This window comes from Shewanella sp. ALD9 (genome assembly GCF_002836315.1).
Taxonomy (GTDB): domain Bacteria; phylum Pseudomonadota; class Gammaproteobacteria; order Enterobacterales; family Shewanellaceae; genus Shewanella.
Genome location: NZ_PJCD01000003.1, coordinates 461,373 through 519,043, shown reverse-complemented (window position 1 = coordinate 519,043; position 57,671 = coordinate 461,373). Strand labels below are relative to the sequence as shown.

45 protein-coding genes (2 of these 45 cut by a window edge) are annotated in these 57,671 nt (G+C 42.4%); 16 read left to right on the top strand and 29 right to left on the bottom strand.

Annotated elements, in window-relative coordinates:
* The 3 genes from CXF88_RS09890 to metA form a co-directional block, all read right to left on the bottom strand.
* Positions 1-733, bottom strand: the 5' portion of a protein-coding gene (locus CXF88_RS09890) for an acetyl-CoA C-acyltransferase (RefSeq protein WP_101086689.1). The gene continues 458 nt to the left of window position 1, outside the view; 733 of the gene's 1,191 nt are visible here — the first part of the coding sequence; the start codon lies at positions 731-733; the stop codon falls past the left edge of the window.
* 310 nt (positions 734-1,043) lie between these two features.
* Complete coding sequence (locus tag CXF88_RS09885) at positions 1,044-3,005, bottom strand: GGDEF domain-containing protein (RefSeq protein ID WP_101086688.1); 1,962 nt, start codon at positions 3,003-3,005, stop codon at positions 1,044-1,046.
* A 95-nt stretch (positions 3,006-3,100) separates the two neighbouring features.
* Positions 3,101-4,045, bottom strand: a complete 945-nt coding sequence (metA, locus tag CXF88_RS09880; RefSeq protein WP_101086687.1) for a homoserine O-succinyltransferase — start codon at positions 4,043-4,045, stop codon at positions 3,101-3,103.
* 361 nt (positions 4,046-4,406) lie between these two features.
* On the opposite strand from metA, the gene CXF88_RS09875 reads away from it, so the two are divergent.
* On the top strand, positions 4,407-5,150 hold the full coding sequence (locus CXF88_RS09875) for an SDR family NAD(P)-dependent oxidoreductase (protein WP_101086686.1): 744 nt from the start codon (positions 4,407-4,409) through the stop codon (positions 5,148-5,150).
* Between the two features lie 76 nt (positions 5,151-5,226).
* Here CXF88_RS09875 and ompW read toward each other — a convergent pair whose 3' ends face one another.
* From ompW to phhA, 7 genes are all read right to left on the bottom strand, one after another.
* Positions 5,227-5,874, bottom strand: a complete 648-nt coding sequence (gene ompW, locus CXF88_RS09870) for an outer membrane protein OmpW (RefSeq protein ID WP_101086685.1) — start codon at positions 5,872-5,874, stop codon at positions 5,227-5,229.
* Between the two features lie 246 nt (positions 5,875-6,120).
* Positions 6,121-6,786 (bottom strand): nucleotidyltransferase family protein, encoded by a 666-nt coding sequence (locus CXF88_RS09865; protein ID WP_101086684.1) that lies wholly within the window; start codon positions 6,784-6,786, stop codon positions 6,121-6,123.
* On the bottom strand, positions 6,773-7,423 hold the full coding sequence (maiA, locus tag CXF88_RS09860) for a maleylacetoacetate isomerase (protein ID WP_101086683.1): 651 nt from the start codon (positions 7,421-7,423) through the stop codon (positions 6,773-6,775). The genes CXF88_RS09865 and maiA overlap by 14 nt, the downstream gene beginning before the upstream one ends.
* A gap of 98 nt (positions 7,424-7,521) precedes the next feature.
* The gene (locus CXF88_RS09855; RefSeq protein ID WP_101086682.1) at positions 7,522-8,508 is read right to left on the bottom strand and encodes a fumarylacetoacetate hydrolase family protein; all 987 of its coding nucleotides are present in this window, start codon (positions 8,506-8,508) and stop codon (positions 7,522-7,524) included.
* Positions 8,509-8,745: 237 nt separating this feature from the next.
* Complete coding sequence (tyrR, locus tag CXF88_RS09850) at positions 8,746-10,284, bottom strand: transcriptional regulator TyrR (protein WP_101086681.1); 1,539 nt, start codon at positions 10,282-10,284, stop codon at positions 8,746-8,748.
* Between the two features lie 164 nt (positions 10,285-10,448).
* Positions 10,449-10,787: a 4a-hydroxytetrahydrobiopterin dehydratase gene (locus tag CXF88_RS09845; RefSeq protein WP_059747329.1), complete on the bottom strand. Its 339-nt coding sequence runs from the start codon at positions 10,785-10,787 to the stop codon at positions 10,449-10,451.
* Positions 10,788-10,869: 82 nt separating this feature from the next.
* Positions 10,870-11,667, bottom strand: a complete 798-nt coding sequence (gene phhA, locus CXF88_RS09840) for a phenylalanine 4-monooxygenase (protein WP_101086680.1) — start codon at positions 11,665-11,667, stop codon at positions 10,870-10,872.
* A 353-nt stretch (positions 11,668-12,020) separates the two neighbouring features.
* Here phhA and galE point away from each other — a divergent pair, with 353 nt between their 5' ends.
* The 3 genes from galE (at position 12,021) to CXF88_RS09825 (ending at position 14,446) form a co-directional block, all read left to right on the top strand.
* The gene (gene galE, locus CXF88_RS09835; RefSeq protein ID WP_101086679.1) at positions 12,021-13,046 is read left to right on the top strand and encodes a UDP-glucose 4-epimerase GalE; all 1,026 of its coding nucleotides are present in this window, start codon (positions 12,021-12,023) and stop codon (positions 13,044-13,046) included.
* 443 nt (positions 13,047-13,489) lie between these two features.
* Positions 13,490-13,975, top strand: coding sequence for a ferredoxin-type protein NapF (napF, locus tag CXF88_RS09830; RefSeq protein WP_101086678.1), 486 nt, complete (start codon positions 13,490-13,492; stop codon positions 13,973-13,975).
* Between the two features lie 111 nt (positions 13,976-14,086).
* Positions 14,087-14,446, top strand: coding sequence for a polymer-forming cytoskeletal protein (locus CXF88_RS09825; protein WP_101086677.1), 360 nt, complete (start codon positions 14,087-14,089; stop codon positions 14,444-14,446).
* Here CXF88_RS09825 and CXF88_RS09820 read toward each other — a convergent pair.
* The 8 genes from CXF88_RS09820 to fucP form a co-directional block, all read right to left on the bottom strand.
* Positions 14,443-14,844: a GFA family protein gene (locus CXF88_RS09820; RefSeq protein ID WP_101086676.1), complete on the bottom strand. Its 402-nt coding sequence runs from the start codon at positions 14,842-14,844 to the stop codon at positions 14,443-14,445. The genes CXF88_RS09825 and CXF88_RS09820 overlap by 4 nt on opposite strands.
* 31 nt (positions 14,845-14,875) lie before the next feature.
* Positions 14,876-15,583 carry a DUF2982 domain-containing protein gene (locus tag CXF88_RS09815; RefSeq protein WP_101086675.1) on the bottom strand — a complete coding sequence of 236 codons (708 nt, stop codon included), beginning with the start codon at positions 15,581-15,583 and terminating at the stop codon, positions 14,876-14,878.
* Positions 15,584-15,653: 70 nt separating this feature from the next.
* Positions 15,654-16,412, bottom strand: coding sequence for an ElyC/SanA/YdcF family protein (locus CXF88_RS09810; protein WP_101086674.1), 759 nt, complete (start codon positions 16,410-16,412; stop codon positions 15,654-15,656).
* Between the two features lie 142 nt (positions 16,413-16,554).
* Positions 16,555-17,460 (bottom strand): fructokinase, encoded by a 906-nt coding sequence (gene mak / locus CXF88_RS09805; protein WP_101086673.1) that lies wholly within the window; start codon positions 17,458-17,460, stop codon positions 16,555-16,557.
* Positions 17,461-17,533: 73 nt separating this feature from the next.
* Positions 17,534-18,334 (bottom strand): 3'(2'),5'-bisphosphate nucleotidase CysQ, encoded by an 801-nt coding sequence (gene cysQ / locus CXF88_RS09800; RefSeq protein ID WP_101086672.1) that lies wholly within the window; start codon positions 18,332-18,334, stop codon positions 17,534-17,536.
* A gap of 345 nt (positions 18,335-18,679) precedes the next feature.
* The gene (locus CXF88_RS09795; protein WP_101086671.1) at positions 18,680-19,771 is read right to left on the bottom strand and encodes a glycoside hydrolase family 16 protein; all 1,092 of its coding nucleotides are present in this window, start codon (positions 19,769-19,771) and stop codon (positions 18,680-18,682) included.
* A gap of 136 nt (positions 19,772-19,907) precedes the next feature.
* A complete protein-coding gene (locus CXF88_RS09790; protein WP_101086670.1) occupies positions 19,908-22,550 on the bottom strand; it encodes an exo 1,3/1,4-beta-D-glucan glucohydrolase in 2,643 nt (880 codons plus the stop codon).
* A 9-nt stretch (positions 22,551-22,559) separates the two neighbouring features.
* Complete coding sequence (gene fucP, locus CXF88_RS09785; protein WP_101086669.1) at positions 22,560-23,867, bottom strand: L-fucose:H+ symporter permease; 1,308 nt, start codon at positions 23,865-23,867, stop codon at positions 22,560-22,562.
* A 382-nt stretch (positions 23,868-24,249) separates the two neighbouring features.
* Here fucP and CXF88_RS09780 point away from each other — a divergent pair, with 382 nt between their 5' ends.
* From CXF88_RS09780 to CXF88_RS09735, 10 genes are all read left to right on the top strand, one after another.
* A complete protein-coding gene (locus tag CXF88_RS09780; RefSeq protein ID WP_101086668.1) occupies positions 24,250-25,581 on the top strand; it encodes a GH1 family beta-glucosidase in 1,332 nt (443 codons plus the stop codon).
* Between the two features lie 91 nt (positions 25,582-25,672).
* Positions 25,673-27,001 carry a glycoside-pentoside-hexuronide (GPH):cation symporter gene (locus CXF88_RS09775; RefSeq protein WP_101086667.1) on the top strand — a complete coding sequence of 443 codons (1,329 nt, stop codon included), beginning with the start codon at positions 25,673-25,675 and terminating at the stop codon, positions 26,999-27,001.
* 55 nt (positions 27,002-27,056) lie between these two features.
* Complete coding sequence (locus CXF88_RS09770) at positions 27,057-28,070, top strand: LacI family DNA-binding transcriptional regulator (protein ID WP_101086666.1); 1,014 nt, start codon at positions 27,057-27,059, stop codon at positions 28,068-28,070.
* Positions 28,071-28,944: 874 nt separating this feature from the next.
* Positions 28,945-31,881 (top strand): TonB-dependent receptor, encoded by a 2,937-nt coding sequence (locus tag CXF88_RS09765; protein WP_101086665.1) that lies wholly within the window; start codon positions 28,945-28,947, stop codon positions 31,879-31,881.
* A 315-nt stretch (positions 31,882-32,196) separates the two neighbouring features.
* Positions 32,197-33,774, top strand: a complete 1,578-nt coding sequence (locus tag CXF88_RS09760; RefSeq protein ID WP_101086664.1) for a tryptophan halogenase family protein — start codon at positions 32,197-32,199, stop codon at positions 33,772-33,774.
* A 110-nt stretch (positions 33,775-33,884) separates the two neighbouring features.
* Positions 33,885-34,607: a SapC family protein gene (locus tag CXF88_RS09755; protein WP_101086663.1), complete on the top strand. Its 723-nt coding sequence runs from the start codon at positions 33,885-33,887 to the stop codon at positions 34,605-34,607.
* Between the two features lie 5 nt (positions 34,608-34,612).
* Positions 34,613-35,635: a cupin-like domain-containing protein gene (locus CXF88_RS09750; RefSeq protein ID WP_101086662.1), complete on the top strand. Its 1,023-nt coding sequence runs from the start codon at positions 34,613-34,615 to the stop codon at positions 35,633-35,635.
* A gap of 42 nt (positions 35,636-35,677) precedes the next feature.
* The gene (locus CXF88_RS09745; protein WP_101086661.1) at positions 35,678-37,165 is read left to right on the top strand and encodes a tryptophan halogenase family protein; all 1,488 of its coding nucleotides are present in this window, start codon (positions 35,678-35,680) and stop codon (positions 37,163-37,165) included.
* A 9-nt stretch (positions 37,166-37,174) separates the two neighbouring features.
* A complete protein-coding gene (locus tag CXF88_RS09740; protein WP_101086660.1) occupies positions 37,175-37,936 on the top strand; it encodes a DUF6445 family protein in 762 nt (253 codons plus the stop codon).
* Positions 37,937-37,951: 15 nt separating this feature from the next.
* Positions 37,952-40,585, top strand: coding sequence for a glycoside hydrolase family 3 C-terminal domain-containing protein (locus CXF88_RS09735; RefSeq protein WP_101086659.1), 2,634 nt, complete (start codon positions 37,952-37,954; stop codon positions 40,583-40,585).
* A gap of 75 nt (positions 40,586-40,660) precedes the next feature.
* On the opposite strand, the gene CXF88_RS09730 is transcribed toward CXF88_RS09735, so the two are convergent.
* Positions 40,661-41,131, bottom strand: coding sequence for a tRNA-uridine aminocarboxypropyltransferase (locus CXF88_RS09730; protein ID WP_101086658.1), 471 nt, complete (start codon positions 41,129-41,131; stop codon positions 40,661-40,663).
* 242 nt (positions 41,132-41,373) lie between these two features.
* Here CXF88_RS09730 and CXF88_RS09725 point away from each other — a divergent pair, with 242 nt between their 5' ends.
* Together CXF88_RS09725 and CXF88_RS09720 are read left to right on the top strand one after the other, a co-directional pair.
* Entirely contained in the window at positions 41,374-41,988 is a 615-nt protein-coding gene (locus tag CXF88_RS09725; protein WP_101086657.1) for a LysE family translocator, read from the top strand.
* A gap of 9 nt (positions 41,989-41,997) precedes the next feature.
* A complete protein-coding gene (locus CXF88_RS09720) occupies positions 41,998-43,002 on the top strand; it encodes an NADH:flavin oxidoreductase (protein ID WP_101086656.1) in 1,005 nt (334 codons plus the stop codon).
* Positions 43,003-43,152: 150 nt separating this feature from the next.
* Here CXF88_RS09720 and mdoH read toward each other — a convergent pair whose 3' ends face one another.
* From mdoH to CXF88_RS09670, 10 genes are all read right to left on the bottom strand, one after another.
* Complete coding sequence (gene mdoH, locus CXF88_RS09715; RefSeq protein ID WP_101086655.1) at positions 43,153-45,291, bottom strand: glucans biosynthesis glucosyltransferase MdoH; 2,139 nt, start codon at positions 45,289-45,291, stop codon at positions 43,153-43,155.
* Positions 45,288-46,862 (bottom strand): glucan biosynthesis protein G, encoded by a 1,575-nt coding sequence (locus CXF88_RS09710; protein ID WP_242445128.1) that lies wholly within the window; start codon positions 46,860-46,862, stop codon positions 45,288-45,290. The genes mdoH and CXF88_RS09710 overlap by 4 nt, the downstream gene beginning before the upstream one ends.
* 751 nt (positions 46,863-47,613) lie before the next feature.
* On the bottom strand, positions 47,614-47,952 hold the full coding sequence (locus CXF88_RS09705) for a hypothetical protein (RefSeq protein WP_242445150.1): 339 nt from the start codon (positions 47,950-47,952) through the stop codon (positions 47,614-47,616).
* 239 nt (positions 47,953-48,191) lie between these two features.
* Positions 48,192-51,404, bottom strand: coding sequence for a DEAD/DEAH box helicase (locus tag CXF88_RS09700; RefSeq protein WP_101086653.1), 3,213 nt, complete (start codon positions 51,402-51,404; stop codon positions 48,192-48,194).
* Between the two features lie 479 nt (positions 51,405-51,883).
* Positions 51,884-53,008, bottom strand: a complete 1,125-nt coding sequence (locus tag CXF88_RS09695) for a HupE/UreJ family protein (protein WP_101086652.1) — start codon at positions 53,006-53,008, stop codon at positions 51,884-51,886.
* A gap of 10 nt (positions 53,009-53,018) precedes the next feature.
* Positions 53,019-54,185 (bottom strand): tetratricopeptide repeat protein, encoded by a 1,167-nt coding sequence (locus CXF88_RS09690; RefSeq protein WP_101086651.1) that lies wholly within the window; start codon positions 54,183-54,185, stop codon positions 53,019-53,021.
* A gap of 144 nt (positions 54,186-54,329) precedes the next feature.
* Positions 54,330-54,872: an Ig-like domain-containing protein gene (locus CXF88_RS09685; protein WP_157822790.1), complete on the bottom strand. Its 543-nt coding sequence runs from the start codon at positions 54,870-54,872 to the stop codon at positions 54,330-54,332.
* 10 nt (positions 54,873-54,882) lie between these two features.
* On the bottom strand, positions 54,883-56,469 hold the full coding sequence (locus CXF88_RS09680) for a DUF4331 domain-containing protein (RefSeq protein WP_011636770.1): 1,587 nt from the start codon (positions 56,467-56,469) through the stop codon (positions 54,883-54,885).
* A gap of 418 nt (positions 56,470-56,887) precedes the next feature.
* Positions 56,888-57,601 (bottom strand): anti-sigma factor, encoded by a 714-nt coding sequence (locus CXF88_RS09675; RefSeq protein ID WP_101086650.1) that lies wholly within the window; start codon positions 57,599-57,601, stop codon positions 56,888-56,890.
* Positions 57,598-57,671: the end of a sigma-70 family RNA polymerase sigma factor gene (locus tag CXF88_RS09670; RefSeq protein ID WP_011636768.1), read on the bottom strand. The gene runs 463 nt beyond the window's last position; only the last 74 of its 537 coding nucleotides appear in the window; the start codon falls outside the window, past its right edge — the gene reads right to left on this strand; it ends in the stop codon at positions 57,598-57,600. Before CXF88_RS09670 ends, CXF88_RS09675 begins: the two co-directional genes overlap by 4 nt.

The following is a 57,671-nucleotide window of genomic DNA, read 5'->3' as shown; positions in this document are numbered from 1 at the left end:
TGCCGTCTTTGGTAAATGCAGGACGTAATGTCGGGATTTTTTCAGGGCGGGCGTTACCAGGCTGCTCGTCTATCTCAACCGTCACGTCGCCACGACGCGTGCTCATCGTAACTGGCACGACTTCGTCTTTAAATGCGCCAGAGTTAATCGCTGCATTGGCTTTTTCCAGCGAACTTAATGCAAAAGCATCCATTTGCTCACGAGTTAAGCCAAAGTCATCTGCGGTTTTTTGGGCAAATGTGCCCATTGCACCACCGGTATAAGCGTCTTCAAGGCCGTCTAAAAACATGTGGTCCATTACTTTGCCGTGGCCCATGCGCATACCGCTGCGCGCTTTGTCGAGTAAATATGGTGCTTGGCTCATGCTTTCCATGCCACCCGCAACCACAACTTGACTGCTACCCGCTTTAATTAAATCGTGCGCTAACATGACGGTTTTCATGCCTGAACCACAAACTTTATTGACTGTTGTTGCACCAACACTTAACGGTAAACCTGCACCTAGAGTCGCTTGGCGAGCAGGCGCTTGGCCCAGACCGGCTGGCAATACACAACCCATCAATACTTCGTCAACAGCATTAACGCTGATCCCCGTTTGGGCGATAAGACCTTTGATAGCGGTTGCTGCTAATACTGGAGAAGCTACCTCAGACAATGCCCCTTGAAACCCACCCATTGGTGTACGTTTCGCGGCAACAATAACGATATCTTGACCTGTTTGCTCTGTACTCATGACCACTCCAATTTACTGCGCTTAAAAAATAACATCAACAATATGCATATCACTTTGACGTTGACGCGAACGTAAAGCAAGTAAAAAATGGTCTAAATGTTGATGTTAATTGATTGGAATTGTCAGTGAAGATTTACACTTGAAGAATGTCACATTTAAATTTGATGTAAGATGTTGTTTTTTATAAGACATATCAATATCTATTTATCAGTAACATGATTACTGTTGAGTGATTTATTGAGCGTAAAACTTTAGTCTAAGCACAAAATAGCCGTAGTGACCAAACAACTGCATCGGCACTTAGGCAGGGTTAATGATCGACAACCACGACTTGATTGCGACCGTTGTCTTTTGCTTGATATAAGCCTAAATCGGCTTGCTTAATAATGTCGACAAGCTCATGAGTTTGCGGGGTTAACATCGCAACAGCCACACTGATGGTGAAATTCATTTTAACCTCGTTAAACACAAACTGGTTTGACTCGATACTGGTTCGCAATCGCTCGGCTATGTCAACGGCTTGTGCTTGCTCTGTATCGGGTAAAATAATTAAAAACTCTTCGCCACCTATGCGGCCTAATATATCGTTTTTCTTGAGCCAATTACGTGCACGTCTACCACACGCTTTTATGGCTAAATCACCAACGTCATGGCCATAATGATCATTAATGACTTTAAAGTTATCTATATCGAACATAATAACGGCGAGTGGTCGATGATGTTTTTTAGCCTGATTAAAGCGCTTTTTGCCCTGCTCAAAAGTATGACGTCGATTAGCAATGCCAGTCAGATAATCCGTTTGAGAGCGACGTTTAAATTGTCGGCGAGATTGCCACAAGAAAATGACCAGCACTAATAACACCAAAGCAATTAGCACCGCGATTGCCATTGATAAGTTAGTGATTTTTTGAGTATCGATTTCGGCTTCCAAATTCAGCTTATTGATGGCCAATTGCTTTTCGAGCAGGCGGTTATTAAACTCAGCCACGGTAAGATTATGGTCTAATGATGAATTAACCACATCGTTATTTATGATGTTAGCAAAGTGCTTTTTTTGTAAATCGATGGTATCCAAAAGCTTATTCATGCCCAGATTACTCGACCCATTGGCGTAATCAATAATGGCCGCAATCATCAATTTCAGTTCATTGGAATGGCCGTCATAAGTCGCCGAACCAGAAAATATTTCAGCATACTTAAAAGCTTTATCTGGTTGTTGTTGGCGAAAATAACTCAATGCCAACCATGCATGCGTAGCGTCGACAAAGTATTTTTCTTGGGTTGTATCTTGCACTTCAAGTGCGCGCAAAAAATGATCTATACCTTCTTGAAATAAACCTTGAGCCCAACAGCTAATACCCGTATTAAATTGATAGAAAAAATCAAAATCAGCAAACTCTGGCGATTGCTCTACCAGTTGCTGCATTTGGGCTAAATGAGCTTTATTTTCCCCCCACAAGGCCAATTTAATCGATTCGCCCACCATGTTATGTAACATATTAAACATGTCTTGCTTATCTTGGGCTTGCTCCCAAAAGTCATAGGCTTTGTTAAAGTATTCGTAGGCTTTACGGTTTAAACCATTGTCACGATAGATAGCAGCCGTGGCATTGAATATCATCGCTTGACGACTCAGTCCTAATTGATGCTGTTGTGCTAACGCTAAAGCTTCATTTAACCTTTTGAGACCTTCGCCAAAATCACTTGGTTTATTATGGCAATACGCACTTTGCGCTAACACTTCGGCCAAGATATCTACTTGTCCAAGTTGACGAGCTAATGTAACCGCCACTTCACGATCTGGGCAATAAATTTGGGTGTCGTTAGTTTGAAGGTAAAGTATGAATGAACGCTCGAGATAGCTTTTGACCAATTCTTTGCTAAGAGGATGTGGTGTAAGTAATTTAATGGCATGGCTATAGCTGTTAATTGCAGCAACAAGATCACTGTTAACTTCTTGCTCTATTGCCAGTAAATGCAATAACTGGCCTTGCTGTTCAATCGGCCATTGAGCACTTTGTGGTCGCTGTTGTTGTAAAAAGTCAATGCGTTGTTGTGGTGAGCTTAATGTGACTAACTGTTGTTTGATCTCAGTAATTTCTGTGCTTTCAGTATTATCGCTAACGGTATTGTTGCTAACGGTATTGTCGCTAACATTGGCGCCATTCATAATAGTGCCATTAGCGTCACTAAAAATGTCACCGGCCCCCCAAGTAGTTAGCGGCCAGCTTACTGCACACACCAATAATATCATCAACTTGGTTCTAACCATTTAAACTCGACCTTACAATAAAAACATCTAAGTTTAACAATAGCTTTTATCGAAACGAAGTCAACGTTAAAACGCCGGTATAACTATATTCAAGTTTACTTTTTACTTTCCCATGGTGTTTTCGCATTCATGTCAGACAAGTCATATGGCGTTAACTGGTAAACATAATAATTAAGCCAATTACTGACTAACAAGCTGCCATGACTATGCCAACGAACAATAGTATCTTGTGTTGGGTCATCTTGTCGGTAATAGTTTTGCGGAATATCTGGCTTGAGGCCTTCGCCAACATCGCGCACATATTCTTCATTCAAGGTGTCTTTTTGATACTCAGGGTGACCCATAACAAACACATTATGATTATCACGACTGAGCACAATATACGCGCCAGCCTCGTCTGATTCAGCCAACACTTCTAAATCTGGATGTTGACGAATTTGTTCAATATCCATTTCAGCAAATCGTGAGTGCGGTGCAAAAAACTCATCATCAAAACCGCGCAATAGTGGATGTGGGTCGCTGGTTCTTCGATGATTAAATACACCTGAACGTTTATTCGCTAATAACTGACGATGTAAATCATAAAGATGATACAAACCAGCATGAGCTGCCCAACACAAAAACAGTACTGAAGTGACATGTTGTTGTGACCAGTCAATAATTTCGCGAATGTGGTCCCAATACACCACATCTTTAAAATCAATTTTTCCTAACGGTGCACCTGTAATAATCAAACCATCGTAATTGTTATTTCTAATGTCTTCAAAATCACGATAAAAAGTATTCATGTGATCCACTGATGTATGCTTAGATTCCTTATCATGAATGCGTAATAAATCGACCCCAACTTGCAAGGGCGTATTGCCCAGTAATCGCAACAACTGGGTTTCAGTTTCGATTTTATTAGGCATTAGATTCAAGATTAATACCCGCATTGGACGAATGTCCTGATTAGCAGCTCGGGTTTCAGACATCACAAAGATATTTTCTGACTCTAAAATACCTGCTGCAGGCAGGTTATCTGGAATTCGAACCGGCATACGTCTCACCTTTAGATTAATTAAACACATGTACTTGATTAACCAGCGCTCGATTAACCAACCAGCCTTTTCACAATAACGTTAATGTCTGTTATGTCACAGTTTCAACATTCAGTTTAGCGCTAAAAACAGCGGTCATCATCGATTGTCAAATGTCGTTTGCAAACATAACTAACCTACTCACCCAGTCTAAACCGCGACAGAATGGCTTATTGCTAACGTTAATAGCGGTCAATCTGTTAGATAACCATCATACACTTGGATGGCTAGAAGTCTACACGTCTCAAGTTGAATTTTTTTCTTACTTGTTATCAACTGATGTTATTTCTATTATGAGTCATTATTTTTGATGAGATGAATCATGTCTACAGCGACAGCGATGATTATTGGCGCCAGCTCTCAACTGAGCCAAGCCTTAGCCAGACAGTTATCTGCACAGCAAGTTTCGCTGGTGCTTTTTGTTAACGACCCTGAATCACTTAACGAGTTTAGTCAAAGTCTGCCTGGCGATGTCAGCGTATATCCGTTAGTAATTAATCAACCTGACACACTAATAGCACAGCTGAATGCCGCTTGGAGCAAACATAATGGCGCCCATTTGGTGATTGTTAATACCGGTGTTAATGACTACGATTCTACCCTGCCTTGGGCAATTGATAAGCACACTATCGATATTAACGTAATGGGCTTTGCTGCGGCAAATAACTGTATTTTTAAATTAATGTGCGAGCAAGGTTACGGCCAACTAGCCGCCATTAACTCAATAGCCGGTCAACGTGGAGGGCCTAATGTGGCTTATCATGCCTCCAAAGCCTTTGCTGAAAATTACCTGCAAGGCTTGAGTATGCATGCACAACGATTAAAGCTGCCTATTACCATTAGTGATATTCAATTAGGGTTATTTGATAAAGCCGTTCATTTGAATACACAATTGCTGTTGTCGCCTCTCGATAAAGTGGCTACACAAATCATCTCAGCCTTGCAAAAAGGTAAACGCCGAGTGTATGTCACTAAACGCTGGCGCATTGTCGCGTGGATAAATCGTTTATTACCAGAGTACATTTACAATACTCGCCATTGGAAACCGCGTAAAAAGTCTCCATAAGTGCCATCAACAAAAACAGGAACCCGTAGGTTCCTGTTTCATATGTTCGTTTTTCACTAACGTATTCTACCCTAGCTTAATAAGTATAACCGACGCTGATCATGTAAACCCAAGGATCAATGTCTGTATCAACCACAACATGATCTGCCCCCATATCAAAGCTCACATCCGTTGCAATTTGAGCATACCAAACAGACGCATTAACCAACCATTTCTTGTCAATTTGATAATCAAGCCCAACTTGAGCCGCCACGCCCCAAGAGTTCGATAGGCTCAAATTATCTAAGCCAAGATCTTTCGCCTCTTGAGTAAATTCACTGTCATAAAAGTTGGTAAAGTTAATCCCTAAACCAATATAGGGACGTAAAGCAGACTGTGAATCGCCAAAGTAATATTGTGCGACCAGTGTTGGAGGTAATTGCTTTGAGTCAGCAATTTTACCGAGTTCACCCAGTGACACATCGTGACTAAAAGGCGATGCCGCTAATAATTCAATGCCGATATTATCAGTTAGCATATAACCAAAATTTAGCCCTAATTGGACATCGTTATCTACGCTAAATTCAGCAATATTTGCGACTACTGGGCTTGACTCATTTGGAGCAACCATTGCCACACCAGCACGAACAATAATATCTCCTGCTTGATGGGCCGCAGCACCAAATGAAAAACCAGCAGTTAATAAAGAAGCAGCAACTAAACTTAGGGTAATTTTCTTATTCATTTTTTAACACTCCTTGGCAATGACAACTAGATGCAATTCTGTGCATCCTTAACATTTGCGGTTAACCTACTGAAGTTAATCGTTAACATCATTGATTCAGATCAACAAAACAGCAGTACCCCTATAGAGGTACCTAATTAGATCCCAGACACATGATTTAGATCACAAAGTTAGGCGGTAAAGAGATGAAAGATGTATTTAACAGTTAGGTTTTGTGAGGTTGAACAGGTGAATTATTATTGATGATTAATCTGTTACAGATAGTTTGCAGTAATGCATTAACCATCCCTTTTGGGACACGCGATGGTTAAAAATAGCTTTGTCATGCTTTGGGTTTGGACTTAATGACAAGTCAAACAAACAGCCTAAACCAAACACACTCGTCACGTGTAATTGAAACTCAGCTGTTGTATGGTCATCAGAGGGGACTAATTTAACCCCTATCGCCGTTTGTTTTTCTGGCCAAAATGACATGGCATCAACACAAGAACTATAGGGCATATCACCATTTCTAAGATGCATTCTGGCTTGGTTTTTCGCCGACCATGGCAGAGCTATCTGCTTAACGAGTAAAGCTTCAATCGCCTGGTCTTCTGCAGAAGATGGGGTGTTATCACACCAGTAAATGACATCAATGTCGTTTAAGGGCTGTGAGGTCATGCTGTGCAAATTATCCCAGATCAAATTGCGTATAAAACCCGCACTAATTAACCAATCTGTGATCCCTTGTTGTTGCATCACTTTCTGACACGTCATTAAGGCTGCCATTCTAAGTTCATCTTGTTGTAACCACTGCCACAACAAAAACAATGGCTTAGCCTGCCCATGTTGCAACTGATCAATGGCCACTTGGTTTAACAGGGGCGGATTTAACTGGTGCTGATTAAACAAGGTTTGATTACGTCGCGTCATGCTGTTGTTCTGGCGCGGCATCAGCAAATGCAGGTAACTTATGGCACTCATCCCAAATTCTGACAATATTAGGATACGCAGCAAGCTCTAAATTAAAGCGCTTGGCATTATACACTTGCGGGATCAGACAAATATCGGCCAGCGAAGGAGTATCACCAAAGCAGAAACGTCCAGAATATCGGCTTAACTGCTGTTCTAAAGCAGCAAAGCCAAGGTGTATCCAATGGTGATACCAACGCATTTTATCAGCTTCTGAGACACCCATTTCCTTAACTAAATATTGTAATACTCGAAGATTATCTAAAGGATGAATTTCACATGCTATGGCTTGAGCCATGCTGCGAACAATAGCTCGCTGCTCAATATTGCTGGGAAGTAACGGTTGCTGAGGGTGTTTTTCGTCGAGGTATTCTATAATGGCTAACGATTGCGATAAGTTAATCTCGCCTGACTCATTATTGTCGATAAACGTCGGCACAAGATCCGAGGGGTTGAGTTGATGGTAAGCCTCAGAATGTTGCTCTCCACCATTATTAACCAAATGAACTGAAATATGTTCAGCCGTTAACTGCTTTAAATTTAACGCAATACGCACGCGATATGCCGCACTTGAACGCCAGTAGCCATAGAGTTTCATGTCAATTCCCTTATTTTTATTTTAATTTGCCTAACAAAAAGGCAATAACGATTAATCGCTATTGCCTTTATATTTCGATTTATATCGTTTTCATAATCTTAAGCTGTGTATTCAACCACTTTTTGATCGATAGAACCAAAGATACTCACACCGTTATCATCAAACATTTCAATGCGAACAGTGTCACCAAAATGCATAAAGGGTGTTGATGCTTTACCGTCGGCAATGATTTCAAGCATGCGTTTTTCAGCTAAACAACTTGAACCAGCACTGCGATCGTAATTAGAAATAGTACCAGAACCAATAATTGCACCTGCGCCTAATGGACGTGTTTTAGCCACATGTTCGACTAACTGGCTAAAGTTAAACGTCATGTCGACACCGGCATTAGGGCGGCCAAACAACTCACTGTTTAAATGAGTCACTAACGGCAAATGTACTTTGCTGTCTTGCCATTTGTCACCTAACTCGTCTGGGGTAATCGCAATGGGTGAAAAGGCACTCGATGGCTTAGATTGGAAAAAGCCAAAGCCTTTGCCTAATTCACCTGGGATTAAGTTACGCAGTGATACGTCGTTAACTAACATCAATAATTTGATGTGCTTAGTTGCATCTTCGCTGTTAACACCCATGGCAACATCATCAGTAACAATAGCGATTTCTGATTCGAAATCGATACCGTATTCTTCACTGGCCATTTGAATATCCGCTTTAGGGGCGATAAAACAGTCAGAACCACCTTGATACACTAAAGGATCAGTCCAAAACGATGCTGGCATTTCAGCGCCACGTGCTTTGCGTACTAACTCAACATGGTTAACATACGCACTGCCATCGGCCCATTGGTAGGCTCTTGGTAAAGGAGATAAACAACGTGTTTCATCAAAATCTACTGCATTGTTCATCTGGCCGGCGTTTAGTGCTTCATACAACTCATTGAGTTGTGGGTATAACAAATCCCAAGCATCTAATAATTGCTGCATAGTATGGGCAATAGCGGGTACCGCGACTGTTTTGGTCAAATCTTTACTGACTAACATCAATTGGCCGTCGCGACGTCCATTGTGATAACTTGCAAGTTTCATTACTGCTCCTAAATTCTGGGTGAGATCTGCGTCCTACTCGATACAAGACTCTCAATCTAACCATAGAAATAACCGATCGTGACGGAAAATCCTATAGTAGGTACTAAATCACATTTTTGCGGTGCTAATCGTGATTTGTAAATTATTCGTTACAAAACATAAAAGGCCACTTCAACACTGATTGTTAGCGTTAAAATGACCAAAATGCCAGCACTTGGCTGGCATTAAATCGTTACATCACTTTTTCTTACTAATACTGTAATCACGCAACTTGTTAGCAATAGCGGTATGAGACACACCTAACTTTTTGGCTAATTGGCGTGTACTTGGGTACGCGGGATATAACCGACGTAATAAACTGGCTTCATACTCTTTCATCGCCTCGTCTAACGTGCCCTCAAACTCTTCATCGAAATAACCAAACCCTTCAGCATATGAAGGTAATTTAAGTTGTTCAACGGTCAATTCTGTTGAGCCATCCCACATTGATACCGCTCTAAAAATCGCATTTTTCAATTGGCGCACATTACCCGGCCATGCGTAGGTAAATAGGTAATCGCGACAACTTGCCGATATACGTCTTAAGGGACTCGATAACTGCTGACTATAATGCTCTAAAAACATCTCAGTTAATGGAATCACATCCACACGACGCTCCCGTAGTGATGGCATGTGATAGCTTAAGACATGGATTCGATAGTACAAATCTTCTCTAAACTCACCGGATTGGCAAAGTTCAGCCAAATGTTTTTGGGTTGAACAAATAATCCGCACATCGGCGCGTACTTCTTCATCGCCACCAATCCGTCTAAAAGTTCCGTCTTGTAATAAACGCAATAATTTAACTTGTGCGGTTTTAGACATCTCGGCAATTTCATCAAGAAACACCGTACCGCCTTTTGCTTCTTCAAATAGACCGCGTTTAACGACGGTGCCATTACTAACAAAGCCAAACAACTCTTCCTCTGCGACACTATCGGGCAAAGCCGCACAGTTTATCGCGATAAAAGGATGTTCACGGCGCATGCTGGCATCATGACTCGCACGGGCCATCAACTCTTTACCCGTTCCCGTTTCACCGGTGATAAGTAACGGTGCATCAAGTTGCGCCATACGCTTGGCTTGCTTTAGTATGTCTTTCATTTTGTCACTGATAGCCAATACATTATCAAAACCAGTGGTTTGATTTTGCAGAGCATTAAACTGTTTACCCACTCTAGCGGGTGATTTCAGCGAGATAACCGCACCCGCCAAAATAGTTTTTTCATCGTCATCGGGTAAGTAAATTGGCAGCATTTCAGCCAAATACTCGCTCGAGTTAATTTGAACTCGTGTGGCTTGCGCCAACACCGGTATTTCACTCATCCAACGAGCAAAGTTAAACCCTTGTACCCAATGATTAAGTGACTCGCCCACCACTTCATGTTCAGCCATACCCAGCGTCAATAATGCCGACTCATTGGCTATGCGAATCCGCCCTTTCGCGTCTGTTGAAAACACCGAATCGGGTAAGGTTTTAAGTAAGGTTTTTAGGGCGTAATGTTCTTGCTCTGACGGCATAAAAGATACGGTACGGACATCGTGCACACTTTCGACTTTACGAATTTGTGGCATTAGCTCACGCAGGGTTTCGAAACTGATTTCTGCAAACTGCAAAAACAGGAAACCTTTATTACTGGCATCAATGGCAATTAAGTTAATACCATGTTTTTCAAGCACGACGAGGATGTCTTTCGCTAAACCCACGCGATCGATACAGCTGACTTCCAAACGCATAATGTAACGATTCCCTATTTATTAATGTTTTATTGCGGAAATTTGGCATAACGTTAGAGGGATATGGCTTCAGTGGCAAGTGAAGTTTACAGCAGAATTGTAACAGAGAAACTATTTCAGCACATTACGTTAACGTAACATGCTGAAATGGATGACGATAGTAACTAGTCTAACAACTGGTCTGTCTTGGCAGCCATAATGAAATCGTTTTTGTGTAAGCCTTTAATTGAGTGTGACCACCACGTCACTGTGACTTTGCCCCATTCGGTTAAGATACCTGGGTGATGGAACTCTGCTTCAGCTAAATCGGCCAACTTATTGGTAAAGGCCATCGCTAACTTAAAGTTTTTAAATTTATATACCCGCTCTAACTGCATAATGCCGTCACGAACTTCAACGCCCCAATCAGGGATCATACCGACAAGCTCTGCTAACTCTGCATCCGTTACTTTTGGTGCATCTGCTTGGCATGCTTCACATTTCATCTCGGTTAATGCGTTCATTTGTACTCCTTGGCTTAATTAAATAGTGTCTCACTTGCAGGTTGTTGAGCTAACTTATTGGTTGCTCATCTGCAATAAATCGTTAACTGGCTTTGACTTTTAGAGCAAATTTAGGCTCAAACATGCCTAAATGACGTGCTTTTGTCACCATGCTCATAATGTCCATACGGGCAATTTCGTCTAAATAGTCAATATGATCGATAACATAATAAATAGGTTGCATGATATCAATACGATACGGTGTGCGCAGTACGTCGAGTAAATCAAACGGCTTACGTTCAGGGCTGTCACTTAATGCATACATGGTTTCACCCGGTGAACTTAAAATGCCGCCGCCGTATATTTGCAGTGATTCATTTTTCGCCTGAACCAAACCGAACTCAATAGTAAACCAATATAATCGCGCCAGAAACACGCGCTCTTCTTTTGATGCCGCCAGGCCTAACTGTCCATACATATGTGAAAAATGTCCAAATGATGGATTGGTTAATAACGGACAATGGCCAAATATCTCATGAAAAATGTCAGGTTCTTGCAGGTAATCAAACTCTTCTTTGCTACGAATAAACGTCGCGACTGGAAACTCTTTATTGGCCAGTAACTCAAAGAAACGCCCAAATGAAATCAGTGCAGGCACTGCAGCAGTTTTCCAACCCGTTGCATCAAGTAACACTTTATCGATTTCAGGCAATTGTGGAATGCGATCAACTGACATGCCTAATGCATCTAAGCCTTGTAAATAGGCTTGGCATGCGCGGCCCGGCATATTCGTCACTTGGCGCTGATACAATTGTTGCCATAATTGATTCTCATGCTCTGAGTAATCAATGTAACCTTGGGCATCAGGTTGGTGTGCAATATACTTTGTTGCTGTACTCATAGGTTCCACTTTACGTCAACTTCACTCCCTACATAGTGTGCTAAGGGTGATGTTTTGTTAACTCCTTCACAGTTTATTGTCTTGCCATAATGTAGTGCTAATCGTAAACAAATAAATACAACTACTGATTTAGCTCTCACTCAGCGCCCATTTTTATAACTACTTTTGACTCACTTTATAGGAAAGCTGACCGGTATTAATTTGAACGTGCCATCAATAATTTAAATGGCAATTGAACTGTGATAATTTACAATACATGAGAGGCTATTTATCTAACTGACCTGATAAAAGTTGATCGCCAAAAATCAACCAGCCCTATAACTTGACTCATTAATTCACAGGACGATTAAACTATGACAATTTTGGTAACCGGCGGCGCAGGCTATATTGGTACACATACCGTAGTAGAGCTATTAAAGGCCGGACAGAAAGTGGTCATCGTAGACAATCTATCAAACTCAAGTGTTGAAGCGTTGGCTCGAGTTAGAACCATTACCGGTAAAGATGTTACGTTTTATCAAGGCGACATTCTAAACAAAGCCTTACTGCAAAAAGTTTTTGCAGATCACAGCATCGAATCCGTCATTCATTTTGCAGGATTAAAAGCTGTCGGTGAATCGGTCGAAAAACCATTGAAATATTACGAAAACAACGTCACCGGTTCCATCATTTTATGCCAAGTCATGGCTGAAAATAACGTCAAAAACTTAGTTTTTAGCTCATCTGCCACGGTTTACGGCGATCCCGCTAGCTTACCCATTAAAGAAGATTTTCCTACTGGCGCAACCAACCCTTATGGCCAGTCAAAATTGATGGTTGAGAATATTTTAGCTGACTTGCATAACTCGGATAACAGCTGGAATATAGCTCGTTTACGTTACTTTAATCCAGTCGGCGCTCACGAAAGTGGCTTGATTGGCGAAGACCCTAACGATATTCCTAATAATTTGATGCCATTTATTGCCCAAGTTGCTGTTGGTAAACGCCAACAATTAAGCGTTTTTGGTGATGATTACAACACACCAGATGGCACAGGCGTACGTGATTATATTCATGTTGTTGATTTAGCTATGGGTCACTTGCAAGCACTTAAAAAGCTGCAAACTAAACCTGGACTGGTGACTTATAACCTCGGTACGGGCATAGGCTACAGCGTATTAGACATGGTCAAGGCATTTGAAAAAGCTTGTGACAAAACCATTGCTTATCAAATTAGTCCTCGCCGCCCTGGTGATATTGCAGCCTGTTATGCCGACCCAAGCTTTGCCGCTACAGAATTGGATTGGCGTGCAACCCATACCGTTGAAGATATGGCAAATAGCAGTTGGAAATGGCAATCAAATAATCCTGATGGTTACAATACCAACGCCATTAATTAGGTGATCTATCAGAGTCACTCAGGTTTTTCAGTGTGAGGCGCATTGTTGAAAGAATGGTTATTCCCTTATGAAACAATGCAACAAAAAATGGAAAACCTGAGTGGCTCCCGCAGGACGAATTTATGCACCTACTATGCTGCTTAATAGTATTTTGACGTACGACTGCATGGTCTATTTTTTTCTATAAAAAATAAGACATTGCCACCATCCATGGCGGCAAGATGCACGAGATAGAGCAACGTAGGAGCTGTTGCCGAGAGCAACTATGCCTACAATCCTATTGCTCGCCTAGAAGAATTGCTTGCCTAGAAGATGCCGATTCTCTTTGAATGACCAGATAATTATTGGAATTGGTATGAATTGCCAAGCGCTTAACAATTTTATGCTGCAGTTAATGCTAATATTGATTGCAGCAAATATATTTAAGCTCAATTGGAACCGAAATGAACCAAGGTATTAATCAAAGTCGCCGTAATCTATTTAGTCGCAGAAAATCCAATGTTACCCGCCCGCCGTGGAGCAAAACGGATCAGGAATTTACTGACAATTGCACACGCTGTGACAAGTGTATTACCGCCTGCGAAACCCAAATAATTAAACGCGGTGAAGGTGGTTTTCCTGAAATAGATTTCACTATAGATGAATGTACCTTCTGTAAGCAATGCGTTGATGTGTGCCCAGAGCCTGTATTTGATCGCGACCAATCCTTACCTTGGTCAATTACGGCTGCGATAAAAGATAACTGTTTAACCCATGAAGGGGTTTGGTGTCAGAGCTGTAAAGATGCCTGCGACCCTCGCGCAATTAGCTTTATTATGGCAATAGGACAAGTGCCTAAACCTATGATAGATACTGAGGCCTGTACTGGTTGCGGCGCTTGTGTGTCTCCTTGCCCCGCGGATGCGATACTCATTGGCAATTCAAACTGATTTATCCTCCAAAATGTAGAAAGATGTTATAAATACAGTCAGCGATTTTAGTGTTGTTTATCAACCTATCACGTTATATTACCGACATAATACCAACTTAAGAGCACTAAGATGTTTCGTCAAAAGCAACCGGCTAATCCACTCAGTTTTATCGCCCAAGAATGCCATTTAACCGGTAAACTCATTTTTAGTGGTGATGTCCTAATTGCAGGTCATGTGAGTGGTGACATCAAAGCGCAGGGCAATGTAACCATTGAAACTAGTGGCACTGTCGATGGTGATATTTTATGTCGCGAGTTAATGATTGCTGGCCAATTAGCAGGTAAAGCGCGTTGTAAAAAAATCACCCTCCATGAGCAAGGGATTTTTGAAGGCGATGCTTATTGTGAAAATATTGAAATTTTAGATGGTGGCCAGTTTTTAGGTTATCGTCACAGAGAGCCTCTTACGAGTACTTCATCAGAAAGTTAATCTGGTTTTTTACCTGCCTTATAGCGCGGGCAAGAATCATCTATCTTTAACCAACTAACCTGCTCGTCAGTGTGTATATGATAAGTCGGTCGTACTAGGTTTGGTTGGTCTAAAGAGGCTATCGACAATGAAGTGTATTGTGGATAATCTAAATGTCGGTAAGTCAATGAACAGCCACAGCGCTGACAAAAACCACGTCGAATGTTATCTGAAGAGGCAAATTCAGTCACCGGTCCTTGTAACCACTGCACTTTGTCTGTATGAAAATCCATCCAGCTCATGACTACCGCACCAACGCTTTTACGACATTGATTACAATGGCAATGATCGGCTTCAAATGGCATACCGTTAACTTGATAACGTATCGCGCCACATAAACAACCGCCTTGTAATACCATTTGAAAACCTGCTACTTAATTGTTAGTCGTGTCATTCGATATCTGTCGCAGATGTTGTGTGCTGCTGAGTTTGTAGTTGGGCTTGCTGTTGCCATTGACGCAACAAAGTCACAAACTCTTTCGGTTCTCGATCTAAATTATCAATCGATAAATACACATGGTAACCTAACTGTTCGTTTAACGTTTGACAGCGATGACCAAACATTGCCAATACCCCACGGTAACGTTCACCATTGACCACTAGCGGCGTAAATTCAGCCCCCAAATAACCTTCTAAACTTTGTAAATCTTCATCTTGGGTGGCCGCAGTCATGAGTAATGGCCGCTGTTCGGTCAGTAAACCAGTGGCAAGACGGGGTGAAATACAGTCTAAAATGGGATTAATCTGTTTAAGCTTAACGCCAATATAAGGTAGCTCAATCAACTGCAAGTTTTGATTTACTCGGGCACAATCGACTCGTTGAATGTTATGCCATTCAATAAACACTTGGCCGCGGCGATGAAAAAATGCCACACCTGCAGAAGTTAGCTTAAAACTAACCGCCGGCTGATGCACTTTAGCGACACCTAAAATGAGTGCCACTGAGCCTAATGCAAAGCACAACATTCCAACGGCAAAAAAACCGTTAAGGCTGATAAAAATAATCAAGCTAGCCGTTAAACTAATGGCACCAACCACCGTTAAGGTTATGCCATTTCGTTTGGCAAAAGGGCTAATTAGTAACTCATCATTGACCACGGTTTGTCCTTTAAACTAAATATAATAAATAAGGTTTTTAATATCGCTTTGCGTCTTTTAGCTAATACATTTAATCAGCAGTCATACCTTTAATATTAAGCCACAGCATGCCAACATATTCATGGATAGATTTTTGCGAAGCCAACAGTTGATCTGCATCTAAACGCCACCAGAAACCTTGATGTGCAATAAAATCACTCGGTGCAGACTGGGGTTGCATCCCTAATGAGGTGAATATCATCATCGCCCGCGGCATATGAGTTGCTGAAGTGACTAATCGAAATGGTTGCTGCCCAATTCGCTGTTGTAAAGCATAGGCCTCTTCAATGGTATCTTTGGGTTCATTAAAGGCCACAATACTGGCTTTGGGGATCCCTAACTCTTCTGCAGCTTGAGCCATAATGGTCGCATGAGCTGTCTTCAGATATCCGCCACTCCAACCACTCACAATTAAAGTGCATTGCTGTCCCAACCTAAACTGACGAACGCCTTCGGTTAAACGAGCCAGTGCTGTTGATGATAGTTGCTGCACTGCAGTATGGCCTTGTTGCTCACGATTGCCTGAACCTAATACCATCACAACACAAGAACCAGTAATCGGTTGATGATTAACGTTATGCTGTGATTCTAATGAATCTGCTAAAAAATAGCTCACTTGCGATTGGCTTGTTAATGTTAGCACCACGATAGCGGTAACCAAGAGCACTCGGCCAAATTGCAGTAACGTTACACGATTCGTTCGCCATAAAATGGCAGCCAGAACGAACAACATTATGCTAAAAGGAATTGGCATCACCAATTGTGACAACAGTTTTTTAAGCCAAAACATTAATTATTCACTTCGTTTATCATTATTGCGGCTAGTTTATCGTTATCGAGCACTAAAACAAACTCAAAACAAAAACGGCACCTTTAAGTGCCGTTTAATCTACTGTAATACTTAATGTATTTGCATATCGCGTAAGAAGTGATTACTTCTCGTCTTTGCCCCACAACCATGCTGCACCACGAACACCAGATGATGCCCCAAACTTATTTTTAACCACTTGGGTACCACATTCACGGCCAACAACATATTTGGGTAACACTTTAGGTAATTCAGTATAAATAGCTTCAATATTAGAGACGCCGCCGCCAAGTACAATCATGTCTGGGTCCATCATATTAATCACGTGTGCGAGTGAACGCGCTAAGCGATCGATATAACGTTCAAATGCGGCTGTGGCTAACGGATCGCCTTGTTGCATCATCTCAGAAATTTGAATACCGCTAGTGGCATCACCACCCGCTTCACGAAAATCACGAACAAAGCCTGTGCCAGAAATAAAGGTTTCAATACAGTCACGATTACCACAAAAACAAGTAGTGGTATTAAACTCATCTGCTGTCATCCACGGTAATGGGTTATGTCCCCACTCTCCGCCAATGCCATTACCGCCGCCATGGACACGACCGTTAATCGCAACACCCGCACCACAACCGGTACCAATAATGCCGCCAAATACAACCCCTTTACCAGCAGCTGCGCCATCAACGGCTTCTGATACTGCAAAACAGTTCGCATCATTAGCTACACGTACTTCACGGCTTAATACTTCACTTAAATCTTTATCCAGCGGATGACCGTTAATCCAGGTTGAATTAGAGTTTTTTACCAAGCCAGTAAACGGTGACACAACACCTGGAATGCCAACCCCAACAGAGCCGGTTTGGCCCGTTGCTGATTCTGCATCAGCCACTAAGCTGACAATGGCTTCAATGGTACCAGGATAGTTTTTTGGCGTAGGAATGCGCTTTCTGAAAATTTCAGATCCATCATCGGCTAAAGCCACTATTTCAATTTTTGTACCACCGAGATCGACGCCCATGCGCATCATAACTTGTCACTCCATTTGCTTATTATTAATTGGGGTTCCATATTGGGCTTGCAAGAGCTGATAACGATTAGCGCTATTTGCGTGCAAACCATGCCGATGAAGCAGCAATAAAATACGGATTTAAAATATTTTCTTTTTGGTTGTATTGCAGCGGTGTAAGCGCTGGATATTCAACCACCTGACCACCAGCACTTTCTAATACTGCTTGCGCTGCGGCGGTATCCCATTCACTGGTTAGGCCTAATCTTGGATACACATCTGCTTGCCCTTCGGCCACCATACAAAATTTTAATGAACTGCCGACGCTTAACATTTGGTGTTCGCCAATAGTCTGTAAATAAGCGGCAACATCAGGGCTAACGTGAGAGCGGCTTCCGACTACAATAGGTGGCGATTGCAATGCTCTGTCACGAATATCTAATAACGATATTTGTCCATTATATTCAAGCCATGCCCCTTGACCAACAATACCGCTATAACATTTGTCTAATACTGGTGCATATACCACACCGGCAATGGCTTTGCCTTGGTGAATAAGGGCTATGTTGACGGTAAATTCGCCATTGCGTTTAATAAATTCTTTGGTGCCATCTAGCGGATCGATCAACCAATACGTTTGCCACGTTTGTCGCTCTGCCCAGTTGATATCAGCCGCTTCTTCACTCATTACAGCAATATCAGCAAAATGCTGTTTAAGGCCAGCGACAATCACATTATGGCTGGCAATATCGGCTGCAGTAACAGGGCTATCGTCTTGTTTAACCTCAATCTGCAAATCAGTTTGAGCATAAACCTGCATAATCGCAGTACCTGCATCTTTAGCAATGGCGACTACCTGTTCTAGCTCAGCTAGAGAAAATGTAATGTTCGACAAATCAATTCCTTAAAATCTATAACGGCTTCAATACCATTAAGGTGCATTTGCTCCATTATGCCATTGTTGACATCATAAATTTATATAATCATTTGATCGCACTTAAACCAAAACACTCTGATCATGCCATTACATGCTTACAACATACTGACAACACCTCTAAACTTGCTCGATACTAAGCTAAACCACTCACCACTCAAAGCAAACAGTGCATCTTTGCATTCGTATTCAGTTAAAAATCAACATCATAAAATGACACTATTTAGCTGGGATATCACAGTAAAAAACCATCGTCACTCACAGTGCTAGTTGATGATTATTGACTACATAAAACAAAATCCACTGTTAAAGCGCTGAGTCTAGTGACATAATTTCTGGTGCTATTTTGCCTAAGGTAACGTCAACACTGCCATCAATTGTTTCGCATCCGGCACCTGTTTTAGGTGATTTAGCACATTCATATACACGCACGTAATCCACTAACATCGACTGCGGAAAAATCGACTCATCGATACCAGTTTTATTCACATTCGCGGCCCATGCGCCACCCACAGCAAGATTAAGTAACATGTGAAATGGCTGATTAAACGGTGCATCATCAGGTGCGTTGACCACATCACCATTATCATCGACATACTGGCTAAACCAACCCGATGCTCGTTGAGTGGCAAAATGAACATCATCGACATACCAACGGATTTCACCTTGTTGCCATTCAACAGCATAAACATGGAAGTCGTCTGCAGGATTGAGGTCATGTGGTAAACGATATTCTGTGCCCGTATAAACATTGTTGGGCCATTGTTTACCGTAATGTAATGTGCCATGTACTGCAGACTCTGGCGCCTTATCGTCGGTAACAACCTTAAGGTTTACGGCCTCCATAATGTCTATTTCACCTGATCCAGCCCAAGGACCGTATACCCAATCTGTCGGTAACATCCATATCGCCGGCCAAGTCCCCTGACCTTGCGGTAATTTGGCGCGAATTTCAAAACGGCCGTATTTCCAATCACCTTTGTTTTTCGATACTAAACGAGCAGAGGTGTAATCTAATGTTTTCGATGTATCGTTTACGTCATAGCTTGGATCAGAATCATTTACTGCAGGCCCAGAAAAAGTTTCTCTTAATGCCGTAATCGCTAACAAACCATCACTAACTGCAGTATTTTCAGGCCGTGCGGTATAACACTGAGCCTCATCATTGCCACCACCATAACAATCAACGGCAAAGCTCCACCTAGCAGTGTCTATTTGGTTACCCTCAAACTCATCTTGCCAAACCAGTTGCCAACCTGATCCTGCGGTATTGGGTATCACTGTATCTGTTGCTTGTTCTGTTACATCATCAGCATTACAACCAGACAGAAATATGACCGACAAAGTTAACGCAGTTAAGCAGGATACAAATGAATGATGCTTATTGAGCTTGTTCATTTTTGTCCTTATCCATTTATCGTTCTCTGTTTGCCGCACGCAGTAGTAAAACAACAAGCGTCGCAAACCATTACTATTTAAAATTGAGTTTAATTAGCCCTATCTAATGACTCAGATAGGGCTAATTCGCTTTTAATTAGTTACATTGTATGGTGTTTTCTGCTGATGCTGCTTGAATGACCACATCACTGAAACGAATTTCCACTGCCGCGTCGGTGGCAAGGTAAAATGGCATCACAATTTTAGCAAAATCCATTGGTTCATCAGCAAAACATGCCAATGAAAAGCTTAAACGTTGCCATTCACCTAATTGAGTATTCACCTGCTTGGCAATATCGATTTGCTTACGACAATCACCTTCACATGCCAACCCTAGCCATAACGGCTTTTGCAGTGCTTGTGTTGCATTAATACTCACTGATAACGTGGCATCACTATTACTGTAAGCCCTTAAATCACGAGGGAAATTACTAATTAACCCGACAGTGCCCAGCTCATTACCATTAAAAGAGACTAAGCGCGCATCTTCTTGAACCACACGATCCATAGTACGAATGGTTAATGCGCTATTTTGCGCTACGCTACTGGTTAACCCTTGGCGCTCAGAAGCGTTAGCGATGAACATTGACCAAGGCGATTTCACTGCGCGCTCAAATAAAGGTAAATCTTCTAGTGTTTGAGTTGCAGCTAAATTGTCTTCCGACAAATTGTCTAACACAACCGCATCACTGGCAGTAGATTGGTAAGTTAAGCCATAGCCATAAGGTATAAGCGGCTGATAATCAGCTTGTGCTTGTTTAGTGTTGTATTGGGCTAATGGCACATTAATCTGAGTTTGCTGAGGTGTCGCAGGCCATGAGAATGACAATTTACCGACAAAATCATGAGCAACTTTGCCATCAGCCTGAGTAAATAACACATCTGCAACGCCTTGCCCTTCAGAACCCGGTAACCAGGCTGCGACAAATGCATCAGAGCTGTTGAACTCAGCATTAACCCACATAGGACGGCCACTAATAAACACAGATACCACTGGAATACCTTGCGCTGTTAACTTCTGCAATAAAGCAAGATCACGCTTGTCTCCACGTTGATATTCTAAGTTATCAATGTCGCCGTTACCTTCTGCATACGGCTCTTCACCAAACACAACAATCGCAACATCTGGCTTTTGCTGTGGTTCAAATTCACCCGCAACACTTAATGTTGTTGTACCACCAGCTTGAGTGACCAATTTATCAATACCAGCGTAAATTGACGTAGCACCAGGAAAGTCACTATTTTGGTTATCAGTACCCTGCCACGTAATGGTCCAGCCACCCGATTGTTTACCGATATTATCCGCAGCATCACCTGCAACCAACACCTTTGCATTAGGCGCTAAAGGCAATAAACCTTGATTGTTTTTAAGCAGTACTAAAGATTCACGTACAGCTTGACGTGCCACATCACGGTGACTTGCTTGGCCAATTAATTCAGTTTTACCCGATAACGGCCGATTGGCAGGGCTAGGTTTGTCAAACAAACCTGCACGGAACTTAACCCGTAAAATACGTTTAACCGCATCATCAATACGCGCTTGGCTTATTTCGCCATTATTCACCTGTGCAATGGTGTTTTCATATAACGGTTTCCAAGCGGCAGTTGGCACCATAAAGATATCTAAACCGGCATTAACGGCTTGCGCACACGACTCATTGGTACAGTTAGCGACTTGTCCGTGACCGTTCCAATCACCTACCACAAAACCATCGAAATTTAATTTATCTTTAAGTACATCTGTTAATAGATATTTATTGCCATGATTTTTAACCCCATGCCAGCTATTAAATGATGCCATAACACTTTGTGCCCCAGCATTGAGTCCCCCCACATAGCCTTGTGCATGTATGTCATATAAGTCTTGTTCGCTGGCAATATTATCGCCTTGATCGATGCCATTTTCAGTGCCGCCATCGCCTAAAAAGTGCTTAACAGTTGAAATCACATGTTGATCAGATAAAAAGTCACCATTAACAGAACCTTGCAGGCCCTCAACGATGGCATAAGAATAGGCTTTGACGATTTGTGGATCTTCTGAATAACCTTCATAAGTCCGGCCCCAGCGATCGTCTCTCACTACGGCGACTGTTGGAGCAAATACCCAATCGATACCGGTCACCATCACTTCTTTTGCCGTGATAGCGGCAATCTTTTCAATTAACTTAGGGTTATTAGCCGCCCCTAAACCAATGTTATGCGGGAACAAAGTCGCGCCGATAACATTGTTATGACCGTGTACGGCATCGGTGCCCCACATGGTTGGAATATTAATCCCATCAACACTGTCATCGACCGATGCTTGATACAAAGATTCCGCCAGTGCAATCCAATCTGCAGGCGTAGCATGTTTGTCATTGTTAGGGTATGCACCACCACCATTGAGATACGAGCCAAAACCATATTTACGCATATCTTCAACGGTAATATCGCGAATTTCAGGTTGGATCATTTGCGCGACTTTTTGATCTATAGTCATTTTAGCCACTAACGCATCAATTTTGGCTTCTAAAGCATCATCTTTGGCGATAGCAGGCTTAAGATCCGGCCAAATGGCTAATGACGACTTAGCTGCTGTATCACCAACCATGGCTGGGGTAACTGCAGTTTTTTTATCTTGTTGAGTGGCGTTGTTGTTCTCGCCGCACCCACTTAAGCCAAGCAATACGCCTAAGGCTATCAAGCTTGTTTTTGTCGGTGTGCTGACTTTATGCATGCACTGTAATTGAGTTAATCTCATGGTCTTCCCTTATACCTTATCTGCGAATACTGGACGTTTTGCAGCACATCCAATCAAACCGTAATAACCAATAAATACGTAACATAACAAAGGTAGAATAAAGGCTAATTGAATGCCTAAACTGTCAGCTAACATGCCTTGTAATAATGGTAAAACAGCACCTCCGACAATGGCCAAGCATAAAATACCCGAACCCTGACTGGTGTGCTGTTTTAAATCTTGTAGCGCTAAACTGAAAATGGTTGGGAACATGATTGAATTACACAAGCCGACTAGCAACAATGCCCACATGGCAACGGTACCGGCACTCAACATGGCTGCTGCCACTAAAACACACGCACATAGCGCATTAAACGCGAGTACTTTGCCTGCGTTAATTTTTTGCATGACTGCAGCACCAATAAAGCGCCCAACCATCGCGCCACCAAAGTAGTAAGCAATGTAATGCGCAGCCTCCGATTCAGACACGCCGCCAATATCATCTTGAGTTAAAAAACTAATTAAAAAGCTGCCAATCCCTACTTCAGCGCCCACATAAACAAAAATACCCACGGCACCCAGCACCAAATGCGGGTATTGCCATGCGCTACCTTTTACAGCGGCATTAGACTGAGTGTCTCGTTTGCCCAGTAAAGGCAGTTTTAACAACATAAAAATGAATGCTAATACAAACAACGCACCCGCTAAAATAAGGTAAGGCGTTTGTACTGCAGAGGCTTGTTGCTGAATCGATAGCTGGCCAATCACTTCGCCAACCTCAGTGACTTTGCTGTCATGTTCAACGGTCGATAAAATTAACCAACTACCAAAAAATGGCGCCACCGTGGTGCCTAATGAATTAAATGCTTGGGTTAAGGTTAAACGAGACGATGCGGTTTCGGCTGGACCTAATACGCTCACATATGGATTTGCTGATACTTGCAAGATGGTAATGCCCGAAGCCAGTACAAAAAAAGCAAATAAAAACATATTGTAAGAGCCATAACTGGCCGATGGATAGAACAGTAAACACCCTACACATGCAATAACCAATCCGGTAATAATACCTTTTTGATAACCAATTTTACCGACTAGGGCTCCTGCCGGAATAGACACAATAAAATAGGCTCCGAAAAAGCAGAACTGTACCAGCATTGCTTGGGTGTAATTAAGGTCGAACATGTTTTTTAAATAAGGGATTAAAATATCATTTAAACAGGTTAAAAAGCCCCACATAAAAAATAACGAGGTTAACGCTATCAAAGCAAAACGAAAGTTGCCTTGCTGGTGAGTCGAATCGGCATTTGCCAACTCAGGTTGAAGCGGTGAAGTCGCCATGACATTCCCTTATTGTTGTTAATAGTTATCTTGGGTTGCAGTACATAACGCCATTGAATGGATACCAATAATCTCACGCCAAGAGTTAATTCCCCGTAAACCCTAGACATTTGACTGGTGATCATTTCCACACTTGAGCAAGCAGATAAGCATTCAATAATTAACCAAATCAATTATTGACCTTTGGATAATTAATCACTAATCTCAATGTAAGCGCTTTCATTTTTAACATATCGATAACTGATGTCAACGATTTTTAAACGCGAGAGCTTATTTTTTACTGCGTATCTATCACGGCGCAAGGCCTTTTATCAGGGTATTTCAACGTAATAAGTTAGTTATAAAAATAGACACAATTAAATAATACTAAGTGAATTTAAATATGAAAATTATGTTACCAGCCGATTCTAAAATGCATTCAAAAGCGTTCACCTTTGGTGTGGCGACTGCTTCTTTTCAAATTGAAGGCGCAGTGGATTCTCGTCTTCCTTGTATATGGGATACCTTTTGTGCGACTCCAGGCAAAATTCGTGATGGTTCTGACGGTTCGCAAGCATGCGAGCATGTAAAGTTATGGCGTGAAGATGTCGATCTAATTGAATCGCTAGGCGTTGACGCCTACCGTTTATCGATTTCATGGCCACGCGTAATGCATAAAGATGGCAGCCTCAATCCGCAAGGTGTGACGTTTTATACCGACTTACTCGATGAATTAAATCGTCGTGGTATTAAAACCTTTGTGACCTTATACCATTGGGATTTACCACAACATATTGAAGATAATGGTGGTTGGTTAAATCGCGAAACGGCCTATTTATTTGCAGACTACGCCGACAAAATCACTCAGGCATTCGGTGACAGAGTCTATTCATATGCAACCTTTAACGAACCATTTTGCAGTTCTTACTTAGGTTACGAAATTGGCGTTCATGCGCCTGGATTAGCAACCAAAGCGTTCGGTCGTCAATCTGCACACCATTTATTATTGGCTCATGGTTTAGCCATGAAAGTATTGCAAAAAAACAGTCCTAATAGCCAAAATGGTATCGTACTTAACTTCACGCCTTGCTATAGCGCGACAGACTCTGCAGCAGATGTTAACGCCGCAAGTAAAGCCGATCAGTACTTTAATCAATGGTACATCAAACCACTGTTTGACCGTTGCTACCCTGACATTATTAATGACTTCGCCGCTGAAGATATGCCCGTTATTGAACAAGGCGACTTTGATATTATTGCTCAACCTATCGACTTCTTAGGCATTAACTTTTACACCCGTGCGGTCTATAAAGCAGACCCAGTAAATGGCTTTAGCCAAATCGATATGGTCGACAAACCTAAAACAGATATTGGCTGGGAAATATACCCACAATCCTTCACCGACTTATTAACCTCTTTGCATGCACTTTATCCTTTACCGCCGATCTACATTACTGAAAACGGTGCGGCAATGGATGATAAATTGCAAGACGGTAAAGTGGATGATCAAGACAGACTCGAATACTATAACGCTCACTTAAATGCAGTAAATAATGCCATTGAACAAGGCGTTAATGTTGTAGGATATTTTGCGTGGAGTTTAATGGATAATTTTGAATGGGCTGAAGGCTATTTAAAACGTTTTGGGATTGTTTATGTTGATTATACAACTCAACAACGCACCCTGAAAGCCAGCGCCTATGCGTATCGAGAATTTATAAACTTAAGAAAATAATATGTTAACCAGATAAAGCCGTTGTATAAAACGGCTTTGTTCTATTCAAACAGTTGCATCATTTTAACAAATAACAACAATTGAGGCATGTATGATAAGCACCAGAGAAAAAATAGCTTACGGGCTCGGGGACACTGCCAGTAATATTGTTTTCCAAACTGTTATGCTGTTTTTAACCTTTTTCTATACCGACATTTTCGGTATTTCGCCAGCATTTGTCGGCACCATGTTTCTAGCTGTACGCTTAATTGATGCGGTCACCGACCCATTGATGGGCGCGTTGGCAGATAGAACCAATACCCGTTGGGGTAAGTTTAGACCCTACCTATTATGGTTTGCCCTACCCTTTGGTTTTATCAGTGTTTTAGCCTTTACTACTCCTGATTTAACTGAAGACGGCAAAATGATTTATGCCTTCGTTACTTATACCGCACTCATGATGGTCTACACCGCCATTAATATCCCATATTGTGCATTAGGCGGCGTGTTAACAGCCGACCCAAAAGAGCGAGTGTCAGTACAATCTTACCGTTTTGTATTTGCAATGCTCGGTGGTTTATTGGTGTCAGGTTTAACCTTACCCCTAGTCGAATTTTTAGGTCAAGGCGATCAAGCCAAAGGTTACCAACTGACTATTGCCGCCATGAGCGTTTTGGGTGTTGCGATGTTTCTTGCCTGTTTTTGGGGTACTAAAGAGCGTTTACACCCGCCAGCGGATCAACAGTCTAGCTTTAAGAAAGACTTTACCGATATGCTCAAAAATGACCAATGGCGTGTGTTAGCTATTGCGGCAGTGTGTTTATTATCAGGCATGGTGTTACGCACTAGCTTAGCGATTTACTACGTTAAATATTTCCTTAACATGCCGGACTCCATCACCCTATTTATCACTCTGGGTATGGTTGGTAATATATTTGGTTGTATTTTAGCTGAGCCTTTGGCTAAACGCTTTTGTAAGGTCAAAGCTTATATCACTTTGCAACTGCTTGCGGCAGCGATGTGCGTAGTGAGCTACTTTGTACCTAGCGATCAAGTCGTGCTCGCCTTTGGAATGTTTATTATCTGGGGCTTTACCTTCAACATGGCCACCCCATTACTTTGGGCAAAAATGGCTGATGTTGTCGATTATGGCCAATATAAAAATGGCGTACGCATTACCGGGATGATTTATTCTTCAGTGATTTTCTTTATCAAACTGGGTGTTGCCATTGGTGGTGCTTCTGCGGGGTGGTTATTAGCAGGTTATGGTTATCAGCCTGATACCATGCAAACGGAGCATACTCAGCAAGGTATATTATTATCATTCACTATTTACCCTGCGATTGGATCTTTAGTCGTGGCTTTTGTAATGCGCTGGTACACTTTAGATAATCAAAAAGTGGACCAAATTCACTTAGAATTAAATAGAGAAGCAAAATAAAAGCATGTTAATCTTGGAGCCATGTGCTCCAAGACGGCTTTTTAATACTCATTATATGGCAACTATTTACGATGTATCAGTGATGGCTGGTGTGTCTCTGGCGACTGTGTCCCGAGTCATGAACAACAACACCAAAGTAAGCGATAAAACCAAACAAAAAGTACTCGATGCAATGAAAGCGTTAGGTTACCGGCCTAATACGATTGCACAGTCACTCGCCTCGAACTGTTCAAACAGTGTCGGGGTTTTGGTGTCTCAGCTTGACGGTCCTTTTTACGGTCCCATGATGACCGAAATTGAAACAGCCCTTAGAACAGCTAACAAGCACGTGATTATTGCTGCTGGTCATAGTGACGAGAAACAAGAGAAAGAAGGGGTTGAGTTTTTAATGAGTCGCGGCTGTGATGCCCTTATTTTGGATATTGAGGCTGTATCAGACGATTACCTAATCGAGCTCAGTAAAGGTTCAACGCCGGTGGTATTTATTAACCGCTATATAGACGCTATCAAAGAACGCTGTGTTTATCTTGAAAATGAACAAGGTGGCTTCATGGCTACCGAGCACATTTTATCACTTGGCCATAAAGATATCGCATACATTTCAGGGCCATTGTTTAAGCTCGATGTGAGAGATCGCCTAAAAGGACATAAACGAGCATTGCAACAATACAATATCGATTTTGATGACACCCTTTGCGTTGAAAGTGACTTTAAAGAAGCTGGCGGTTGTGAAGCGATGGAACGTTTATTGTCGATGAACAAACCGATCACAGCTGTAGTGTGTGCTAATGATCAGATGGCCTCAGGCGCTATTGCAGTGTGTTTAGAGCATGGATTGCGTGTTCCGGAAGATATTTCATTTATCGGTTACGATAATATCCCTTTCCCGCAATATATTTCACCTAAATTATCTACCGTCAGTAACCCCATTAACGAGATGGGTAAAATGGCCGCTCGCTGGGTACTTCGACAAGTTTACAACAATAAAGACGTGGTAATTGAACGCTCATTTCAGCCAGAATTATTTATTCGTGATTCAGCCAAAGCGGTTAACCTAAAAAGTCAATAACCTGAATTTACAAGACAGATAACATGAGCATATATCATTAATTGTTCATGTTATTTAGCAACGGTATTGGCTCATAATGCAGTCGCTATTAGCTAATACAGCAACTATCAACGAGTGTAATAACTATTAACATTTGATTTTTGATACGACCCACTAATAAAAAGCAAACCTCTCACATATTCACCGCTAACATAACACTCAGTATTTAAGTGAAACTCCAATACCTGCTCACGACTGACATTATTACGATTACCTGAGCTAGGTGATTACTGGCATGTTCAAGTCACTTATCAGCTCCCCTTTTCACCAGACAATATAATAGTCCAACGTATCTAACATTCAATGTAACACCTTCACCACCATTGTTGCTTTCACAAGGTATCTATATTGAACGAGCCAGCGCTGATGATAGTAATAGGATGAAGTCAAAGGCGTGAGTGTTAACCCTATTGATTGACAACCATGCCACCCAAATACATGACAACACCTTAGATTCTGCCTCTGAGCACACCTTATTCGAGCCCAATAGTAAGATAAGTCATAAATATAATTGGTAACAATCTAACCCACAAAAGAAAGCGCTTACATTTTAGCGCGGAAATAAATATTAAATTAAAAATGTTTAAAAACAATGGATAACAATATTTAGTATAAAAAAATCTACATCTGAGTTAATGAAATGTAATAATTCGAACTTGTTTTTGTTGACTGCGGTCACATTTTACACTAGTTTTATGTAAGCGCTTACATTAGATGTTTTATAACCCTACAATTATAAATAATGATTACTGCGTGGATAGAGAATTAAAAAAACGATTTGCGCCTAACCCGCAATATTGAGAGAAGTAAAATCTAGTCAATGGGGATTTCCTAGATGAAAACAACAAAATTTACAAAAACTAAGCTTGCGACCAGTTTATCGCTAGTGCTTGGTGTGAGCAGTATGTTACCAGCCTATGCTGCTGATGAAGCAAGTGAAGAAAATATCGAAGTAATATCGGTTACTGGTATTCGTGGCAGTTTAATTAAATCAATGGATGTGAAACGTTCATCAAGTGGAGTCGTTGACTCTATTTCAGCTGAAGACATTGGTAAGTTTCCTGATACCAACCTAGCGGAATCGTTACAGCGTATTACTGGTGTATCGATTGACCGTTCTAACGGTGAAGGCAGTAAAGTATCCGTGCGTGGTTTTGGTCCAGACTACAACTTGATCACCCTCAATGGTCGTCAAATGCCTGTGACTACAGGTTCGCGCTCATTTGATTTTGCTAACATCGCTTCTGAAAGTATCAGTGGTGTTGAAGTACACAAAACTAGCCAAGCTTCAGATTCAACCGGTGGTATTGGTTCTACTATTGATATTTTAACGCATAAGCCATTCAGCTCTCCGGGCTTAAAAGCCACATTTGGTGTAAAAGCAGTTGATGATCAATCAACCGATAATGGCTCAGTTACCCCTGAGTTATCAGGTTTATACTCAAACACGTTTGCTGATGATAAATTTGGTATTTCACTCTCGGCCAGTTATCAAGAGCGTGAAAGTGGCAACCAACAAGCACAGGTCGGGACCGGCTGGCGTAGCTTCCCAGGTTCTGCTGACAACAGTGATTGGGGCGGCGTTGCTAAAGACAGCACCCAAGTTAATCGTCCTGGTGATAGCGATATTTATTCAGTTCCGCAAACCACTGTTTATCGTTTTGAAGAACAACAACGTACCCGTACTAACGGCCAGTTAGTATTACAGTACAGCCCTGTTGATAGCGTAGTCGCAAGCTTAGATTATACCTACATGCGTAACGACATCGACACTCAATCGAATGACGTATCAGCATGGTTTAACTTCGTTCCGTCTGAAAACGTATGGTCTGATGGCCCTATCGCCTCACCACTTATTTATTCTGAAACTTATGGTTCACCTGCTGATTTATCTATGGCGGCTGGTGATTATGGCGTACGTAACGAAAGTGGTTCTTTAGGTTTTAACCTTGAGTGGCAAGCAACAGATAACTTAAAGCTGACATTTGATGCGCACAACTCGGTTGCGGAAAACAAACCAAACAACCTTTATGGTTCAAACAACAATTTAAGTACTGCAGCGTTTGTGCGTACCAGCGCGGCAACTGACTTTAGCGGTGACTTACCAGTGCTTGCTGTTGGTGGTGGTAATGCAGTGACACCTGCAGACATGATGCTTACCGGTTCTGTTTTTGGTAACGCACGTAATAAGTCTGAAATTGATCAATACCAATTTGACGGTGAATACTTATTTGAAGATGCTGGCAGCATTGACTTTGGTGTTGCGTTAACGAACGTAAACAATCACTCACAAAGCGTCAACGTTCAGCGTAACGATTGGGGTGGAGTAGGCTCTGCTGGTGACTTTGAAGACGCATGGTTCCCAGCTGACACCATTCATGACAAATTTGACGCCAATGGTGGTGACTTCTCACTTTCAGACGGTAGCTTCGATGTTTTAGATACCATTTTCATGTGGGACTTTGCGTCAGTACGTGATTTTGCAGCAGCAAACTATGCCTCTGCTGTCAGTGGTGATTGTGGTAATGGCTTCTGCCCTTCAACAAACTATGCCGCTGAAACAGACCGTTACACTGAAGAAGAATCACAAGCCGTTTATGTACAGTACAACTACGATAATGAAATTGCCGGCATGCCATATGACGTGCATTTCGGACTTCGTTATGAGCAAACTGATGTCACCTCGACCGCAGCCGTTGCTGGTTATGATGGCGCAAATTGGATTGCTGAAACTGAAATTGCATTAGTGGGTACTGGTGAGCAAGTTTTTGAAACCAAAACCGGTGATTACGACTATTTACTTCCAAGCTTCAACTTTAATATTGAAGTGGTAGAAGATGTCATGCTTCGTGCAGCATACAGCGAAACCATTGGTCGTCCTAGCTACACAGATATTCAAGGCGGTACGGTATTAGCGACCCTTGCCAATCGTAGTAATGGTGGTGGTTCTGCTGGTAACCCTACATTATTGCCGCTCGAGTCTGAAAATATCGACTTCTCGGCAGAGTGGTATTACGCGCCATCGAGCTACGTGTCGGTAGGATACTTCCGTAAAGACACTAAGAACTTTATCAGTTCTGAAACAGTTAAAACCACTAACGGCATTTATAACCCAGCATCTGGTGATTTATATAAAGCTGCTGTGGCCGCAACGGGGACAACTGAAGCTGGCGCTGTTCGTGATTATATTTTCGCAAATTATGCTGATAATGCTGCTGTAGATGCCACCAATCAAATTATTAGCGGCAGTGCAGCTAATAATGATGAATTGTTGAACTTTAATATTTCAACGCCATCAAATAGCTCTAATAACTCAGTCATTGATGGTTGGGAGTTTGCGGCTCAACACTTCTTCGGCGAAAGCGGATTTGGTGTAATAGCCAACTACACCTTGGTTGATAGTGATCAGGCTTACGACAACTTCTCATTTGATGCACAGTCAGCATTAATCGGTATCAGTGACACTGCTAATGCGGTATTGGTGTACGAGAATTATGGTTTCCAAGCTCGTATCGCATACAACTGGCGTGATGAGTTCTTAAACTCTACAGGTCAAGGTACTGGCGCTAACCCACAGTACACAGAAGCTTACTCGCAAATCGATTTGTCTGTTAGTTATGATGTCGAATCTGTTGAAGGCTTAACCGTGTTTTTCGAAGGACTTAACATTACTGAAGAGTACATCCGTGTTCACGGTCGTGCAGAAGAGCAAGTGTTAAACCTAACCGAAACCGGCGCTCGTTATAGTTTAGGTGCTCGCTACACTTTCTAGCCTATAGCGTAATGCAATAGTCATTGAGTGATATTTCGGCTAATACCCCAGTGTTAGACGGAATTCACTCAAGTTCCCTTTCAGGTCGTTGAGGTGCCAGCCTTTGTCACCTCCTTTTATTGCAACATATTGAGTAACAAGGACGTTACTATTTTTTACGCCTAGTTGTTTGAAACCATACACGCAAAACATAAAAAAACTATTACTTGAATGTGCTGACATTTTATTGAATGCTAGTTAATGTGTTTTTTAAGCAATCAGATTTTTAGATTCATCAGAATAAAAATAATAATCACGCCAAAAGCGTAGGTAAAGATGATGCAAAAACCAATAACCGAAATAGTCATCGTTGGAGGCGGTACAGCTGGTTGGATAACTGCCGGTTTGTTGGCCGCTGAACATAATGTTGATAACGGTGTTTTAGCTCACTCTCCCAAACTCAATATTACTTTAATCGAATCACCGGATGTGGCCACTATTGGCGTAGGTGAAGGCACTTGGCCTTCAATGCGCTCAACCCTGAGCAAAATTGGTATCGATGAGAACGACTTTATTCGCCAATGTGATGCTAGCTTTAAACAGGGCTCTCGGTTTATCAATTGGTGTGCAGACCCACAAAGCAAGGTCACTGACAGCTATTTACATCCATTTAGTTTGCCCCACGGTCACCAAGAACTCGACTTATGCCAATATTGGCTGCCTCATGCCGAACAAGTCAGCTTTGCCGAAGCCGTTTGTAGCCAGCAAGTATTAACTCAGCTTGGTTTAGCCCCCAAAAGCATTGCCACTGCTCAGTATCATTTTCAAAATAACTACGGCTACCACCTTAATGCCGCTAAGTTTAGTCAGTTACTCACAGAGCATTGCACTCAAAAACTCGGCGTCACCCATATTCGCGACCATGTCAGTCAAATTATTAATAACGATCATGGCGACATCGACAAGCTGATCACTAAACAACATGGCGAAATCAGTGGCCAGTTATTTATCGACTGCACCGGCGCAAAATCTCTACTGTTAGGTGAACACTTGCAAGTGCCTTTTTTATGTCAAAAATCGGTGCTTTTTAATGATCGCGCACTAGCGATACAAGTCCCCTACCCTGATGCAAATAGCCCTATTGCGTCTTGCACACACTCAACTGCACAGTCAAACGGTTGGATTTGGGATATAGGCCTACCAACGCGTAAAGGTGTCGGCTATGTATATTCATCAAGCCATACCAATGACATAGATGCACAGCAAACATTGTTTAATTATCTCGGTGTTGATGGCGCTGCAGCTGACAAATTGGAACCGAGACAACTGACGATTAACCCTGGGTATCGTGCTAAATGCTGGCAAAATAACTGTATTGCTATCGGGATGGCAGCAGGCTTTATCGAACCATTAGAAGCGTCGGCTTTGGCATTAATAGAATGGACTGCGTCTACCTTAGCCCAACAATTACCACCCAATCGTATGGTGATGGACACGATTGCTACGCGAGTTAACGAGCGCTATCAACTACACTGGCAACAAATTATCGACTTTTTAAAGCTGCATTATGTGATAAGCCGACGTGAAGTTGATGGTTATTGGCGTGACCATCGTGAGTCAAACTCAATCCCCGACAGCTTACAAGCCATGCTCGAATTATGGCGTTATCAAACACCGAGCCAACAAGATATTAGTTATAAAGAAGCCTTATTTCCGGCAGCCAGTTTTCAATATGTACTTTATGGCATGGGCTATAACACCCAATTGCCCAATCATGTGAAACCGTCAATGCAACAATTGGCACAGCGACTGTTTAATGACAATCAACAGCGCACCCAAGCGCTTGCTAAAAACCTGCCGAGTAATCGCGAGTTACTCGATAAAGTTGCGCAATATGGTTTCCCTAAGCTTTAAGACATGACATAAATAATCACGATAACAACGCAAATAAGATTACAGACAAAATTCACGTACAATAATCATAAAAATACGACGTATTTGAACGAATAAGATAGGACATTAAAATGAGCCAACATGTATTACTAAACAGCATTGAACATAAAGACGTAAAAGTGATGACTCATCGCTCTGCTGCACTAGGCGATAACCTTTGGTATAGCGTGACATTTCCGCAAGAGTTTCGCAGCGTGCAAGCCCACTACCCGATCTTTTTTCATAAAGATACTGCCACAGGTCAGTTTTACGCGGTGGCACTATTTGGTTTTCAGCAAAATGATAACGTGTTTTTAAGTGAACAAGGCTGGAGCGCATCATACGTGCCGCTTACTGTGCGTCGCCAACCTTTTTTAATCGGTCAACAAACCGTACTTGAAGACGGTGTAGAACGTCAGCAACGCGTTATTCATGTGGACTTAGACCACCCTAGAGTCAGCGAAACCGAAGGTGAAGCATTATTTTTACCTTACGGCGGTAACACGCCATTACTCGATGAAGTCGGCGAAATTCTTGAGGTCATACATCATGGTTTACAAGATGGTCAACGCTTTGTCGATGCCTTGATTGAACATCAATTGCTGGAATCATTCACTTTAGATATTGAGTTAGACAACGGTCAAAAAAATCAGATGATCGGTTTTTATACCATCAATGAAGAAACCTTAGCCGGATTGTCTGCTGACGCATTAGCAAAGCTGCACCAGCAAGGTTACTTGCAAGCCATTTACATGACATTAGCCTCGCAAAGCAATGTAAGAGACTTACTTAACCTCAAGAATGCGCAAGGTTAATAGTGATGACAACGGTCAAAACACTGCAGCAAGTCGAACGTATCAATGAATGTACATTAGAGAACGTCATAGACTTAATCCGTGATGCCGACAAACCCATGGTATTTAAAGGGCTGTGTCGCCATTGGCCGTTGGTCCAGGCAGGATTAGAGTCGGCACAAAGTGCGATGACTTACCTGCGCCAGTTTTATCAAGGCATGCCAGTAACTGCGTATTATTTACCGCCAGAGCAACAGGGTAGAGTGTTTTACAATGAAAAACTTGATGGTTTTAATTATCAAGCCGGCCGATTGGACTTTAATCAGCTGCTAGACCGATTAAGCCAAGAAATGATTAAAGACATGCCTGCGGGAATGTACATGGGCTCGACCGATATCCACCAATGTTTACCCGGTTTAGGGGCACAAAACAGTTTAGATTTAGCGCCCATGCAACCGTTAACCAGCATCTGGCTGGGCAATCAAACCAAGGTGGCTGCTCATTATGACTTTCCGCTAAATCTGGCGTGTAACGTGGTTGGTAAGCGTACCTTTACCCTATTCCCACCCGAGCAAATTAGTAATTTGTATGTTGGCCCCATGGAACTGGCACCCGGTGGCCAAGACATCAGTCTCGTTGATATGGCGAACCCCGACTTTGAACGTTTCCCGCGTTTTCAGCAGGCATTAGACGCCAGCCTAACAGCAGAGCTAAGCCCTGGTGATGTATTATTTATTCCCAGCATGTGGTGGCACCATGTTCGTGGCGTCGATGACTTTAACGTACTCATTACCCACTGGTGGCGGGATACTCCTGGCTTTTTAGGCCGCCCTAACAATGCCTTATTGCACAGTATATTAAGCTTACGCTCTCTGCCTAAAGCTCAGCGCCAAGCATGGAAATCGATATTCGAACACTACATTTTCGATCATGACGATGTTGATGACAGTCATATTCCCGACAATGTGAAAGGCATGCAAACTAAGCCATTAGACGAATTAACGGCCCGCAAAATACGTGCAGACTTAATCAATAAATTAAAACGATAATGCTGAACACAGCAAGATATCAAGCCAAACAGGATGCCCAAGATGAATAAATCAATCAAAAAAGTTGTCATTGCCGGTGGTGGAACCGCAGGTTGGATGGCCGCAGCCGCCTTTAGCAAACTGTTGGGCAAAAATCTTGAAATTGTATTAGTAGAATCTGACGAAATTGGTACTGTTGGTGTCGGTGAAGCCACTATTCCAACCTTGCATATTTTCCATCGTTTACTTGGGTTAAAAGAGCAAGACGTTATGGCAGCCACTAATGCCACCTTCAAACTCGGTATCCAGTTTGAAAACTGGCATGACGTCAACAAAGACTACCTGCATTCATTTGGCTTTTTAGGTAAAGACTGCTGGGCTTGTGGCTTTCAGCACTTTTGGCTTAAAGGCAAGCAACAAGGCCTAGTCAGTGACATTGGCGACTATTGCACCGAGCATTTAGCTGCTCGCCAAGGCCGATTTGCCGTATTACCTAATCAAGACTACAACCATGCTTACCATATGGATGCGAGCCTTTACGCTAAATTTTTACGTAAATTTGCCGAACACCATGGCATGACCCGCATCGAAGGTAAAATCGCCGACGTATTACAACACGACGACACGGGTAATATCCGCGCGTTAAAGCTTGAAAATGGTGAGTTAATTGAAGGCGATTTATTTATCGACTGCACCGGATTTAAAGCGTTGCTTATTGAGCAAACCTTAAACACTGGCTTTGAAGATTGGAGCCACTGGTTACCGTGCGACAGTGCCATTGCAGTACAAACTGAAGCGGTTCAAAAACCAATTCCATATACCCGCTCGATTGCCCGAGAGTCTGGTTGGCAATGGCGTATCCCGTTACAAACCCGCACCGGCAATGGTTTAGTGTTTTGCAGTAAATACATTTCTGATGCTGATGCGACTGAATTATTGCTCAATAACATTGAAGGCGCGCCGATCAATCAACCTCGGGTGATTAAGTTTAAAACGGGTACTCGTCGTCAACATTGGAACAAAAACTGTATAGCAATAGGGTTAGCTGCCGGCTTTTTAGAGCCATTAGAGTCCACCAGCATTCATATGATCCAACGCAGCATAGTGCGCCTATTACAGCTGTTCCCGTCGCAAGGCATTATAGATACCGATATTGCTGAATTCAATCAACAAACTAAAGTTGAAATGGATAACATTCGCGACTTTATTATTTTGCATTACAAGGTCACTGATCGCGAAGACAGTCGCTTTTGGCGTTACTGTAAAAACATGCCAATTCCAGCCTCATTACAACATCGTATCGACATGTTCAGCCAATCAGGCAAAGTCTATAAATACGGCAATGAATTGTTTGGTGAAAGCTCGTGGATACAAGTGATGATGGGCCAAGGCTTAATGCCGAAAGAATATCATCCTATTGTCGACATGATGGACGAAGCGGAATTAACCAGCTTTTTAAACAGCATTAAAGCAACGGTAAAACGTAAAGTTGATACCTTGCCAGCGCACCATGATTTTGTGCAGCATTACTGTAAATCAGCCAGCATGTAAGGTTGTAACATGACAACCGACTCATCGAACAACCAAACGATATCAAGCAAGAATACTCTATCAAGCAAGAGTATTATCAAGGTGGGGCCATTTACGCCCCAGATTGAGTTTATTGGCCTACAGCAAACGCCGGTGATTATCATTGATGACTTTGGCGCTGATCTGTCGCCGCTAATCGATATTGCGATAGATGATAGTCAATTTAATCAAGACCAAGGTTCATACTATCCAGGGCAGCGCGCACCGCTGCCCAAACAATATGTAATCGACGTAATTAATGCGGTATATCAGTTGATATATGACACCTACAAGGTGCCACACTCGTTACGCTTAAAGCCCCAACAATGCGTGTTTTCGGTTATCGACAAGCCTGCTCAACGTTTATTGCCGCTGCAATGCATGCCACATTTTGACACCCCAGAGCCGCACTATTTTGCGATTCTGCACTATCTCAATAATGGCGACCATGGTGATACCGGATTTTTTCGCCATAACACCACGCAATATGAACAGATAACACCACATAACATCGACCATTACTTTAGTCAGGCACAGCCGGTTGTCGATGCACAACAAACGCTGACGCCTGATTATGTGGTCGATAGTAATGATCACTACACCCTTTATCATCAGGTTCAATATCGGCCAAATCGTTTAGTCATTTATCCCGGCAACCTACTCCACTCGACGTTAGTCAACTCAGCAACAGACATCGATAGCAGTCCTAAAACAGGACGACTTACCGCGAATATCTTTATCAATTTCAAATAACACAGGGACCTCGTTATGGCTAAGCCACAGCACGGCAACATCTCGTCAAATCATAAAAAGAAAGCGCTTACAGCATGTGTTTCATCACTTATATGCTTAGGTGTCAGCCACGCTGCACTGGCGGCACACCCAACGATTACCCCACAAACCTTACATGCATTAACGGTGTTACCAGATAATGAAAAGCTGCGTATTGGCAATCGTATCAGCCAAGTCGAAGATGACATTAACCGCTTATTACCTCAATTAACCTTAGAGGAAAAAGTGTCATTAGTGCATGCTGCGGGCAAGTTTCACATACCTGCTATTGAGCGCTTAGGCATACATGAAATGTGGATGTCAGACGGCCCACACGGTGTGCGCTACGAAATCGATCGCAACTCATGGGCACCCGCAGGATGGACTAATGATTACTCGACCTATTTACCGCCATTAACTGCCATCGCCGCCAGTTGGGATCTCAACATGGCCACGCTGCACGGCAATGTGCTTGGCGCCGAAGCACGTCATCGCAATAAAGATCTTATTTTGGGCCCTGGTGTAAACCTCGCGCGCCTACCGTTATATGGGCGTAACTTTGAATACATGGGTGAAGACCCATTTTTAGCAGCTAGCTTAGTAGTGCCTGAAATTAAAGCGATTCAGGCCAATGATGTCGGCGCCACCGTAAAGCATTATGCCCTTAATACCCAAGAACTCAACCGCACAAAAGTAAATGCAAAACCTGATGAGCGCACCTTGCGTGAAGTGTATTTACCAGCGTTTGAAGCGGCGGTAAAACAAGCCAACGTACATGCCATTATGGGCGCCTATAACGAATTTAGAGGCACTAACGCCAATCAGAGCAAGCACTTAGTCAATACTATCTTAAAAGGCGAATGGGGCTTTCAAGGGGTGCTACTTACCGACTGGAACGTCGACATCAACACTTATGATGCCGCCATGAACGGCCTTGATATTGAAATGGGCACAGATGTCGCTGATTTTGACGATTACTTTATGGCAAAACCGCTACTCGAGATGCTTAACGCTGGTAAAGTACCAGTATCGGTACTTGATGATAAAGTCCGCCGTATTTTACGGGTGCAACTCAGCATCGGCATGATGGATAAACACCGTTTATCCGGCGAGCGTAACACTCAAGCTCACCGTGATGATGCTCGCACACTTGCCGCCAATGGCATTGTATTACTTAAAAACGATAACAAGGTATTACCGCTTCACGCTGACAAACTTAAACATGTCTTGGTACTTGGTCCCAATGCCGATAAACGCCATGGATTTGGTGGCGGCTCATCAGAAGTTAAAGCACTCTACGAAATCAGCCCATTAGCCGGTTTAAAAGCCAAACTGGGTGACAAGGTCGACATTCAACTAATGTGTCCAGCCAGCAGCCAGTTTATGCCGATACCCAATGACTATCTCACCACTCGTCATTGGACAGGCACGCCATCGTGGCAAATTAATTATTACAATGACAACAAAATGACCCAGCTCGCCAGTGAATCATGGATAGCCGATCCGCAATTTAATGCCAAAGGCCAAAAACAGTTTGTCGATATTAAAGCCAACATCAAACCTATCGAAACGGGCAGCCACAGTTTTAACATAAAAGCTGACGGCCAAGTGGCATTGTACATTAACGATAAACAGCTGATCGCCAGCACCCAAGCAAACCAAGGACATGTTATCAGTAAAGCCATGACCTTAACTGCTGGTGAAACTTACGCGGTGAGCTTACGTTACCAAGGCGACAAGCAAGCCACCTTAGGCTGGGAAACGCCCAACAGTTTGTACAATACCGAACAAGAGTATTTAGCCGCAGCTAAAAAAGCCGATGCGGTTATCTACTTTGGCGGCTTAAGTCATGCTGATGACCGCGAGTCTATCGACAGACCTGACATGGTATTGCCTGGCCAACAAGATGAGGTCATCGCCAAACTGCTCAAAGTGAATCCAAATACTGTGGTGTTTATGATTGGCGGTTCTGCGGTAGAAATGCCGTGGGCAGATAACGCTAAAGCGGTTGTGTGGGGCTGGTATGGCGGTATGGAAGCCGGTAATGCTTACGCGGATATGTTATTGGGCAATCAAAACCCTAGCGGTAAAATGCCAATTACCTTACCGAAAAAGCTCACCGACACTGCGCCAATAGCGTTAAACGATTACAACGCCACTGAATCAGTTTATAGCGAAGGGGTATTTATTGGTTATCGCTGGTTTGAACAGCAAAATATTGCGCCGTTATTTGCCTTTGGCCATGGCTTGTCTTACAGCCAATTTGATTACAGCAACATCCGTCTTTCAAGCGCTGACATTGCAGGCAATGACACTATCACCGTTACTGTCGATGTCACTAACACCAGTAAAGTCGATGGTGCCGAGGTAGTGCAATTGTATTTGCACGACGTTAAAGCCAGCGTACCGCGTCCAGCAAAAGAGCTAAAAGGCTTTGATAAGTTATGGTTAAAGGCAGGTGAAACCAAAACAGCTAGCTTTACGCTAACCCAACGCGACTTATCGTTTTGGGACGTTAACACTAATAATTGGTTAGCCGAATCAGGTCAGTTTGAAGTGATGATTGGCGCATCGGTTGCCGACATTCGTTTGCGTAAACACTTTGACTATCAACATAAAGCCAAACCTTAGCGGTTCAACTTAGTCTCTTATAACCCAACAACTGCCTGCGTCACATTATTCTGTTGGCGCAGGCAGCTCCAAACGTTAACGCTCAATAAATGTCATCAGTTGCTCGGTTAACCTTGTCGATAATGCGCTTTCACCCGCATGATTAAGCAGTAATGCCACACATTCTGCTGTGCATAAACCACCTTCAATTTGATTGCGCCTAAGTGGGTATATCGATTTAGGTGGATTCACTAAAGACACTTTAGGCAATTCCTTTAGATAAGGGCTCTGATTAAACATTTTGCGCGCTTCTTGCCAAGTGGCATCGATAATCACTAAATATTCAGGCGACGCTAATGACAAACCAGCCTCTTGCGTAGTGTCATCACTTGGAAACACTAAGCCTACTTTACCCGCTTCAATCGCAGCCAATAATTCAGCATCGGGCTGTTTGCGGTGCCACTCAACCACCCGCGCGCTATCGCCTAAAACGTGTTTGACTAATTGGCCGGTATTATTAGCACGATCCATTTCTCGTGAATGCGTTAGTAAAATAATTTTCAACATAATTTTAAAAATAACACCTATAAAATGAACCGCTTAACGCCGTAATGACATACCGCAATACCAAAGTAATAAAACATAACGTCGATAAAACAGTATTCAACCAACTGAAACGACTGCTTACGATAGACCGATACATTAACGCTATGAAAATACGATATACTCTCGAAAAATCGATTTAGTGTCGCGACCTAATCGATTATAACCACCGTATTCTACCCATAAACCCAAGTTCAGGTTATTTAATGATACTACAGCAAGTTATTGCATTATTTTTCACTATGTTAATTTTGGCGATACTACCGGGACCGGCAGTGTTTGCCGTGGTATCAAGAGCATTTTCAAATGGGTTCAAGCATGGCGCTTTTATTACCCTTGGCGTACTGATGGGCGACTTTGTTTATATCCTATTAGCCTTGTTTGGTTTGGCCGCCATTGCCAATGCGATGGGGCCAGCGTTTGAACTAATAAAGTACGCCAGTGCGCTTTATTTATGCTGGTTAGGTTTCAGTATGTTGCGTGCAACGGCCAAAGGCGTTCAATTAGCAACCATACCGAAAGTGAGCCAATTTAAAAATTTAATCACAGGCCTGCTTATTGCCCTTGGCAATCCTAAAGCATTGATATTTTACGTCAGCTTTTTTCCTGCTTTTGTGCCTATGGTCCATGTTGACCTTATCGATGTGATGATTATACTCGCCACTGCAACCTTGGCTTTTGGTTCCGTTAACCTCACTTATGCATATTTGGCATCAAGTGCAAAACAGGTATTTACCTCCCCTAAAGCGGCAACGATAATGAATCGTACTGCAGGCAGTATTATGTTGATTGCTGGCATATTGATAGCCATAAATATATAGGATGTTGCAATGACCGCGTTACGCTTTACCCCACTCACACTCACAAACGGACTGACCTTTAAAAACCGTTTAGTGGTGCCGCCAATGGCGTCACAAACCGCAGACCTAAATGGCTTAGCAACTGAAACGACCATCAATCATTACCATCATTTAGCCCAGTCGGGTGCAGGGTTGGTGATGGTAGAATACAGCCATGTAAATTTGGCAGGACGAAGTGAGTCTAATCAGCTTGGGGCGCATGATGATGTTTGCTTACCCGGCTTAAGCCAAATTGCCACGACGTTACATAATGCAGGGGTAAAAACAGGCTTACAAATTACCCATTGCGGCGGCAAAGACAGTGCAGGTATTAGCGCTGATATTATGGGGCCGTCAGGCATTACCGTGCCAGCATATGATCGTGTATTACCAACCCCTAGAGCCATGACATTGGATGATATCAATCAATGGCAGCAGGATTTTGTTAGTGCTGCCATTCGTGCTGACAAAGCCGGATTTGATTTAGTCGAGCTGCACTGTGCCCACGGTTACGGTATTAATCAATGGTTATCTCCGCTCACTAATCAACGCCAAGACCAATACGGTGGCAGCCTTGAAAATCGCGCCAGAATATTGATCGAAATAGTCAGTAAAATAAAACAAGCGGCGCCAAGATTAGCAGTAATGACCCGCATTCCTGGGCAAGACGGTTACCCTGGTGGTTTGTCTCATGACGATATGGGCCACGTTAGCCAATGGCTAGTTGATGCGGGCGTTGAAATACTTAATGTTTCATCAGGCATTGGGGGCTGGAATCGCCCTAAAGACAAACGCGGCGAGGGCTTTTTAGTTGAAGATGCAGCGCCGCTGACAGGTACAACGAAAGCGGCAGTGATTGGTGTCGGCGGCATTGAAAGTATTGATTACATCGAAACCATTTTAGCCACTGAACAGGTTGATTTAGTGGCTGTGGGCCGGGCTATTTTGGCCGGACCAAGTGAGTTTGCAACCCGAGTGATGGCTCAACATAAATAATGCTGTAACGTCAGCAATGGCTCAGCCTAAATAATGATCTAGAGCCTAAATCTAATCTTAATTGCTGAGTATTAAGTACTAAAAAAGCCGCTTAATAACACATTATTGAGCGGCTTTTTTAGTACTTGTTACAAAGACGAGTGATAGAAATTAATTACCGATTGTTTTCAATTTCTGTAGATAATCCGCATTGCTTAATAATGCTATCACCTCTGCGGGTTCCAACCATGATTCTAATTGCGATAAGCTTTCAGCATGGTTTAATTTCCATTCCGCAATAATTCTCGGGGCATAAAACGTCGGCTTTTGCTCACCTAAATCAGGTAACTGCGCAAGGTGCCATTTAAATAATAAAGGATTATTAACCAACCGACTGAACGGATGCATGTGTCGTAGATGGGGCAAATTAGCCTCGTTTTCCTTCACTTTAACCAAAATGTTAACTGGTTTTTTTTCTTCAGGCGCTCGCAGTAATCCGACTGTTTTAATCCATTTAGTTCGCCTCGCGCCGCCGCTTAACCAAGACAAAGGGATCGATAGCATCAACCCTATTGTAATCGGTAATAACCAGTAAAAGAGTTCTGTACTGAGCGATAGTGCGGTCAAAGCAAGCGCAACCCCAAACACGGTATGACCAAGATGAGCACGCATCACTGACATCCAGCTCAATGCACCATCGTCTCGAGATTGCGGCATCCAACCACTGTCTTTGCCTCGAAATATAGACAACACCACGCCAAACTGCGACACCATCAGAATAGGTGCATACAGAGCAGACATGATCATTTCCAACAAGGTACTCAAGGTTAACAATATTGGCCCGCCAAATCGTAAACACCGCGGAATATTAATCAAGGCAGCAAACCAGCCAAATGCTTTAGGTGCCAGCACAATGGCCATTGACACCACAAACAGGCTTAATGCGCGCTCAGAATCAAACACTGGCCAGGTTGGAAACAGCGATGGATTGGCAAAGTACTCTGGACGTATAAATGCCGCCTGAACCGCAATAGCAAGCCCGACCATAATCAGGGCTAACCAAAAAATGGCGCTCAGGTAAGACATCACCCCAGACAAAAGATGCAACCGCGTCGGCAATGAGAAACCGCGAGCAAACATAAATGCTGAATGCTGTAAATTACCCTGACACCAGCGTCGGTCACGGATCATCACATCAATTAACGACGGTGGAGCTTCTTCAAATGAAGCCTCAATATCGGTATCAAAACGAACTCCCCAGCCTGCACGACGCAGCAACGCCGCTTCGATAAAGTCATGACTTAATACATGGCCGCCAAAAGGTGCTTTACCGGACAGAATAGGCAGATGACAGGACTCAGCAAATGCTTTGGTGCGAATAATGGCATTGTGGCCCCAAAAATTTGAGGACAAACCATGCCAAGCCGACAAACCCTCGGCATAAATAGGACCGAAGCATTGATTGGCAAACTGTTGCAAACGGCTGTAAAGCGTATTGGCAAACACCAGTGTCGGTAAGGTTTGAATAAGACCGACGCCAGGTGCGCCAGCTAAACGACGTGATAATGTCACCATCGACTTTGCACTCATGATACTGTCAGCATCAAGCACTAACATTGCCTCATAATCACCGCCCCAACGCTGAACCCAGTCGCCGATATTACCGGCTTTACGTTCACTGTTTTGGTGACGACGACGGTAATAAACCGGACACTGTGGTTGGCTGTTATTGATAAGATCTAGAAAAGTCTGTTCCTCAGCAATCCATGCATCAGCTCGATTAGTGTCACTGAGAATAAAGAAAGCATATTTACCCGGTGCGGTAGCGATTAAATCTGCACTCATCGCCTCTATTGTGGCCCGAATACGCAGCGGATCTTCATTATAAATAGGCAGCAATACCGCCGTTTTGAACTCTGGTTCTGTCTCATTCTCTTTAATTAGGCGCGGTTTTAGATGCAACAGAAAACCCAATAGTGCCTGTGAAAAAGCAAAAGTAACCCACAGAAAGTTAATGCTAAACAACAGCAAAAAAACCATTTGCAAACTGGTAATGGCATTGGTGTTAAGCACCAAATACATTTCTCTTATGCCATAAGTCGATAAGCCTGCTGTAACCATAAACACAAATAACTGTGCAACAAATGTGCGCAGCGTAAACCACACGGTTTGTTGACTCGGAGTTAATCTATGACCTGGTTCAGAAACCTCATGACGAGACATCAGCAGTGGCGATTCCTCTGGCAATGCACGTGCATCATGATAGGTATTGTTAACGTGAGCAGACAGAGGATTATTATTGTCTATCATAAAGGCCAGTCCTCTGCAGTAAAGCGATACAGCCATGTCATGCCAAGCGGTTTATCTTTGTTGCTTAGCTGTACACGTAATTCTGCAACCTCAGCATCTTGCGGATCGAACGTGATAAAAACTCTGGCACCATCAACACTGGGATTAGACTCAATACGTGATTCTAAAATAGCGCCGCTGCTGATACTGGCATCGACGCGAATATGGCTGATATCATTGGCATTAATGTGACTGTAATCGATAACAATCTCATTTTTATCCGTCGATAACTTGCGACCACCAGCAGTTCGAACCACTTTTACTTTGCCTTCGGTTTTAGGGATCTGATCCACCCAGGTCAATTGATATGAATAGGCGAATGGCTGGCCTTTTTTCAAACCTTGTTCTGGCTTCCAATAGGCAACAATATTGTCATTGGCTTCAGAATCAGATGGAATTTCAACCAGTTCAACTCTACCTTTACCCCAATCACCCGTTGGTTCAACCCACGCAGATGGACGAAGATGATAATTTGCTTCAAGGTCCTGATAATAATCTAATTTTCGATGTGGCTGGATCAAACCAAATCCTTTAGGATTCTCATCCATAAAAGAACTCACCTGTAATCCACGAGGATTATTCAGCGGACGCCAGATTTTCTCATTATTACCTTTTTCCATTAGCAGGCCTTCAGAGTCATGCACCGCAGGACGGTAATCAGCAGTATCAGCGCGATCGATGCCGCCATGCATAAACATTGACGTTAACGGAGCCAGACCCACATTCTTAACATCCTGCCTTGGGAAAAGCTTAACATCGACACCCATTCGGGTCGGATCGCCAGGGTAAATAGCAAAACGATAGGCTCCTGTTACACTCACACTGTCTAGTAACGCATGGACCACAATCGCCTCTTGATGACTGGATGGACGTTCAATCCAAAACTTTTTAAATAAAGGATATTCTTCACCTTTAGGATCGGCAACATTGATGGCAAGTCCGCGGGTAGATAAGCCATACGCTTGCCCTTTAGAGACCCCACGAAAATAACTGGCGCCCTGAAACACAAGAAATTCATCTTTATAATCATCGCGATTGATCGGGTAATGCAAACGAAAACCTGCATATTTACCGACTTGCTCCAGTAATTTGCCAATTGATTCATCTGGCACTCTGAAGGATGATTCAGATACTGCTACCGGAAATGATTTACCATTCTCGACCACGTCGATATCAATCAACTGTTTATAGATATACCCAGGAGCAAATAGTTGTATCGAGAAAGGCGTGGGCGCATTGCCCCAAATAGCAGCATGTTGTTGGAAATTAATTTGACGATAGGTTGAGTAATCTATTTTAGTCAGTGCTTCGGGGGCTTGTTTGGGTTCAACAAAGGGGGTCTGGGACAGTTTTCGAGCAACTTCTACGACTGTGTCATGGGAGAATGGCTTGCCATCAGTTTTGGATACTGGCGTTTCTGCATAAGCAATACTTACCGATGAAACTAAAAAGAGTGATACCACGAGATGAACCAAAGCTTGCACAGAAAAGCGCTCATCAAGCATATTTTTTAGCGGTGAATCGTAAAACATATTAACAGTCCTTAACATATTGAAACTCCTTATTGAACATTCACAAAATAGCTCCACAACATCGTACTCACTAACGGTTCTGCCCCTGTGCTGTTAATCGAGGCTGGTATTAATCGAGGCTGGTGTTGACCGAAGATAATTTTAGTCAAAGATCATTTAAACGACCTCGTTTAGATAATATTGATCACTATCAGCATAGCTTCAATTATTTAAAAAAATGAACCCCAATCATCTTGAGCATTACGACTTAACTAGTATTACCATTAAACGTAAACATTTTGAGTATTTTATCCACAATATGAATATTGTTTAACGCTCAATCCTATTTCGCTGAAATATATGGCCAATATCTAACCCAATAATGACTATTAGTAATAAATACGACTAAATAAGGGCAAATAAATAAGGGCGAATAAGCAAGGCGTGCCATTTGGTGAATTAATCTAACGACCATTTGAGATAAGCACGGTATTGGAGGGAACCACTACAAGCGTTCAAAGGACTCAAGCTAAAAGATAAATGACAATAAGGTTATGGGCGAATATAGGTAATCGGTTTAGGTATTGAGTGGCAGCAACATGATTGTTGTTTAATTTGGCGCAGTACACAATATCGATATTGATGATGGCAAAGTGAATGGGAATAGCGCAAAAGGTTTGGCATATCCACTTGTGGAACGTCTGACGGTTAGCGTGATTGAACGCCCATAACGATGAGTGCTTATATTTGATAAGGCACTCGCTGAATGAAATTACACAGCATCTGAATCTATTGAAATTATGCCTTTAAATATCAGCGGGTAGCGTCTTACCCGTTGGCCAATATCATCACTCATCACTTGCCTATATAGCAGTTCAATGTCGTTATCGTCTTCAAACACCAACAGTAACCGATCAATTGCCGTGTGCAGGCCTTTTTTCAAATAAGGTTGAGCTTGGAACTCAGCAATATTACGTCTAACTATGGCAATTTTCTCAGGATGAAGCCGAAGAACGGTAAACACCTGTTCAAAATAAGCTGTGTGCTCAGCGGGCGTCGCACGAGACGAACGCCGTTGTCTTGGCGCTGATGAACCACGTTTAAAGTACATTGCAACCAAGGCTTATCTCCATTTTCGAGTTAATGTTTATCGAGCCAACGTGTATCGAGCCCATATTTATCGAGCCAAAGCTTATCGAGCCAAAGCTTATTGAGCCAAAAATGTATCGAGTCAATGTTTTTGAGCCAATGTTATCGAGTTCATCTAGGGTAATTGATAACCGCTAAATCACTTGAGTTTCGCGAATCTACACGCTAGTTCAAGTGATTTTGGTGTTATTAACTCAACGATTAACTCAACAATGCTAATAAATCGTTCGCACTGCCCTGCCATGGACCTTGAGTACCATCGGATAAAATACTGTCTGCCAAACCTTGTTTGTGCTGCTGCATTTCTTGAATTTTCTCTTCAACGGTGCCCTGGGCAATGAGTTTATAAACAAACACTGGATTTAACTGGCCAATACGATGAGCGCGATCGGTCGCTTGGCGCTCAGCGGCAGGGTTCCACCACGGGTCAAAATGAATAACCGTGTCCGCAGCAGTAAGGTTAAGTCCGGTTCCACCGGCTTTTAAACTGATCAAAAACACCGAGTTATCACCCTCTTGAAACGAATCAATTTGGGTCTGACGGTCACGAGTTTGGCCTGTCAACTTGCTATAACTGATAGCTAAGCGTTTTAGTTCATCTTCAATGAGTGCCAGCATGCCGGTAAATTGGCTGAAGATAAGGATCTTACGACCTTCTTCAATCATTTCAGGCAGGTTTTGGATTAACCAAGTCATTTTAGCGTTGTCTTTTACCTGTTGAGCTTGTTCAAGCTTAACTAAACGCGGGTCGCAACAGGCTTGACGCAACTTTAACAATGCATCTAAAAACTCAATATGACTACTCGATACTCCTTTCTTGGCAAACAGTTCACGCAATTTTTTCTCCATCACTAAACGGATAGACTCGTACAAATTACGTTGATCTCTTTCAAGTTCCAGAGTTTGAATAATCACGGTTTTTTCAGGTAATTCTGATACCACTTCTTTTTTAGTGCGGCGCAGCATAAAAGGAGCAATACGCTGACTCAGTAACTGCGACTTTTCAACATCAGCTTGCTTCTCAATCGGACCACGGAACTGTTTATTAAAGTAAGTATGCTGACCTAATAAACCTGGCAAGCAAAAATCCATCAATGATTTTAATTCGCCTAAATGGTTTTCAAGCGGCGTACCCGATAAACATAAGCGAAATCTACCTCTAAGGGTTTTAATCACTTGGGTGACTTTTGCTTGGGCATTTTTAATCTGTTGTGCTTCATCCAAAATAATATGCTCAAACACATATTCACAATAAATGGCTTCATCACGTAACATTAATGGATAGGTTGTTACGACCACATCAAACTGGTTAATTTGATCTAATAACGGCTGGCGTTTATTACCGTGGATCACCACTACATTCAGCGACGGTGCAAACTTATTGGCTTCTTTTAACCAGTTACCCACTAAGCTAGTGGGACAAACAATTAAACTGGTACGACGCTCGGTAGCGTCTTGCTTGGCTTTGAGTAAAAATGCCAATGCTTGAACGGTTTTACCCAGGCCCATGTCATCGGCTAAAATACCACCTAGTTGATATTCTTTAAGAAAACACAACCAGTCAAAACCTTGTTTTTGATAATCACGTAATGTCGCATTTAAGCCATCGGGTAACTCAACCGGAACCACCCCTTTAAACTCTGCGAGTTTGGTGGCTAAATTGCGCACACGTTCGCCATTGAGTAAACGCACGTCACTGGCAGATAAATCATTCAAAATATGCGCACGGTTGCGTGGTATCGAAATGACATCGCCAGAATGACGATTAAATAATTCTTGGATAATACTAATCAGCGGCTTAATGGTTTTGGCTTTGATTTTAATAAAACCGCCATTAGGGCCAGGTAATAGCAATTCATCATCGTCTGCTGGTTCACCATTTTGTTGTAACCAGCGGGCAACTAAGGCTAATAACGGTACACTTTGACCATCGATGTCGGCACTGAGCGATAACGAAAACCAGCCAGACTCATCATCGTCAACTAAGTCGACATCTAACTGTGCATCGGTAATTTGTAAGTCGAAGTCATCATCAAAATGAATATCCATACCCAGCGCAGTTAACGCATCAAGACCATTGTCGGTCAATTCAGACCATTCAAAAATCGACTCTGGTAATAAGCCGACACTGACATAGTAGGGTTGTTGTGAACTGGCCAGCGTAGCGTCTGGCTCAAGCGTCACTAAGCCTATATCCGCTAATGACTGTAATGCCGCGAGTTCTTGCTCGACATGTCTATGCACTTGATACTGAACTTGATTTTTTTTGACTAAGCTTATGCGTTCGGGTTTAGTCGATGCATTAAAGGTAATTTCACCGTAACAATGATCAACTCGAATAACCGGTTGCAGAATCGGGTTGTTGGCAATGAGCTCACGCGTAAAGGTTAAGCGTGTTAACAGTGAGTCTGTTATCTCGCAAAAATCAATTTCACTCGGCACAGGCACCGTTTTAGGCGAAAAATGCTGGAGCATTTTATGACTAATGGCATCTACTTGAGCCAAGGGCACTGGCGGCATGTGTTGCAATAAACTTAACTTTTTAACTGGTAAATCAGTTTCTATTCTACCTAGATGCAGATAGTCTAATTCAACATACAAAGGTGGCTCGGTAGCAATAAACTCCCAATTATCCAGCCCAGGCATGCGCATTTGCATTTGGGTATGTTTTTTATCAATCTCACACCAGACAAACTCAGGCACAACGGCTTTAGCCCATGTTAGGGGGATACGATTTTCTTCCCAAAAACACACTTCGGCGGTGAGCATTTTAGTCAGTGCTAAAAATGAAATCTCACCTTCAATATAAATTTTAGAACCATGATTATTTGATGACAATAACAAGCTGATAATCTGTTTATCTTCAGGGTCAATCCACCATGGCATGCTATAGCGAATATCGGCTAATGCTAGCTTGCTGCCTTTATTGTATTGACCTTTTTTATTAAATTTACTGCGTTTAAATTCGACAAATATGCCATGAGGATCGTTAGATAACACATAAATAATACGGTCTTTTTCTTCGTCCTCTTCTTCAAACTCGGCAACCGTTTTTTGCTCGTCAAGTTGGCGTAACCATTGGTGGATACGCTGCTCTTCAACCGGCTTTTTATCGACCAGTGCCAGCATTGCTGCGGCAACGTGCTTACAATTTGTTCTAACAGGGCAAGTACAATGTGAACGCATCACAATTTTGTGATTCACATTAACTAGGGTGATTTCTTGACGATAGGGTTCAGCAGCAGATCCTTCAACATAGGCCTCAATATCATGATTATTACTGCTGGCAGTAACTTCTAGAACTCGACCTTGGATCAAATAGTTTTGCGCTTTTTGAATTTGGGTGGCCGAAAACAGTTTCGCAATCATCTCTAATGAAAGCTTAATGGGGAGATTAAACAGTTTCGCCGACATCAATATACCTAATAAAACCGCAGCAAAATAAACAATGGCTGCTGATAAAAAAGTTAACTTGCCATTCTATGGAAGAAAGCAGGCAATATCTAGGCTTTGCTGATCTTTCGAACAAAAAACTCGTTCAAACACGCTATATTATTGCGATTACACATATTGGGTGGTCGCTAAAGCTCAGATACAGCAATAATCTGTATCATCATACGAATTAACATACACAAAAGTTTGCTTACCACTAAAGCCAATTTTAACCTTGAGTCGTTGGGAGATATTACCAAGAGGAATTTAAGGTGGGCGAATGTCTGACTAATGGCTACTGACGTCGGTTATTTGTACCCGTCTCAAACATAAATAGAACATATGCCAAATGTAAGCCGAGCATAAGTTAGCCACGGTCGAATACAAGGTTACTTAAGCAATACAATCTCAATGAATAACTAGCCACTATTTAAAGCTGACTAGTTATTCATTGGTAAACACTAAAAACGTTCTACAGACCACTGAATCGCCATGAGGCCAATCGCAATTGAACCGAGCTGCATGCCCCAATGTCGATACCAAAGTCTATGGCGTAGAAACATCAATACAGGCAGCACTAGCGCTAAAATCGCCAGCTGGCCGATTTCAACGCCAACATTAAACGCAAGAATCGCTAATAGTTTTTGATTTTCAGGCAAGCCAAGCTCGCCTAATACTCCAGCAAATCCCATGCCGTGTAACAGGCCAAACGCAAACGTAATCCAGCCTAAACGTAATACAATCGGCCAGACATTATTAAGCGCCGCAAACAACACCGACAATGCAATGCCCAGTTCAACCCAGTGACTACTAAAATTAATCAGTCCCAATGCGGTGGCTGTTAACGTTACCGAATGCGCTAATGTAAATGCAGTAATAATCCATGCTGTGTCTTTAAATATTTGCTTAGGCTTATCTATCGGGTGCCATTTTTGTTGTTCACGCACCAACACACAGGTTAATAACAACGCCAATAAAAATAAGATATGATCAGTGCCCTTCCAAATATGAATAATCCCTTGATAAACATATTCTGCAAATGTATCGCTGAGCTGACTTTCAGCTAAGTTAATCAATATTATCGGGTTATCGTTACTGATCACTCGAGCGTATTGATGATCGGGCGTTGCAATGGTGGTAATCACTTTATGATCAGTGTCTATATTGAAGAAAGCTTGATAATTAATAGTCAACACTCCAGGGCTATCACATTCAGCCTGAAATGAACTGACTAGATAACCTTCACTAAAGTGTTGGTCAACTTGCTGTGTTGGATTAAAACTCAGTGGGCAATCTTGCTCTCGGCTTATTGCCAAAGATGAACGTAAATAATCTACTATCGCAATTTGATGAGCTTGTAACTCTCCCCAAGTAAGCTCACCATCTTGGTTATCATCAATAGGGACAACTTGGTTTATGTCAAAAAAACGCACTTGCCAATCACCTTGAATTTGCCCGTGCTTATCGAGGTTAACAGACAAATAACTGGTGCTCATTTGATGGGCTAAACTGCCATGACTAAACAGTAACATTAGCAGTAATAATCCACCTTTCATCACCGAAAAAAAACGTGTAAATGCCTTCACTGGTTTATCCTTAACTTGCTACATGATCGACAACGAGGTTCTGACTGACTTGTACTGACTTTTTATCATTTTTAGTCTTCCTCAACAATGCTTTAGCCTGTTCTAAAAGTATCCGATCATTGTCTTGACGTGCTACCTGCCAGTTGATTTTGGCCCAGTAAAGTGCTTTTTGGGGCTGAATATCAATAGTTAAATAATATTTTGCCAGATCGGATGCATGCAAGCTGTCTTGTCTTTGCTCGCGCAGTTTAACTCTTTGGGCAAAAGTCCATTGCCATTTAACAGTATTGCCAAGGGATTTTTCCGCTATCGCTAAGCGCAATAATAGTGCGTCGTCTTGAACAGCGTTATTATTGACGACACTGGAGAGCATATCGTACACCTGTTGATGTTGATTTAATGCCAACTCAATATCAGACCATAGCGCTAATAAACTAACCGGAGCATTGTCCATATCTAACTGATTTAAATAACTCAATGCTTCTTCTGCCATACCTTGCTTAAATGCCATGTCAGCAAGAATTTGCACTATCCAACGTTTTTCTGGTTCATTATTAGGTTGATACAACTGGTACAACCGAGCTAACTCTTGATAACTTTCGGCCAGTTTGCCATTTTGACTGGTCACTTCTAAAGCACAGGTAGAAATCAACAAAATATCGGCTTTACCGATTAGGGTTAAACACGCTTGCCTTGCACCGACAATATCCCCCTGTACCAGATGAATATTGGCTTTTAATAACCAACTATTTATCGCAGTCGGTTTTAATTCAATGGAGCGCTCTAACGCCTTTATCGCCCGATCAAATTGGTGTTGATGCTGTAATACTCGAGCATATAAATAATAGGTCTGCGCATCGGGGCTGGCATTGGCCATTTTGGCTTGTAACCAAGCTTTTGCACGACCGTAGCGATAGTCAGCTTCACCGGGATATTGTCCTTGTTCAATAAAATCACTGATGTCGTCTAAGCTCATTTGCTTGTCGGTATCATTAAACACTTTCCAGGTCGCAATAACTTCACTGGTATCTTTTGGTGTATATGGCGCCGCAGTACTGTTGCCTACCATCAACAAACATGCACTGACAACCATTACAATATTGATGTAAAATTGAATATTGAGGCTAAATTGAGGGTACTTTATCATTGGTGTTAATCGCCCTGATATCACTTGCATAACGCCTCCTTAATGCCATCCTTGGCTATGAATATCGATCTAATTAATCATTACTTCTCAGCTGAGATAATCATTCATTGGATGAATAAGATAGATATTTGGTCCTGTGTTATAAACTTAAGCTAGCGAATAGAACTCTCACTATTAATCCAGTAATAAGTCGTCGTAAAAATCAGCCGTTGAAACATCGTTCTCAACCATGCGGCCATTAACACGTAAAGGTGCAGCTTGGCTTGGTTGTAAAAATGCCTGACGACTTAAGCTTGAAAACATCACTTGCTGTGCATCAATAGTAATGTTCACCATCGCTACCACAGGGTCGTTTACGCCATCACTCACAGCAACAGTAAAACTGTCCATGCCAGTCACTTCATTGGCAGGAGTATAAGTAAACTCGCCATTTGGCTTTAAACTAACCGTACCAAGCGTCGGTTCACTCATCACAGTAAACGTTAATGCATCACCATCTTTATCGGTGGCTATCACTTGATCTGTCACTGGCGTTTCAGTCACGGTGGATAGCATGACACTGCTCACCATTGGCGCACTGTTTTTAACCATGGTCATCGCATCATCATCTGAGTTACAACCAGCTAAAAAACCGCCACTGAGCACACTGATTAATACCACTGGTTTAGCGAGATTATTAAGCGCTTGACGCGTCGCATATCGAATAGAAATATTCATCTTATGTTCCTTATTTTGAGCCCGAAAGCGGCGTCGCTAAGTAAGGGAAGTGATCCATCATCATGGTCGCGTCAACGGGTGCCCCATCAGTAAATGGCACGTTACCAACGCTGGCATCATCACTGGTACAAAGGCCTAAATCCGTGTCAGTACCATTGACTGGGATGGGGTAACATAAACGTCCCATTACCACGCGCAGTGCAATATCAACCACATCATCACCCGGACGACGACCATTTGGGAAACCGGCTAAATCATCACCAGCCACACCAAAAGCTGACTGCATATCACGTGATTTTGCCGGAATGCCGGTATTAAGACGCAACATTTCTGAAGGAGTCACCATTTCAAGTTGGTTAACACCAGCAAAACCAGTGAGAAATGCAGTAACAAGATCGGTACGAGGGAAGTTAGTTGGCGCTAACGTTTCAATGTTTGTTCCCAACGTTTGATTAACCGCGTCTTTGAACAGAATGTTAAGCAACTCTGGTAAGCTCGGGTGCGTCACATAGTCAGCAAACTGAGTGTCATCTTTAGGATGTGAAGTCGAAAAGGTGTCTTTATCCTTTAAGCCAATCACTAACTCGTTAACCAGTGGATTACCCAGACGAGATACCTGAGTTAATGCGCCGCCGTTGACTTCAGTTTTACCCACTTTGGCATTTGGATTTAATATACGCGCTTGCGGTAAACTGGCGGTAGTCCATGCACCAATGGTGCCGTTGCCTTGAGTCGTTAAACAAGACTTTGGCACTTCAATTGAAATGGCTGTGACATTTTTATCCATCAAATCATCATTATCAACAGATTGAGTGATGCCACCTGGAAATCCACCTTGGTCGCCAGCGCCCGGTGCACTATCACCTTCTACAGGCACATAGTTGACCAAATCAAAGGTTTTGCCTAAGTTAACCACGAAAGGATCTTTACGTTGGCCAACAAACACTTTGCCAGGACTTGCACAACCATCGAGATTAAATTCGTAGATGAATTGACCCGCATAACTTGCATACGCGCTGCTATCACCGAAACTCTTATTACCAATGTAATCCAGTGGCTTATGGAACATCGCCCCTGAAGTATTGGTTAACGCTGTTGCGCTACCACTATTTTGTGGTCCTTTAACAAGTGTTAACTCATACGACTCGCTAAAGTTTGCTGCACTTTGATCCGCAGCAGTAATGCCACCAATATTTTTAAGCGGTACTGACACACTACGTTGATTGTCAGCAGGACCAACCGTTAGCGCAATACCTTGATTATTATTGGCAAGCTCATTGGTAAAGTTAAATTGGAAGGTTAAATCTTCTATAGCATCACCATCATTATCGATATGAATGCTGTATACCGCAGCAGGATCCATCGCATAATAGTTAGGTCCGCCGTAGGCATCTTGCAGTGGAATATAGTTGGCGATAAGAGTGACGTAATCTTCACGTCCAGCTTCGTAGCTATTAAAAGCGTAGAAGTCGGTAGAGTCTAATGTTGGAAAACGAGTGATATTGGGTGCTTCTCGGTGACTTGACGCAAATGCATTAGCGCCTAATAAAGTGCTGCATACGATACTGGCGATTAGGGATATTTTTAGTACTTTCATGACCATTTCCTTGTTATGTAGTAGAGTCATATCAGTAAACGGCTCAGGTTCCATTTTGGATGCAGGTTTTAGTAACTTTTGTTGAAATAAATTAAATAAAAAATTAACACACTGAATTTAAATGAATTTATAAATAAACTATTTTTACTAATTTAATGAAAATGTTAATTTCTGCATAATGAACTATCAATATGGTCCTTTCAATACAGCCCCCTCTATACAATTTCTTCAATACAATCCTTTAGTATGTGATCGCTCAGAAATGAGTCGTTAACAATTTCCCGTTAACCGGTGATTCATCGATCGCCAATAGATAGTTGCAACCATAAAAAAGCGGCCAATAGTCTCACTATTGGCCGCTTAAATGTTAGCGTGGTAACACATCAATGCTTTGAAGCATCACCCTATCATCAAGGCTTTATAAAATTGCTAGCTCTGCGGTATACAATACCTCTGTTGGTAAGCCATTTGGTGAGCCGTTCAAAGGCTCTAAACTCACCGCCAGAGCCACAATATCCATGTCATCAAATTGACTGTTTTTCACCAATGTTAACTTGCCTGACTTAGGCAGTAAGCCTAATGAAATTGGATTTTCGACACCTTTAGCCACCATCCATAACTCATAGTCTTTATTCGCCAGTGGCTTAAGGTTACTAGTAGAGCGCACTTCAATCGTATTGGAGGTGACTTCAATCAGCCATAATGCTTTAGATTGTGCACTTTGCACTACCGCAACTTGCTGCGATGTAGCAACTGGTACAGGCTGATTATTCACAACTAAAACAGCCATAACAATGGCTGCTGCGCTTGCCATTGAAGCCAATCCCTTCCATAAACGGTTACGTGTTGCCATAGGCACCACATTTGAGGTTTCTGGCGATGGTGCTTGGGCCACATTATCAACAAACCCTAGCGACATACTGATTTGTTGCCAAACCCGTTCATCTGGGGTTATCGGCGTTAACAATTGATTCATGCCATGTAAATGTTGCTCCCATAACCAAGTGCTTTCACGCAGACTGGGAATTTGCATCATTAATTTTTGAAACCGACGTCTAGCTTGGCCACGCAATGTACCCAGCACATATTCTGCTGCTAATGCGTCTTTTAATTGAGGATCACGATAATTCATAACGATAAACACCTCTGTAATTGTTGTAAACCACGACGGATCCAACTCTTAATAGTGCCTAATGGTAAAT

Coding starts and splice junctions, on each gene's coding strand:
- CXF88_RS09885 (WP_101086688.1), bottom strand. CDS start 3,005: ATGGTTAGAACCAAGTTGATGATATTATTGGTGTGTGCAGTAAGCTGG.
- metA (WP_101086687.1), bottom strand. CDS start 4,045: ATGCCGGTTCGAATTCCAGATAACCTGCCTGCAGCAGGTATTTTAGAG.
- CXF88_RS09875 (WP_101086686.1), top strand. CDS start 4,407: ATGTCTACAGCGACAGCGATGATTATTGGCGCCAGCTCTCAACTGAGC.
- ompW (WP_101086685.1), bottom strand. CDS start 5,874: ATGAATAAGAAAATTACCCTAAGTTTAGTTGCTGCTTCTTTATTAACT.
- CXF88_RS09865 (WP_101086684.1), bottom strand. CDS start 6,786: ATGACGCGACGTAATCAAACCTTGTTTAATCAGCACCAGTTAAATCCG.
- maiA (WP_101086683.1), bottom strand. CDS start 7,423: ATGAAACTCTATGGCTACTGGCGTTCAAGTGCGGCATATCGCGTGCGT.
- CXF88_RS09855 (WP_101086682.1), bottom strand. CDS start 8,508: ATGAAACTTGCAAGTTATCACAATGGACGTCGCGACGGCCAATTGATG.
- tyrR (WP_101086681.1), bottom strand. CDS start 10,284: ATGCGTTTGGAAGTCAGCTGTATCGATCGCGTGGGTTTAGCGAAAGAC.
- CXF88_RS09845 (WP_059747329.1), bottom strand. CDS start 10,787: ATGAACGCATTAACCGAGATGAAATGTGAAGCATGCCAAGCAGATGCA.
- phhA (WP_101086680.1), bottom strand. CDS start 11,667: ATGAGTACAGCAACAAAGTATATTGCACACCAACCTGATGCCCAAGGT.
- galE (WP_101086679.1), top strand. CDS start 12,021: ATGACAATTTTGGTAACCGGCGGCGCAGGCTATATTGGTACACATACC.
- napF (WP_101086678.1), top strand. CDS start 13,490: ATGAACCAAGGTATTAATCAAAGTCGCCGTAATCTATTTAGTCGCAGA.
- CXF88_RS09825 (WP_101086677.1), top strand. CDS start 14,087: ATGTTTCGTCAAAAGCAACCGGCTAATCCACTCAGTTTTATCGCCCAA.
- CXF88_RS09820 (WP_101086676.1), bottom strand. CDS start 14,844: ATGGTATTACAAGGCGGTTGTTTATGTGGCGCGATACGTTATCAAGTT.
- CXF88_RS09810 (WP_101086674.1), bottom strand. CDS start 16,412: ATGTTTTGGCTTAAAAAACTGTTGTCACAATTGGTGATGCCAATTCCT.
- mak (WP_101086673.1), bottom strand. CDS start 17,460: ATGATGCGCATGGGCGTCGATCTCGGTGGTACAAAAATTGAAATAGTG.
- CXF88_RS09795 (WP_101086671.1), bottom strand. CDS start 19,771: ATGAACAAGCTCAATAAGCATCATTCATTTGTATCCTGCTTAACTGCG.
- CXF88_RS09790 (WP_101086670.1), bottom strand. CDS start 22,550: ATGAGATTAACTCAATTACAGTGCATGCATAAAGTCAGCACACCGACA.
- fucP (WP_101086669.1), bottom strand. CDS start 23,867: ATGGCGACTTCACCGCTTCAACCTGAGTTGGCAAATGCCGATTCGACT.
- CXF88_RS09780 (WP_101086668.1), top strand. CDS start 24,250: ATGAAAATTATGTTACCAGCCGATTCTAAAATGCATTCAAAAGCGTTC.
- CXF88_RS09775 (WP_101086667.1), top strand. CDS start 25,673: ATGATAAGCACCAGAGAAAAAATAGCTTACGGGCTCGGGGACACTGCC.
- CXF88_RS09770 (WP_101086666.1), top strand. CDS start 27,057: ATGGCAACTATTTACGATGTATCAGTGATGGCTGGTGTGTCTCTGGCG.
- CXF88_RS09765 (WP_101086665.1), top strand. CDS start 28,945: ATGAAAACAACAAAATTTACAAAAACTAAGCTTGCGACCAGTTTATCG.
- CXF88_RS09760 (WP_101086664.1), top strand. CDS start 32,197: ATGATGCAAAAACCAATAACCGAAATAGTCATCGTTGGAGGCGGTACA.
- CXF88_RS09755 (WP_101086663.1), top strand. CDS start 33,885: ATGAGCCAACATGTATTACTAAACAGCATTGAACATAAAGACGTAAAA.
- CXF88_RS09750 (WP_101086662.1), top strand. CDS start 34,613: ATGACAACGGTCAAAACACTGCAGCAAGTCGAACGTATCAATGAATGT.
- CXF88_RS09745 (WP_101086661.1), top strand. CDS start 35,678: ATGAATAAATCAATCAAAAAAGTTGTCATTGCCGGTGGTGGAACCGCA.
- CXF88_RS09740 (WP_101086660.1), top strand. CDS start 37,175: ATGACAACCGACTCATCGAACAACCAAACGATATCAAGCAAGAATACT.
- CXF88_RS09735 (WP_101086659.1), top strand. CDS start 37,952: ATGGCTAAGCCACAGCACGGCAACATCTCGTCAAATCATAAAAAGAAA.
- CXF88_RS09730 (WP_101086658.1), bottom strand. CDS start 41,131: ATGTTGAAAATTATTTTACTAACGCATTCACGAGAAATGGATCGTGCT.
- CXF88_RS09725 (WP_101086657.1), top strand. CDS start 41,374: ATGATACTACAGCAAGTTATTGCATTATTTTTCACTATGTTAATTTTG.
- CXF88_RS09720 (WP_101086656.1), top strand. CDS start 41,998: ATGACCGCGTTACGCTTTACCCCACTCACACTCACAAACGGACTGACC.
- mdoH (WP_101086655.1), bottom strand. CDS start 45,291: ATGATAGACAATAATAATCCTCTGTCTGCTCACGTTAACAATACCTAT.
- CXF88_RS09710 (WP_242445128.1), bottom strand. CDS start 46,862: ATGTTTTACGATTCACCGCTAAAAAATATGCTTGATGAGCGCTTTTCT.
- CXF88_RS09705 (WP_242445150.1), bottom strand. CDS start 47,952: ATGTACTTTAAACGTGGTTCATCAGCGCCAAGACAACGGCGTTCGTCT.
- CXF88_RS09700 (WP_101086653.1), bottom strand. CDS start 51,404: ATGTCGGCGAAACTGTTTAATCTCCCCATTAAGCTTTCATTAGAGATG.
- CXF88_RS09690 (WP_101086651.1), bottom strand. CDS start 54,185: ATGCAAGTGATATCAGGGCGATTAACACCAATGATAAAGTACCCTCAA.
- CXF88_RS09685 (WP_157822790.1), bottom strand. CDS start 54,872: ATGAATATTTCTATTCGATATGCGACGCGTCAAGCGCTTAATAATCTC.
- CXF88_RS09680 (WP_011636770.1), bottom strand. CDS start 56,469: ATGAAAGTACTAAAAATATCCCTAATCGCCAGTATCGTATGCAGCACT.
- CXF88_RS09675 (WP_101086650.1), bottom strand. CDS start 57,601: ATGAATTATCGTGATCCTCAATTAAAAGACGCATTAGCAGCAGAATAT.